The following is a 45,833-nucleotide window of genomic DNA, read 5'->3' on the forward strand; positions in this document are numbered from 1 at the left end:
CGGCACCCCCGCCACCGCGCCCCAGAACAGCGGGGCGACGACGGCGTCCGACGTGTTCTCGGCCAGCGACTCGACCGTGGCCCGCGCCAGCTCGGAAGCCTCCAGATGGCGCGGATCGCGGCCGCACAGGTGGGGGAGGCGGGCGCGGGCGCTTTCGAGGTCGTCCTGTTCGAGGGCGCCGGCCATGTGCTCGCCCTCCCTGGCGAGCGTGGTCCCGCCGAGCACGGCCCAGGTGACCAGGGCCGTCGTGGCCGTACGGAGCACGGGACGAGAGCCGGTCGCCCGCATGGCCAGCACGCCTGCGGCTGTCACGCCACCGACGCACACGGCGACGTGCAGCACGCCGCGCCGCCGGTCGTCCGCGTACAGGGACTTCTCCAGCCCCGCCGCGGCGCGCCCGAACAACGCGACCGGGTGGGCGGAACTCTGCGGATCGGCGAGCAGCCGATCGAGGGCCACGCCGAGAGCGAGCCCCAGGGGATCACACCAAATGGGCATGAAGCTCATCTTCGTGCACATCCAGCCATGCACTCGCACGGCGGATGCGCTCACCGGCCCCGCCCGCCCACATCTTCGCCCAGTTGCCACCGGCCGCGGCACGGGTGCGCATGACGTCGTACGAACGATGGAACCGCAGCCTGGCCACTTCCAGCAGCCGGCGCCGGTCCCGCGGCGGCAGCCCGTAGGCGTCGCAGAACAGCCGCAGCCGAGCCCCCACGTCCACGGTGCGGAGCAGCGGGGCACGATCGACGGGATCGGCGATGGGCGCCCAGTGGCGGAGCGTGGTGACGACGTCGAAGAGCCGCGTGGTGGGCCGCGCGAGATCAAAGTCGATCATCGCGTACGGAACCGCTCCGGCGCCCGCACCGGCCCTCAGGCCGCCACCGACACGCCCGGCACCGGCCTCCTCGGCCACAAGCGTCCCACCCCCGCCCGAAGCCACCCCTCCCGCACCACCACTATGGCCGGCCCCGGCACGATGAGTCGGCCCGCTGCCATAGCCAACCTCGGAGGCGACCCGACGATGCAGAAGCTCGCTGTCCTCAACCCGAAATATCACGTTCTCCGGCGTTAAATCACAATGCCCGATGATCTCCGGCGCCCTGTCATCATTCGATCCCCCTTCCCACCCCTCCTGAGTGAGCGGGAACCCGGCCGTCGCGTCGTGAAACCGCCGCAACAACCCGGCGAGCGCCGCCAACGCCTCATCGGTCACGCTCTCGAGCCGAAGCCCGGTCGTACCCGGCAGAAAGGTGAGGATCTCGCGACCGAGCCCGTCCATCCCCACGACCCGGGGCGCGCCGTCGAACCCGGCGGCTTCCAGGTGTCTGAGCAGGGCGTGCACGGCGGGCGTCGACCTGCTGGCCGGTCTGCGCACGGTGTCCCCGACACGCACCACCCCGTCTGTCACGTCCCCGCCCTGCAGGGGAATCTCATGCAGGAGCGTCGCGACCATGCCCAGACAGCTTAGACCCAATTGCCCCACCCCCGCCTGGCCTTTTCCAACTACGGCCGGAGAGCGCGCGGCCCGCTAGCTTGGGGTCTCATGCCGATCCTGCTGTCGCTGGCGGCGTTCCTCATGACGCTCCTGGGCGGGCTCGTGGCCGACCGGATCGGCACGCGCCGCCACCTCGTGCTGGGCTTCGCGGCCGGCGTCATGCTCGGGGTGGTCGCCTTCGACCTCCTCCCCGAGGCCCTCGCCGTCGAGGCGCCGCGCGTGCACGGCGTACCCCTGCCCATGCTCACGCTCGCCCTGGCCTTCCTCGCCATGCACATCCTGGAGCGCTCGACGGGCATGCACGACGCCCACGAGGGCGACTACGCCACCCACCGCCACACCCACGCCGGCGTCGGCCTCACGGCCGGCTCGGCCCTGGTCGTCCACAGCTTCCTGGACGGGGCCGCGATCGGCGCCGCGTACCAGACGAACGCCTCCCTGGCCGTGGCGGTGGCGCTCGGGGTGATCGCCCACGACTTCACGGACGGCTTCAACACGTACACACTCACGAGCCTGTACGGCAACGCCCGCCACCGAGCCCTCACCCTCCTCGCCCTGGACGCCCTGGCCCCGATCGCCGGCGCCACCCTCACCACCCTCCTCACGATCCCCGACACAGCCCTCGCCGCCTACCTGGGCCTTTTCGCCGGCTTCCTCCTCTACCTGGCCACCTCCGACATCCTCCCGGAGGCCCACACGCCAAGACACGCCACCGGCTGGACGCTGACGGCTACCGTGATGGGGACGGCTCTCATGTGGGGTGTGATCGGCCTGACAGACTGACACGGGGAAAACTTGTGCGTGACATGTCGCCGGATCATGCACAATAAGGCGGGAGCGCCCTTAGCTCAGCTGGATAGAGCACCGGACTTCTAATCCGACGGTCGCAGGTTCGAATCCTGCAGGGCGCGCTTTGATCATGGTCTGACCTGCGGCTATGCGGGATCGGATGCGTTCTAGAATTTTCGTCTAGTGGTTGCGTGCTCCCTGCGTGCTCGCGCGCACCGATCCCGCACACATCATGATCCATTTGTCATCCTCTCACTCGCCCAAGAGCAGCGGCCCCGCCTCGCCGGGAGCAGGCGGCGAATGCGGGGCCGGATGCTTAATCCGACTGTCAGCTCTTCAGCGAGATGAGTTTCCCGGGCGCGGTCCTGTCTTCCTTGCCGAACAGCAGGGCCGCCGTCTTCTCGGCCGCGGCCGAGGCCACCTGCGGGTAGACGGAGGTGTAGGTGTCGGCGGTGAACGCACTGGAGGTGTGCCCCAGCGTCTCCTGCACGACCTTCATCTCCACTCCGGCCGCCAGCATCAGCGAGGCCGCCTGTACCGCTTCAAAACTCGAGAACATGGTCTGAGCTGGTGTTTCTTCGGGTTGGTCAGGCAGCACGGTGGTACTCGTTGATGACTCCGCTGAACACCTTTGGCCGCTGAACCCGGCCTTCCAGCGGCACCACGACGTCCTCGTCTTGATCAGGTGGGCGTTGTTGACGGGACTGGTGCGGGCGATCTGCGTTGTAGTGCTCGGCGTACTCGTCCAGAACCGATCGCAAATGACCTTCGTCGTATATCAGCATCCGGTCGATGCACTCGGCACGGGCGGTTCGGACCCAGCGTTCGGCGTAGCAGTTGGCTCGAGGCGTCCGTGACGGAGTCGTGATCACCGTGACGCCCAGGCTGGTGAAGATCTCGTCGAAGGCGGCGGTGAACTTGGCGTCCCGGTCACGGATGAGGAATCGAAACGACCTGGCTCGGTGCCCGAGATCCATGAACAGATTCCTCGCCTGCTGAGCCGTCCAGGCGCCTGTTGGGTGAGCAGTAACGCTCAGAATGTGCACGCGTCGCGTTTCCACCTCCATCACGAACAACACGTACAGGCGCTTCAAGAAGACCGTGTCGACGTGGAAGAAGTCGCAGGCGAGCAATCCTTTCGCCTGCAGCCGCAGAAACGTCCGCCAAGAGGTATCGAAGCTTCGTGGCACCGGCCGGTGCCTGCGTGAACGTAGGATCGATACACGGTCGCTTCACCCACATGCACGCCGAGTCGAACCAGCTCACCATGTACTCGCCGGTACCCCCACCTCGGGTTCTCGCGCGCCAGGCGGAGAACCAGATCCCGAACCTCTTTGCTTGTTCCGGGACGGCCGGCGCGGTGTGGGTGGGTCCACGAGCGTTTGATCAAACGACGATGCCAGGCCAGGAGGGTGGCGGGGGTTACGAGCCGATGTGTTCGTAGCACCGACGGCAGGAAGCGGGCCAACCCCGCCAAGAGCGCCCGTTCGGCCCAGTCCGGCCTCGGCCGAACGACCTGACGCTTCAACACGGCGACCTCATGCCGGAGCACCATGATCTCGACATCCTTGGAGGCCTGACCACGCCCCAGCCACACCAACCAGCCGAACACCCGAATCAAGGTCAGATACAGCAGACGAACCGACACGGACCGCGATCTTGCCCTTGGGGCCTCTGGAGGTCAAAGTCGCAGATCAAGCACCACGCGATGAGTTATGACCCAGTACAGGTCCCGCTGGGATCCCGTGTTCGGCACGACCACGATCACCAGCGGGCGGGCGGCACTCCTTGAGGGCCTGCCGTGTGCCGTCGTCCTGGACGATCAGCGTCTCGTGCACGTCGCGAGACCCGCGCGCCAGCCCTGAGCGGTCCTCGTGACCGACGGGGGTCGTAGCGGGCTCACCGGCTGCGAAGCCGGCGCGATCCGGCGAAGGGACAGAAAAGCTGACAGGGCCCACGCATCCTGCCGGGTACCGGTCAGGGCACCGGCGCCAGGAGGTGGACGCGGCGTCCGTTGTCCAGAGCCATCACGCAGGGCAGGCTGCCCAGGAGCCTTTCCGCCCTGCCCCCGATGACCGTGGTCTCGGGGTCCGGCGGGTCCCACCGGGACCATCCCCCACCCGCGGTGGAGGCCGCCCACACCTGATGGTCGTTCCCGACGACCCACATGAGGCAGGCCGTCGGATTTCCCGGATCTTGGAAGGCGCCGATCGTGGCGCGGAGGCGGGCGTCGGCGGGGCGGCCGTGCGCCGTCCACTGCGAGGCGCCGTCCGGAGACCATCGATGGCTCCACACCTGGCCGCTCGGTGAGCCGACCACCATGATGTCCAGCGTGGCGGAGCCGGAGGGGACGGAGACCTGCCCGACATGGATGCCGGCGACGATCTTCTCGGCCGGGGCGGGGGTGCCCAGGCCGATCCAGCGGAACGCGGTGCCGTCGGGCACGTTGATCCACAGGTGCCCGTCGCCGGTGACGACGGCGGCGGCCGATCCTCCCGAGGGGAGGGGCTGCGCGCCGATGACGGCGAAGATCAGTTGGCCTGGAGGGGTGCCGCGATCCGTCCAGAGCCCCCCGCTCCCCGACGCGGAACGCATCCACAGCCGCCCGTCGTCGGCCAGCACGTGGACCACGGGGGAGGCGGAGACCGGGATCGGGGCCACGCCGGTCTTGACCGATCTGCCGGTGGGAGCGCCGTGGTCGGCCCAGGTCCATTCCTCTCCGTCGGCCGTTCTGGCCCACAGACGGCCGTCGCTGCCGATCACGAATATCGAGATGCCGCCGGCCAGGGCCACGATCCCCACGCCTGCCCTGCAGACGACGCCCTCGGCGGGTGCGCCATGGTAGGTCCAGGTTTCGGACTGGGGGATGAAGTGGCCGTTCTCCACGCTCCGCCACACCTGGCAGTTCCACAGCGCGCCGTTCTCGTCGAGGGCGGCGACGCCGACCGAAGGATGCTCGGACGGCGGGAAGTCATGGGCTCCGACGATCGAGGTCACCGAGCCGGGGTGGTCGTGGCGCTCCCACTGCAGGCCGTTCGCGCCCGCATCGAAGGTCCACAGGTTGAAATCCCAGGAGACGCCGGCGGTGAACACGCGGTCCTGGCCGTCCGCGGCCACGACTTCGACGGCGGAGACCGGGTCGACGGAGGTGCCGGCCGGTACGGCGCCCAGCTCCTTCCAGTCGCCGGTCAGCGTGCGGGTCCAGATGGCACCGCTGATGCGGGCCATGACGACGGGCTCGCCGGGCCTGGTGTCGGGGCCCTTGCGGACCACCACGGCGGTGACGGCGGGGTTGTCCAGGCCGGCTGGATGCCCGAGATCGAACCATTGCCAGTCGCGCCCCGAGCCGACGAGCATGCTGACAGTCGCCTCGGAGGAGAAACCCAGAACGGCGCACGCCTGAAGCCGCCCTGTGTCGTCCAGGAACGCGGTGGCCGACAGCCCGGATTCGTTGAGGAGGAAGCCGGGGGGCGGATCGGTGACATCCTGCCAGGTCCAGACCGCGTTCTCGTGGAGGGCGACCTGGATGCTGCCGTCGAAGGTCTCGCGGTCACGCGCCACGGCGAAGATGTGCGGCTGCGGTTCCGATCCAGGCGCGACGGACGCGAGGGCCATGCCGAGTTCGACGGCGATCCAGTCGGCCTCCGCGGCGATGCGGAACCAGGTGCCGTCGGGGTCGAGGCCTTGACGGATCCAGGGCCGTCCGAGGCCGCTGCTGACCACCAGCGTGTGCCTGAGCGCCGCGCCCCGGGGGACGGCGCTCGCGGTGATGTCGCCGCACTCGGCGAAGAAGAACTCGCCCGTCTCCGGCGCCGGGCCGGACAGGCCGGTCCACGGCGTGGGCGTCGCTCCCCGCTGGTACGACCAGACCTTCACGTCGCCGCCCACCACCAGAGGCAGCAGGCCCCCCGATCCGCCGTCGGCGACCAGGGCCGCGTCGAGCACCTCCCCGGCGCCGGGCGGGACGCCGAGGCGCTCCCACGTCCATCCGCTCTCCGTGCGCCGGCGCAGGTAGAGGTGGCCGCCGACGGTGCCGGCCGCGATGGTGGCGGCATCGCCCACCCGGGCCCACGTGACCTCCCCGGGGCCGCCCAGTCTTGTCCAGTCGATGGCCGGCATCAGCGGCTACACCCCTGCTTTCATCGCGACATCCTTCGGTCAGCGGATCGTGTACCGGACGATGATGTGGGGGTCCGCCTGCCGGCCGCGGTGCACCACGGCGTCGTCGGCGGGGACGGTCAGCGAGAACGCGCCCGAAGCGGTGAGCTGGGCGCCGAGTTCCGGGAGCGCCGCCGCGTCCACGGGGGACGGGCCTCGTACGAGCGTCTCCCCGGATATCCCGTAGAGCTCGACCGCTTTCACGTCGATCGTCGCCGACTGGGAGAAGTAGGGGAACCAGCTCTTCTCGACCCGCAGCCGCAGGCCGTCGCCGCCGGCCAGGAAGGCCGCCCAGTCGGTGGGGAAGTCGTGGCGCAGGCTGAACGACCGCGCGAGGGTCTGGCCCGCCGCGGCGGCGAAGCGTTCACGCAGGTCCTTGGCCACGGCGTCGGACCGCACGCCCGGCCGGGCTGTGTAGCTGATGTGCAAGACGGCGTCGGAGATGCTCGAGTAGTCGAAGGTACGCAGGTGGGGAGGCAGGGTCAGGGCCCAGGTGCTGATCGCGCCGGCCCCCTCGAACGGCAGGTAACGGTCGTCGCGCGCCCCCGCGTCGAACATGCCCGTGTCGCGTACGGCGGAGCTGGTCACCACCGACTCCAGAGCGCCGGGAAAGTCCAGGAACCGCGGATCCTCCCCGGGAAGCCGGGTGTACTTGTCGTCGATCAGCCCGGGGTCGCGGCGGATGGAGCTGCGCTGCAGCGACAGGGTGGCCGCCACGGACGTGTACGGGCCGGTCACGGCCGGCAGGCTGAGCGCCACCGTGCTGACGCGGCGCAGGTAGTGGCCGGGCGTCTCCAGGTCGTAGCGCCATTCCGGCACGGTGAACTGGCACGACCCCTTGGACCGCAGTTCGAGCAGCGCCAGCGGATCCAGCATGCGGAGCGAGACGTGGGTGGTCAGTTCGAACTCGCGCCGGTTGTGCTCCAGATAGGCCAGCTGCAGGCGGGTGAGGTCGTGGTGGAGCCGCTCTCCCGCCTGCAGGCCGCGACGGCCGGTCTCCCAGTGCGAGAAGCCGATGAAGGTCTGCCCGTCGAGCTCGGGACGCATCAGCTCCCGCTTCACGGCGTGCTCGGCCGAGCGCGCGACGTCGACCGCCGTCCGGTAGTGCTCGGCGAAGCTGCGCGAGACCTCGCCGCAGAGCCAGGTGAACAGCTCGGTGTTGGTGTCCTTCGAGGCCAGGTAGGCGTCCACCTTCTCGGCCCGCTGGATCTGGTCGCGGGCCAGGTCGTATTCGCGCCGCGCGACCTGTTCGTGCACGAGGGCGGCGATGAGCTGGCGCCCGTTCTGCATCAGTTCCAGCGCGGCCTGGTTGCTCTGCTGGACGAAGTCGAGATCCCTGCGCTGGTATCCGGCGATCTTGGCGGCCCGGCCGCCGTCGTAGGCGTCCTGCTCGGCGGCCCCGCGGATGGCCGTGGCGAGCGTTCTGCCCACCGAGGACAGCAGGGGCCCGCCGAACTCCACGTGGCCGCCGATGCCGAACGGCTCGATGTCGACGCCCATGTTGGGCATCATGCCGAGCACGCCGTAAATGACGTCCAGGTCGATGGCGTCGCGTTGCTTGTCCCGCGAGGCAGGCAGGTGGATGTTCAGCTCGGCGTGCTCATTGGGGATCAGGTCGAGCGATCCCTGGCTCTGCGCGCCCGCCTGGATCTGCGGGTCGCCTTCCCGCGCCAGCCGCGGGGCCGGTCTGGTCTCCTGCGCGATGACGGTCGCGTAGCGTTCGACCAGCTTCTGGAGCACTTCGGAGAAGTTCGCCTCGGTCACGGTCGTGCGGGCCAGGCTGACGTCCCGCAACTTGTCGACCTCCGACTCCGGGCGGCCGAGCAACAGCTGGAAGTGGCGGTAGCGGGCGAAGGTCATGGCGCGGGTGCGCAGCAGCGCCTCGGTGCCGGCCTCGGCCTCCTTCCAGGCGAGGAAGCGCACGTCCCGGGTGAGCTTGGCCATGCCTATCTCGTGTTCCTGCCGCCGCCGGGCGAGCTCCTCGCCGTCGCGCCGTTCCATCGCCGACAGCAGGGCGGCGCCGGCCGCCTTGACCTCCGAGGTGATCTCCAGCGCCTTCTGGATCAGCCGCGTGGCGCGTACCGGCGAGGCGGGCGCCCGGGTGCCGGCGACCGCGCCCGCGATGTCGATGCCCGCGGCGGTGGCGCGCGACAGCAGGCCGGGGTCCAGCGCAGGCGAGAAGAGCGCGAGCCGGCGGACGACGCCGGTGATGTCCTGGCAGTTGCGGATCTTGAACAGACGGTCGGCGACGGTGTCCCAGTAGCCGAGCAGCTGGTCGTTGCGCGGGACGCAGAAATAGAGGCTGCGCCCGATCCCCAGCAGCGCGGTGCCGTTCGCTCCCGTTCCCGGCGCCCCGGAAGGCGGTGTGTTGGCGAACGGCAGCTGATTCTCCAGCTGGACCAGCACGTTCCCGAAGGCCCCGAGCCCGGCCTCCTTGAGCTGGCCATAGGTCATCCGCGGCGCGGCCCGGTGCCGGGGCACCTGGGCCGGACGCGGGCCGAGGATGTTCGCGGCCAGCACGTACAGCTGGGTCGCCTCGTTGATCGACTCGGCGTTGTCGAGCCGGAACAGGCTGTCGCCCCAGGCGATGAGGTTCTCCACATACTTCATCACCACGTAGTACTGGTACGCGACCACCCGGGTCCTGGCCACCCGGTGCGGGCGGAACGGCTCGCGGCGCAGCCCTTCGTAGCTGACCGCGGCCGCGGCGAGCAGGACCTTCTCCTCCGGGGTGAGCTGGGAGGGCGGACGGCTCAGCACGGCCACCAGTTCGTCGACCCTGGGCATGTCGCCGGGCCTGGGGTTGCGGAAGCGGACGAACTTCCAGAACCGCTGGGGCACCGGCGTGCCCGGGTCGGTCTCGGTGGGGTCGAAGACGTGGTGGAACCAGCGCTGGGCCTCGGCGAAGCGCTGGTTCTTGCTCAGATGGACCGCGATGGTCACCGGCGCGTGGAAGAACAGCTCCCAGTTGTAAACCGAGTACGGGCCCATCTCGCTGACGTCGATGTTCTTCGGGGACGCCTCGACCGTGAAACTGGGGTCCTCGTCGTTGGGATCGTAGATCTGCTCGAAGAAGGGCTCCGACACCTGCTGGACCGCCAGGTCGAGCAGACCCTCGACGGACTGCTGGTTGAGCCGTTCGACCAGCATCCCGACGTAGGGGTGGAAGTGGTTCTCGAACACGAAGGACGTGTCGGCCATGGCAGGATCCCTCCGCTCAGCCGGTGACGGTCAGATCGGGGAAGGTCACAGGAGCGGCGAGCGGCCCGGGAAACAGCCCGAACGGGTCGGCCCGCGGACCGAGCGCGAGGGCCGGATCGGGGTGGACGTAGAAAACGTGCCTGCTGTCCTGGAAGAAGAACGGCGCCAGGCGCACGTTCTTGAGCCGGTGCATCGGCCCTGTCGCGCGGTAGGGCGACTGGCTGGTGCGCAACACCGTCAGCTCGTGGAACGGGTCGTCGCTGAAGCTGATGACGAACGGGCCCACCTTGGAGAACTGCCGCTCGGCCGGGAATCCCAGCGAGCCGCCGGTGTCGTCCTGTTCGCGGACCGGGAGGCTGTGGGTGGTGTAGAGCCGGAAATAGGGGTTGCTGGTGCCGCTCGGGTTCAGCACGATGACGCCCAGGCTGTCGCGGACGCCGGTGGTGTCGTGCACCACGTCGGAGGCCAGTGACAACCCGAGCGGGTCACCGATCACGGTGAACTCGGCGCCCAGGTCGATCGGCCGATCGGGGTCGGAGGTGCGTGGCGACTGCCACCGGCCGTTGTAGTACTCGCTCCAGAACAGGCTCACGGTCATGGTCGCCGTCGCCCGCAGGGCCAGATCCCGCACGGCCAGATCGCCCAGCCGGGTGCCCTGCGAGGCGGTCGCCGCGAACGGGCCGGGCTGCCGCCGGTCGGGCTGCTTGGACACCGTCAGCCAGAACAGCAGGAAGCGGCCCTTCCAGATGACCGGCAGCACCGGGTCGTCCGGGACGTCGACGTTGACCCGCTCCCACGGCCGCCACGTGCCGTCCAGGACCCGGTGGAAGTAGTTGCGTTTCGCCCCGGAGGTGCGGCCGATGACGTGCACCAGCGGGTCCGGGACTCCGGTTCCCGCGGCGCTGCGCTCCTGGACGTGCATCCCGGCGATCTCGAGGTTCGCCACGTCGTCGAGCCGCTCCAGATAGTGGCCGAGCGCCACGGCGGCCGCCTGGTCGGTGATGTCGGACTGGAACAGTTCGGACTCGACCTCGCGGAAGAACGGCGACTTGTCGTCGCGCAGATCGGGATCGAGCCAGTTCTCCGGGAAGAGGAAGACCCTGCGGTTGGCCTCCCAGATCCGGTACCGCTTCATCGCCTCCCAGCGCTGCGGGTCGATCACCTCCGGTGAGACCTCGGGCTCCAGGTTGAGCAGCACCCGCGCGACGAACAGCTGCACGGTCGAGATCGCCTGCGCGATGCGGGAGGTCGTCATGCAGGGATCCATCTGCACGTCGATCAGCAGCTTCTCGTACAGCTGCTCGGGGGAGACGAACCTGCCGGTGACCTCGTCGACGGTCAGGTCGGGGTCGGGATTCTCCTGGTGCAGGACCCGCGCGACCAGGGCGTCGCGGGCGGCACGGCGGAGCTCGTTGTGGATCGGGCGCACCGCCTCCGCCCAGGCGGCGTCGTCGTAGCGGGCGCGTACGGCGTCGCGCAGCTCGCGCACGTCCTGCGCCGACGGGGTGGTCCTGAGGATCCGGGCGAGCGTCCCGATCGGCAGCACGACGGTGCGAACCACGTCCAGCGCCTGCGCCGTCCGCCACAGCCCCTCCAGGCCGCCCGGCTCAGGCCCGAGGTGGGCCGCGACGTCGTCCACGACCGGGCGGGCGACGCCGGTGAGCGCCGCGATCAGCGGGCCAGGGGCGGGGGCTTCCAGCAGGTCGGCGAGCGCGGTGCCGGTGATCGCCCAGCGTGCGCGCAGCTCCCGGTAGCGGGCGAGGGCGGCGACCGCGCGCACCAGTGCCGCCGGGCCGGTGGGACCGGCGGGGACGGGGACCGCGGAGAGCCAGCCGGCGCCGTCGATCAGGAGCTCCGGCAGGCGCGCCAGGCAGAGCAGTTCGCGGAGCGAGAGCCCGCAGGCCGTGGCCAGTTCCAGGGCCGCGAGCAGGCGCCGGTAGGAGCCGGTGAAGGCGTCGACGGTGTCCGCGGGGCAGCACGCGGCGCCGGGAATCGTCACGCGGCCGACCCCTTCGGCCTGCCAGCGCAGCCGCAGCGTCGCGGTCAGCCCGGTCGCGGTCAGTTCGAGCCGCACCGGCCGCCCGGCCACCAGGTCGATCGGGGCCGCGGTCCAGCTGCCGCCCTCCCTGCGCAGCGGCACCGCGGCGCCGCCGGCCTGGAGCGTCACGGCGTCGGCGTCGCTCTCGACGGTCAGCGTGTACGCGCCCGAGATCTCGGGGCCGGCGAAGGCGTCCCAGATCCCGCTGATCGGCCCGCTGGGCACTCCGGCCGCCTCGCGCAGGTCGGCCCGGCCGGGCCCGTAGTCGACCGCGGGCGCCACCGCGGTCCTGGCCGGCGCCCCGGCCGACGGTCCTGCCGCGGGCCCGGCCCAGAAACGCGCCCGCAGGCCGGTGGCGGTCACGGCGGCGAGGTCGTCGGCGACCGTCCGCCCCGGCGCGGAGCCCGGCATGGCGACGGCGTCCTCGGTGAGGGCGGCCACGTCCTCGGGGGCGGCGCCCGTCGTGGTGCCGAGCACCTCGGCCAGCTGCCTGCGCCGCAGACTCGGCCGCAGTTCCGTCAGCAGCGCCGCCCCCAGGACGGCCCGCTTGACCTCCGGATCGTCGGACGAGGCCGACCAGACGCGCCAGCGGTTCTCCAGGACCGGATGGGCGCGCAGGAGCGGCAGGTACTCGGCCTGCCCGGCGTTGGCCAGGGCGGTGACCGCCTCGGCCAGCCCGGCGGGCAGATCGGGCAGCGCGGCGACCGCGGCGGCGACCTCCGGCGTCAGCACCCCGCGATGGATCAGGAGCGAGCGGGCCGCGTCGTAGGACAGGCCCGGCGCGAGCGCCGCCACCGGCTCCGGCACCGTCGGCCGGTCCTGCGTGTACGGGGTCGTGTACGCCGACGTCCCGGCGAGCAGGCCGAGGAAGGCGTCGCTCACGTCGGGCGCGAACACCGAGGTCAGCACGGAACGCAGGGCCGCCTCGCTCCACTGCGACGGCGCGTCGCGTTCGGCGAGGGCGGCCCGGACCGAGCGCAGGACCGGCATCACGTCCGGGGCCTCGCCCGTGCCGCGTGCCAGCTCCACGACGCGGGCGACGGTGAGGCCGGAGTCCTTGATCGCCTGGACCAGGCGGATCAGCTTCATGAAATCCGGCTCAGGCCCGTCGAGCTGCGCGAACGGCTTCCAGCCGGTCGCCTCGATCAGCCCGGCCAGCTCGGCCACCCCTACGCCCAGGGCGCGCGCCAGGAAGCCGTGACGGAACAACCGGCTGACCGAGGCGACGGAGAGCGGCGTCGTGGGGCCGGCCCCGGCCGCGCGCACGACCACGGCGAACTCCTCAGCGGTGAGCTTCAGCGCCGCCTGCAGGGCCGGGCCGTGATCGAGGAGCAGGGCGTCAGGCCGGGCCGGCGGATTCCCGTCGGGGCCGGGACCGAACACCGGATCCGTGCCGAGCAGCGTGGACGGCGGGAACAGCCGGCGGAACGGCGATTGCGGCCCGCGCGAGCCCAGCGGCGCGAAGCAGCCGAGCAGCCACGGCAGGTCCTCCTCGACGTCAAGCCCGAGCAGGTCCGCCGCGGTCAGCAGGTGCCCGAGCCGGAGCAGGACGGTGTCGAAACCGGCGTCCAGGTTGCGCCGGACGTCGGCGGTCGGCGCCGTCACCGGCGCCCTCTCCGGCCAGAGCGCGGTGACCACCTCATCGGTGCGCTCGATGCTCCAGCCGAGCCGGGCCCGCAGGCGGACGAAGCGTGCGATGCCCAGCAGGTCGACCGCCCTGAGCCGGTTGCGCGCCGGATCGGGCAGCGCCCTGCGCAGCTCCATCCTCGCGAAACCGCCGGTCGAGTCCCCGGCCGGCGGAGCCTGCCCGCTGGGATCGGTGAGCACGATCACATTCATGATCCGGTCATGGTGGGCGGCCAGCCACGCGATCACGTCCCCGCCGAACGGCGCGAGATCCGCGTCCGGGCGCAGCGCGGCCAGGAACTCCTGCGCCGTCATCGCCCCGTCGCGCAGGCGCTGGATGGCGGAGAGCCCCACGCCGAGGGGATCGAGCAGGGTCATCAGATCGGCGTCGGGGTTGACGAACCGCGTCAGGAGCAGGCTGATCAGCTCCGCTGGGCTCAGGCCGAACCGGCGGGCCAGCCTGCGGGCGTTGCCGGCGCCCGCCACCAGCCGGTCCTCCGTCACCCGCGCGGGGTCGTCACCGTACAGAGCCTGGGCGGTCACCTCCGGCCCGCACAGCACGTCGCGCTCGGCCGGGCCGACCCCGGCCCGCTCCCGTACAATGTCCTGCCACGACCGGCCGTTCGCCTCGTCGGGAGCGAGCGCGGCCATCGCCTCCCCGAGCGTCGTCCCCAGCTGGGCGAGGTAGCGGCGCATCGCGGCCAGGCGCTGGTCCCACGGCAGCACCAGCGGGTAAGGGGCGCCCCGCAGGACCGAGTAGGCGGCGTCGTTCACGAACTGCGGCGAGGCCAGCAGCTCGGCGGTGCTGGTGCCCGGCGGCACGTCGTGGCCCCGATACCCGTCGATCGAGGCGTTGACCACGACGTGTTCGAGAACCTCGTTGGCCAGATCCACGTAGGGCAGCTCGACCTCGGTGTTCTCGCAGCTCAGCGCGATGTGCTGGAGGTCGGGGCGGCGGCCGAGCAGCACCTTGAGCGGGTTGTCGCCGCCCTGCCCATCGGCCGGATCGATGTCGAGGAACTCGAGCAGGTCGACCAGGTAGGCGGCCGGGCTGAGCACCGATTCGCAGTGCTCGCAGGCGCCGTAGTCGATGGGTCCGAACAGGGTCTCCAGGTTCGGCAGGGCAGGTGACTCAGCGGCGCGAGCCGCGGCGACGGGCCCGTCGGCGGCGACCGGCCCGCCTCGGGGGATCGCGTACACCTCGGGCGCGGCGCGGGCCAGCAGGTGGCTGGTGGCCGTGGCGAGGGCGGCGCTGTGGACCTGATCGCTGCGGCGGAAGACATCCCGGGCGACGTCCTCGCCGCCGAGCTCGGAGGCGAACCGGGTGACGAAAGCCGGCTCGCCGTGCAGGGCGACCGCGCGGGCGGAGTCGAAGCCGAGCGTGCGCAGCCCGCGTACCGCATCCGGCGTGGGGGCGACGGCGACGATCCGCTGCAGGGCCGCGATCTCCTCGCGCACGGCCGGCTCGACCTCGATGGCCTGCGCGTCGAGGAAGCCGTCGATGGGCTGCACGGTCAGCTCGAACCGGTCGTGGTGCTCGGTCAGGAAATCGGCCACCGCGCGGCTGGTCCCCTCCGGGCCGCCGACCGGAATCAGCCCCTCGGCCACCTCCGCGCCGAGCACGGCGGTGGGGTGACGCAGCCGCAGCTCCTCGGCGAGGAGTTCGGCGTACGCGTGCCGGCGCGACTCCTCGTCGTCACCGGGAACGTCGTCGGGCACCGGCACGCCGGCGGTGAGGTCCTCCAGCCAGCGGCCGGCCCGGTGGTAGCCGGCCGCCGCGAGATCGCCGACTCTCGCCGGGGCGGTGGCGTGCAGCTTGGCGATCAGCTGGGCGTTGTTGCGGGTCAGGCAGGCCAGCGCGCCGTCGAGTTCGAGCCGGGGCGCGCGGTCGGGGAGCTCCTCCCGCACCCGGGTCCACAGCCGCGCGGGCGAGTCCCGGTGTTCGCGGTAGAGGTGCGCGAAGCGGCGCCGGTCGGCCTCGTCGGGCAGAGCGGCGGCCAGCAGGTCGTCCATGCGCCCGTCGCCGACCCCGAGGGGGAGGTCGAGCACCGCCTGACCGGCGAGTTCGCGGATGGCTTCCAGGCCGGAGGGGATCTGCGCCGACAACTCCGGCGCGATGATCCGCTCCTCGACGGCGCGCGACCAGACGGTCTCGATCACGGCGGACGGAGCGAGCGCCCACAGGCGCGGGCCGGCGGGCAGCCCGGCCCGGTAGAGCGCGTAGTGCAGTGGAGCGGGGATGCCTGTGGTCTCGGCCTCGCGGCCGGCGAGCGAGGCCATGGCGACGGCGCGGGCGTCCCAGCCGCTCTTGGCGGCCGCGAAGGTCACGTCCCTGCGCTCGCCGTTCTCCACGAAACCGGCCAGGCTGACCGGAGTGTCCCCGAGCCCGCGGGTGATGCCGGCGACGAGGCGGCTGTACTCGTCGAGAGCCGGTGCGGCGCCCGCCGGGAGCACCACGTCGACCTGTTCGTCCGGGTTCGCGTCGAAGCGGGTCTGCGAACGGGCGATCACTTCACCGTCCCGGACCACGCGTACGACGAGATCGAGGCTCGCGCCGGGCTGGGAGCGGGCCGGTTCGGGGTCGAAGTCGAGAGTGAACGTGCCGTCCGGCCGCGGCTCGGTGACGCCGATCAGGTGCTCCCCGCCGAGGCGCAGATCGGCGACTTCGACGGCGACACCGGCGATCGGCGCGCCCGTCTCATCGCGCACTGTGCCGCCGACGTGAAACCTCATCGCGGAACCTCATCTCTGACAGGCAGTCCTGTCGAAGACGTTCTCGCCGATCATTATGTCGATCAAACCAGCTGAGTTATCAGCAAGCTACACAATGTGGCGGAGTGTGGGTACACATGGCGGAGAGAGAATCCGAGGTGCGCCGTGTCACATTCGCCCGTGTCACCTTCAGCCGCGTCACAGCCGGCCGCCGCTCGCCAGGCGGAGACCCCGCGTCCCCGCGCCCCCGAGACGCCGGCGGTGAGCCTGCCCAAGGGGGGCGGGGCCATCCGCGGCATCGGCGAGACGTTCGCGGCCAACCCCGTGACCGGCACCGGGACGGTGACGGTGCCCATCGCCACCAGTCCCAGCCGGTCCGGGCTGGACCCCGAGCTGTCCCTGGCCTACGACTCGGGCACCGGTAACGGCGTCTTCGGATTCGGCTGGAGCCTGTCCCTCCCCTCCATCACCCGCAAGACCGAGCGGGGCCTGCCGACCTACACCGACGCGGACGTCTTCCTGCTGTCCGGATCGGAGGATCTGGTGCCGGTCGCGGGGGCGGACGACATGAGCGTCGATCCGCTTTTCGCCGTACGCCGCTACCGGCCCAGAATCGACGGCCTGTACGCCCGGATCGAGCGCTGGACCCGGTTGCGGGACGGGGACACGCACTGGCGGGCGATCAGCCGGGACAACCTCCTCACGCTGTACGGCAAGGACCCCGAGTCGAGAATCGCCGACCCGGACGATCCTGCCCGGGTCTTCTCCTGGCTGATCTGCGAGACCCGCGACGACCGGGGCAACGCCGTTCGTTACCGGTACGCGAGCGAGAACGGCCTGGGCGTCGACCGCGCCCGCGCGTCGGAACGGAACAGGGGGGAGCCCGATGATCCCCGTCGTGGCGCCAACCGGTATCTCAAACGCGTCGAGTACGGAAACCGGCGCCCCCTGCTGGCCGCCGACGGGCGCCGGCCGCGCTTCCTGTCCGAGCTGCCCGCGGAGCTGACGGCGGACCCGCAATGGATGTTCGAAGCCGTCTTCGACTACGGCGAGCACGATGCGGACGATCCCACGCCGCGGCCCGCGGGTGAGTGGAGGTTCCGGGACGACCCGTTCTCGTCCTATCGTGCCGGTTTCGAGGTGCGCACCACTCGCCGATGCCAACGAGTCCTGATATTTCATCATGTGCCCGGTGGAGAGCACGGGTATGACGGCCTGGTCCGCTCCACCGACCTGGCCTACTCCGCCTCCGAGGAGACCGGGTCGCGGTACAGCTTCCTGCGTTCGGTCACGCAGACCGGCTACCGGCGGGTGGGGGACCGCTACCTCCGGCGCAGCCTCCCGCCCCTGGAGTTCGCCTACTCTCTGCCGGTAGGTCCCCGTGACGTCCAGGACATCGACCCGAGCGCGCTGCGCAACCTGCCGATCGGCGCGGACCCCGCCACGTACCAGTGGGTCGACCTGCACGGGGAGGGCGTGCCCGGCCTCTTCACCGAACAGGCGAACGCCTGGTTCTACACCCGCAACCTCAGCCCCGCCGCGGGCGGGTCCGTCGAGTTCGCGCCGGCGGAGCCGGTGGCCACCATGCCCCATCCCGGCCTGGACGGCGGCCGGGCCCGGTTCATGGACCTGGCCGGTGACGGCCGGCCCGACCTGGTCATGCTGGACGGCCCCGTGCAGGGCCTGTTCGAACACGACGACGCCCGCGGATGGCACCCCTTCAAGCCGTTCGCCTCCCTTCCCAATCGGGGACTGTCCGGCGACCAGGTGAAACCGGTCGACCTGGACGGTGACGGCCACACGGACCTGCTGATGATCGAGGACGACGGGTTCGTCTGGCATCCGTCCCTGGCCGAGGAGGGCTTCGGCCCCGCGCTGCGGACGCCACGGCCGTCGGACGAGGAGCGCGGCCCGCACCTGGTGTTCGCCGACGGCACACAGTCGATCTACCTGGCCGACCTCAGCGGTGACGGTCTCGCCGATCTCGCCAGGGTCAGGAACGGAGAGATCTGCTACTGGCCCAACCTCGGCTACGGCCGGTTCGGCGCCAAGGTGACCATGGACGCGGCGCCGCTGCTCGACCATCCGGAGCACTTCGACCAGCGCCGGGTACGGCTCGCCGACATCGACGGAACGGGCACCGCGGACCTGATCTACCTGCACGGCGACGGAGTCCGGCTCTACTACAACCAGTCGGGCAACGGGTGGAGCCCGCCCCAGCGGCTCGACGTCTTCCCGCCCATCGACGCCGCCGTGTCGGTCCAGGTCACCGATCTGCTCGGCGACGGAACCTCGTGCCTGCTCTGGTCCTCGCCGCTGCCGGGCGACACCGGCCGTCAGATGCGCTACGTGAGGTTGACCGGCGAGCACAAGCCGCACCTGCTGATCGGCATGAGCAACAACCTCGGTGTGGAGACCGTGGTGGACTACGCCCCCTCCACGAAATTCGCCCTGCGCGACGAACGGGACGGCCGCCCGTGGCAGACCCGGCTGCCGTTCCCGGTGCACGTCGTGGAGCGAGTGGAGACCAGGGACCGGGTCGGCCGCAACCGGTTCGTCACCCGCTACGCCTACCACAACGGCCATTTCGACGGCGAGGAGCGCGAGTTCCGCGGCTTCGGCACGGTGGACCAGTGGGACACCGAGGAGATCGGCGCGCTCACCGGCGCCGGCAACGAGCAGCCCGCCGCGCACGTGCCGCCCGTGCTCACCCGCACCTGGTTCCACACCGGCGGACCCGGCGGCCTTCCCCCTGACTCGCCGGTTCTTCCCGTCCTGCCGGCGGGCCTGGACCCCGGCGAGGAGCGCGAAGCCCACCGCGCGCTCAAGGGGTCGATGCTGCGCCAGGAGGTCTACGCCCGGGACGGCGGCTCCAGGCAGGAGCATCCCTACAGCGTCACCGAGCACGGTTACACCGTCCGGCTGGAGCAGCGCCGGGGCGCCGGCCGGCACGCCGTGTTCTCCACCCATCTGGCCCAGAGCTTCGAGCGCCTGCACGAGCGCGACCCCGGCGACCCGCGCGTGCGGCACTCGATCGTCCTGGAGACCGATCCCTTCGGCGACCCGCTCAAAGAGGTGACGATCGCCTACGGGCGGCGCCGCCCGTCGCCGCTGCCACACGCCGCCGACCGCGACCGGCAGACCACCCCGCTGATCACCTACACCGAGAACCTTCGCACCGAGCCGATCGATCTCCCCGACGAGCACCGCACCCCGTTGCCGGCCGAGACCCGCGTCTTCGAGCTGACGGGATATCCCCAGGAGGCGCCGACCTACCTGCCGGGCGATTTCGTCGACGCGCGCCTTCAGCCGATCTTCGACAAGGAGATCGGGTACGAGGAGACGGCGAACGGCAGCAGGCGGCGCCGCCTGATCGAATGGACGCGCGTGCTCTATCGCGCCGACGACCTCTCGGTGCTCCTGCCGCTCGGCGGGCTCCAACCGCGGGCGCTGCCGGGGGAGACCTACACCCTGGCGTTCACGGCCGGCCTGCTTGGCCACGTCTACCAGCGTGACGGCGTCGCGCTGCTGCCGGACCCGGACGCCGTGCTGCACGGCCCGGGAAGCGACCGCGGCGGGTATGCGCGTGGCCGGGACCTCACGGCCGATGGCCGGTTCCCCGAGACCGACCCGGACGGCCTGTGGTGGGTTCCCTCCGGGCGGGTCTTCCTGTCGCCCGGCGAGGGCGACACGGCCGCGGCGGAACTCGCGTACGCGCGGGAACACTTCTTCCTGCCGTGCCGGACCAGGGATCCCTTCGACAGCACGGAGTTCGTCCGCTACGACGACCACGACCTGCTGGTCGTCGAGACACGCGACGCGATGGGCAACCGGGTCACGGCCGAACGGAACGACTACCGCGTCCTTCGGCCCAGCCAGGTCGCCGACCCCAACGGAAACCGCACCGAGGCCGCCTACGACGCGCTCGGCTTCGTGGCCGCGACCGCCGTGCGCGGCAAGCCCGAGGAGAACGCCGGAGACTCACTCGCCGGCCTCGAACCGGATCCGACCGGCGAGCAGATCGCCGCGCTGCTGGACTCCCCTCTCGCCGACCCCCACGCCATGCTCGGCCGGGCGAGCACCCGGCTGGTCTACGATCTGTTCGCCTACCACCGGACCGCCGACCGGCCCGACCCGCAGCCCGCCGTCGTCTGCACCCTTGCCAGGGAGACGCACGACGCCGACCTGCCCGCGGGAACGCCGACCAGGATCCAGTTCGGCTTCACCTACACCGACGGGCTCGGCCAGGTCGTCCAGCGCAAGGAGCGGGCGGCGCCGGGGCCGGTGACGGACGGCGGGCCGGCGCTCGACGCGCGCTGGGTGGTCAGCGGCTGGACCGTCCACAACAACAAGGGGCTGCCCGTCCGCACGTACGAGCCGTTCTTCAGCGCGACGCACCGGTTCGAGTTCGGAGTGGAGATCGGCGTCAGCCCGGTCCTGTTCTACGACCCGCTCGGGCGGGTCGTCGCCACTGTGCACCCCGACCACACGTACGAGAAATCGGTCTTCGACGCCTGGCGGCACATGCTGTGGGATCAGAACGACACCGTGCTCTCCGATCCTCGGACTGATCCCGATATTTCCGGGTATGTCGCCGGGTTCTTCGCCGGGCTGCCGGAGTGGCGGACCTGGCACGCCGAGCGTGTGAACGGCGACCTGGGCCCCGCGGAGCAGGCCGCCGCGGCGAAGGCCGCCGCCCACGCGGGCACCACCACCGCGGTCCACGTCGATGTCCTCGGACGGCCCTTCCTGAACGTCGCCGATGACGGGCGGGGCCCGCTGACCACCAGGACCGTCCTCGACATCGAGGGCAACCAGCGGGCCGTCCAGGACCTGGTCGAGCCGGACGGGCTCGGGCGGGTGGTGATGCGCTACGAGTACGACCTGATGGGGAACCGGATATTCCACCGCGGCGCGGACTCCGGGAGCCGCTGGATGATCGAGGACGTCCTCGGACACGCTCTGCGCACGTGGGACCAGCGCGGTCACGGCTTCCGCACCGAGTACGACGCTCTCCGCCGCCCGCTGCGCACCTTCGCCGACGCCGAGCTGATCGAACGCCTGGTCTACGGCGAGCAGCATCCTGAGGCGTCGGCGCGTAATCTGCGCGGTGTCGTCTACCTGCAGCTCGACCAGTCCGGCGCGGTCGAGACGGAGGCGATCGACTTCAAGGGCAACCCGCTGCGGACCGCGCGCCGCCTCGCGAGCGGGGCGCGCGTCCCCGACGTCGGCGCCGCCGGCGTGCTCGACCTGGCGGAGCTGGAGGCCACGCTCGCGCCATTCCTGGAGCCCGCCCGCTATACGGCGTCGACCAGCTACGACGCGCTCGAACGGCCGACCACCGTGACATCACCGCACACGCCCGAGATGGCGGCCAGCGTCATCGGCTACTCCTACGACGCCGGCGGGCAGGTCGAACGGGTGGACGTCGGCATCCGGGGAGCCGGAGCGCGGACGCCGTTCGTCACCGCCGTCGACTACGACGCGCACGGCCGCCGCACGCGGATCGACCACGGCAACGGCGTGACGACGTCGTACACCTACGATCGGCGTACCTTCCGGCTCATCCGGATGCTCACCACCCGGGGCGCGGACCGTCTGCAGGATCTCGGCTACACCTACGACCCGGTCGGCAACGTGGTCCGGCTCCGCGACGACGCCCAGCAGCAGATCTTCTTCGCCAACCAGGTGGTCGCGCCGGAAGCGGAGTACACCTACGACGCGATCTACCGGCTGATCGAGGCGACCGGCCGCGAGCACCTGGGCCAGAACCGGGCGCCGATCCCGCACTCGGCCGACGACGCTCAACGGGTGCGCCTGCCCCATCCCGGAGACGGCCGCGCGATGGGCAGATACCAGGAGACGTACGAATACGACGGCGCCGGAAACATCCGTGTGATGCGGCACATCGGCAGAACCGGCTGGACCCGCCGCTTCGAGTACGCCGACCCCGGCGACAACCGGCTGACCGGCACGACCATCGGCCAGGACGTCGCCGAACGATACACCTACGACGCGCACGGCAACCTGACGCGGCTGCCGCATTTGAACGGCCGGAATGCCGAGCCCAACCTGTTCTGGGATCATTTCGACCAGCTGCAGGGGGCCGATCTGGGGGATGCCGGATCCGTGTCGTACAGCCACGACGCCGACGGGCAACGCGTGCGCAAAACCTGGCGGAAGCCGTCCGGCGTGGTGGAGGAGCGGGTCTATCTCGGCGACTTCGAGACCTACCGGAAGACCCAGGGGAACAAGACGCTCGTACGCGAGACGTTGCACGTGATGATCGGCGCCGTCCGCCTGGCCACGATCGAGACGCGCACGGCGGGCGAGGACCGGGGGCCGGCCCAGCTGATCCGCTACCAGTTCGGCGATCATCGCGGTTCGGCCTGCCTCGAACTCGACGACCAGGCCCGGATCGTCTCCTACGAGGAGTTCACACCGTACGGCAGCACGTCGTACCAGGCGGTCGCCGATCAGACGGAAGCCCCGAAGCGCTACCGCTTCCTCGGCAGGGAACGCGACGAGGAGACGGGGCTGGCCCATCACGGAGTCCGGTACTACGCGCCGTGGCTCGCCCGCTGGACGAGCTGCGACCCGGCCGGCCTCCTCGACGGCGTCAACGTGTACCGCTACGCCCACGGCAACCCCATCGCGATCGTCGATCCGAACGGTACGGAAGGGACCCCGATTCTCACACCCAGCGGACAGCCCACCTCGCTGTCCTGGATCGATCCCGACGAGGGTGACACCGGCACGTCGGGCATCCCGTCGGCCAGCCTGTCCGGGCGGTCCACCGTCACCTCGAGCAAAATCCCGTCGCCGCCCCCGGCCCCGCCCGCACCACCGCCCGCCCCGGCCGCGAAGGAGTTCGAGCCCGCGGTCTCGGATCCCGAGGCGTTGCGACGGGCGAAAGGCATGGGCCACATCGAGGCCGGAGACGTCGCCCAGTTCGGCAAGGGCCTGTGGAACGGGCCCGCGAGCTGGGTCGGCGCCCCGCAGTTCGACATCGACGAGCACTACGAGGGCGCGGCCGAAATGGGCAAGGAGCTCGGCAAGGACCTGGTCATCGAGGCGGCCACGGCCGGGGTCGGGAAGGTCGTGGAGGTCGTCACCCCCTACGTGCGGCAGGCCGTGCGCGCACCGGCCTTCATGTTCGTCGGCGCCGGTGGGGTGGGCGGGATGAAGGCGGGAAAGACCGCCGAGAAGGCCGTCGAGTCGGGGCAGGCCGTGAAGGGAGCCGTCAAAGCCGGGCAGGTCGCCGGGAAAATCACCGAGCCCGCGCAGGTCGCGAAGGGCGCCGCCGAGTCGGCCGGGAGCGGAGCCTCCGCGGCGTCGTCCGTGAAGCCCGACGTCCCGCTGTACAAGATCATTCCCATCGACAGGGTCGGAACGCGCAGCGGAAAGGCCTACGCCCCCAAGGTCAATCCAAAACCCGGCAGCTACCGGGGCGTCACCAAGAAGATGCGCAAGGAGGCACAGCGGATCGGCACAAAGTACAACGGCCCAGGCAAGTACGACGTCGGGCACCGTTCGCCCCTGTCCCAGACTCCCGCGGGGCAGCGCGTGCGGCTGCGGTCGGAACTGGCCAGGGAAAACCGGGCCGAGGGCAGGGCCATCGCCGAGTCGAACAAGATGCGCCGCAAAGCGGGTCTCTACACACGTTGAGGCCGTCCCCGCCGTCCTCGCCGTCCCGCTCCGCGCCGGCGAAGCGGCCGGTGAGCCCGGTCCACGCCGGAATGTTGCAGGGGTCCGGCGTGGCGGGCTCCGACCATCGGCGGGGTGGTCAGGCGGGCAGGTCGTCCACCCGAGCCGCGACGAGGCCGAACAGGTCGCCGATCGTGGTCGGGTGCGGCTCCTCTTGAGGGACCGGGCTGATCAAGCGGATCCTCAAGGACGTCCTGCGGCCGAGGCTCGAGTCGTTCCGGTCACTCCGATGATTCCGGCGACGCCACGCCTCGCCAGGCCGTGGTCGACCTCGGGACCGGCCCGCCCACCCTGACCCGACAATGGAATGTAGCCAAGCTTTCTGAAGAAATCCGCTCCAGCCTGCGTTTCTTCGCTTTCTACCTTGCCAACGGCACTCTGGACATGGAGTTGCTCGAAGACATCGACTACCGACCGGCCTTGATGGATTTCGGCTCCACCCTGGAGATGGTCTTCACCATCTACACCAACGTCCTGGAGATCGATGAAAACGGCCAGGTGAACGACGGACATGCCCAGTATCGGCAGCTCAATGGATCCGCCGATACTGCGATCCCACCTACGTGATAGATCCCCCGCTCGAAGAGTGGGAGACGCGGTTGATCGGTCCTTAACGCGGGCACTCGGCCGCTACCCAATCCAAGCTCCTGTCGATGTCGCTCCTGTCCAGACGGGGGATCAGGCGGCGAGGTGGCACTCGTCTTGGTGGCACTCGTCTTGGTGGCGGGCGTGGTGAACGCGGTGGTGCTCTTGATCAAGATGGAATCGCCAGTAGGCGGGAAAGGCGGCGTTGGCGATCAGGGCGCGAAGCTTCAAGATGGACTCGGCTCCGGCCAGACCCCAGCGAGCGCCGGTGATGTCGAGCCGGTCGCCGATCAGATGGCGGCAGGCGCCTTCGATAACGCCGGTGGCGATCGGCCATCCGGCCCGTAAGGCCTGGTCATAGCGCAGGAACGTGGCGTGGTCGGCCAGGTAGCGGATGCAGGTGTCGAGGTCGACTTGGCGTTCGGCGCCCAAGGTGGCGGCCTGGCCGGTGAGGACACTGATGACCTGATGGGCGCCTCCTGCCAACAGCGCCAGGGCGTGGACGGCGACCCAGTCTTCGGCGGCGGGGTCGGCGGGCCGGTGCAGACTCCAGGCCGCGGCCCAGAGTTTCTCCAGCACATGCACGAAATCGATCACGATATGGATGGCGAGGTGGCGGCGGGCAGCCTCAGCGCGAATCAGGTCGAGTTGGTGGCGGGCACCGTCGACCAGCACCACCCAGGGGCGAGCGTGGAGTGGGTCGCGGGCTTCGGCGTGGTCGAAGACCTTGGCGATCACCTCGTCAGGGTCATCGATCACTGAGCCGCACAACCACTGGCCGCTCGCGCGCGGTCCTGCCCGCGCCGAACGATGGCCGCTTCGGCCGCCGGGCACGGCGATCACATCATGCGGACGGCGAGGCGCGGGCTCGGCGTCGTAGACCACCCCTAGAGTGGCCATCCGTTTGCGACAGAGTTTCTCCCCGGCCGCCAGCCGGGTCCGGAACGTGCGGGTCCGGCGGGCAGCCGCCTTGGCTGTGGCGGGGCGGAGCGCTTCGGGACGGCCGGGTGGCCCGGGGGGAATCGCACCCCCGGGCTCCCACAGATTCCGGACGTGACAGTCTCCCGTCATCCGGCTCGTGCTGCTCTGATCATCTGGGCCTCGGATGGTCGACCCAGATCCAGTGCGCGAAGAATTCCGGCCGCAGTTTCACGGCTCGTTCCCATGCCTGGATCGCGGTCTTCCAGACTTTCAGTCGCTTGTACTTGCTGCGGGACCAGCGCATCAGATAGTTGTTGATGCGCGCCAGGAGGGGATGCAGCGCGGTGCGGTAGAACGCTCCGTAATAGCGCATCCATCCCACACGATGGGGTTGTGAACCGCGCCGAGTTTGATGGAGGCCTCCAAGGAACCCGGGCCGGTTCAGTGAGGCGCTGGGTAAAGGCGCCAGCGGCTGAGGAGAAGTGCAAGAAGGAGTTGGCTGCCGCTAGCCCGGGAGGGGGGCTCACCCAAGGCCGGGTAGTTAGGGTCTGGCGCTGCGGCGCAAGGGCGTCTCACGGAGTGGACGAGGGGTGAACGAAGGAGCGGAGCTCCTGTAGAAGGGCTTTCGACCAAGATCGCTCTTCGTGAGGAGACTCCGCTGTCCGCACAGTCTGCCATCACCCGTCGCGTCACGGTAGCCGAGGGCGTGTTCGCGCCCGGGCACCTCGGGGAGCTGACCGCACTGGTGCCGTTTGAGCTGGTCGACGCGGTGTTGGACGAGACCCGAAGCGTGCAGCGCCGCCTGCGGGACCTGCCCTCGCGGGTCGGCGTCTACTTCCTGCTGGCGATGTGCCTGTTCCCGGAGATCGGCTACCGGCTGGTCTGGCAGAAACTGACGACAGGCCTGGCCGGGCTGGTGGTGGTGACGCCGACCACCAAAGCTCTGCGTGATCTGCGCCGACGGGTCGGCAGCGTGTCGATGCGCCGATTGTTCCAGGTCGTGTCCGGGCCGTTGGCCGGGCGCCGGACACCAGGTGCGAGGTTCGGCCCCTATCGCCCGGTCTCCTTCGATGGCTGCAGCTCGCTGAAGGACCCCGACACCGCCCGTAACCAGGCGTGGCTCGGCTCGGCCGGCCACGGCGGATACCCCCTGCTGGAGCTGATGACGCTGGTGGAGACCGGCACCCGCGCCGTGATCGGCGCGGTCTTCGGCCCGACCAGCGAGGGCGAGACGAGCTATGCCCGGCGACTGCTACATCTACTGACCCCGGACATGCTGGTGTTGTGGGACAAGGGCTTCGACAGCAACGACTTCCTGGCCGAGGTGAGGGCCACCGGCGCGCAGGTCCTGGGCCGGCTGCGCGGTAACCGGCGCACTCCCATCCTGCGCCGGCTGGGCGACGGCTCCTACCTGTCGATGATCGGCGCTGTCCAGATGCGCATCATCGAGGCGCGCATCACCGTGACCTGCGCGGACGGAACCGTCTTTGCCGGTTCCTACCGGCTGGCCACCAGCCTGGCCGACGCCGGCCGCCACCCGGCCGCGGCCCTGGTCGGCCTCTACCACCAGCGGTGGGAACACGAATCGGCCTACTACGCCCTCCGTCACACGATCATGAACGGCCGCGTCCTGCGCTCCGGCGACCGCCCCGGCCTGGAACAGGAGATGCGGGCCCTGCTCACGCTCTACCAACTGCTGCGCACGGTGATGGTGGACGCGGCCGAGTCACGCCCCGGCACCGACCCCGACCGCTGCTCCTTCACCATCGCCTTCCAGACCGCCCGCGACCAAGTCCTCCAGGCCACCGGTGTGATCACCGACGGTACGGACCTGGTTGGCGCCATCGGCCACGCCACCTTGACCGCCCTGCTCCCACCGCGCCGCCCACGCGTGAGCACCCGCAAGGTCAAGTCACCCATGTCCCGCTACAAGGAACGCCTCCCCGACGGCAGACCCGATCGCAGCCGCGCCGTCACCAGCCTCGATATCGCCCTCCTCGACCCCCCGCCCACACTCCCCACCACCTCTCGCGACGACCGGCACACTACCCCTGACAAGCGCCGCCACCACCGCGTCCTGACACTGATCCACGAACACCCCAACCGGCTCTGGCACCCCCGCGACATCGCCCTCCACCTCGGCGACATCACCCTGAACACGATGTACCGGCAGCTGTCTCGCTGGGCCGAACGCGGCCTCATCCGCAAGATCGGTCACGGCATCTACACCGCGACTACAGCTTCCCCCGGCCCCTTGCCAGCAGGCCAGAAACCCTAACTACCCGGCCTTGGGGCAGGGCCCCTCAACCGGCCCACTCGACCCCTAGCCAGCATCAGAGCCATGATTGGGCCTCCGGACCTCCCGCCAACCGTGACCCGGGGCGGCCAGACCGCCCACCCCATGCCCGGCCTCGACCGGGCCATGCCACCGACCCCGCCGTGATTACCGGCTGAGGATCAGGCGCCAACTTCTCCGGTACCCGAGCCACCGGCAGCCACGTCAGTCTCGACCAAGTGGCGTTCCTCGTCACCAGCCGCAGGCAACGCTCGAGTCTCAGCACGGATGATGCCGACGTTGGCGGGGGCATGCGCAGCACAGCCACACGTGTGCTAAACTGGACCCAGTTGCAGTTGTGGTACCCATAAAGACTTGTGTGCACCTGACGGTATGTGGCCTCAGGTGCATTTTGTTTTCCGGTCATCTCCGGGTGTGGTCCTATCGCGGCGACGCGGGATCCGTTGGATGCGGATTTCGGCTTTGCACCCATCAAAGGAGATCAACATGGCTTCTGGCACCGTGAAGTGGTTCAACGCGGAAAAGGGCTTCGGCTTCATCGAGCAGGACGGCGGCGGCGCCGACGTCTTCGCGCACTACTCCAACATCGTCGCCAACGGCGGCTACCGTGAGCTGCGCGAGGGCCAGAAGGTGGCCTTCGACGTCACGCAGGGCCAGAAGGGTCCGCAGGCCGAGAACATCGTTCCCGCCTGACACTGACGCACCACGTAGCCGGGGCCCGCGCCGCAGGGCGCGGCCCCGGCACGCTTTTTGTGCATCCATCGTGCCGTGATGGCCTCACGACCCGAGAAGCACAGCGTGGCTGTTCTTCCGCCGCGCACCGGATGCACCACCGATGGCTCCGGTTCGGGCACAGGCCCGCTCCAGTCCTATGGCGCGGCATCACAGCCGCGTTCTTCCCGGCGAAAGCCGGCCATTTCGACGTACGAGCCCAGGCGGTTTTCCGCCGGTTCGGCTCGTCTTTTCTTCGGCTCGTGCTCGCTGTTCTTGTGCCGCTCATCGCACCGAGGATCACCTGACACGTGCCGCATCGAGGAAGGTTCTGCATGAACCACGCAACTCGCGCGCACGATCGCAACTCTTCGCCCCGGACGGGCGGCTCCGCCCGAAGCAGGGGCGGCCGATTCGGCTCTCCGGCCAAGGGCCGTTCAGTCCCCTCCAGCCGGTCCGGCAACGGGCGGCGTCCCGCAGCGCTCCAGGGAGAGTTCGCGCTGCCGGTCACTGTCACCCCGGCCCTGCCGGCGGCCGCGACATTCGCTGAGCTGAGCATGCCGCCCGCGCTGCTGAAGGTGCTCACCGGCCTGGGCTTGAACGAACCGTTCCCGATCCAGGCGGCCACGCTGCCGAATTCTCTGGCCGGCCGGGACGTCCTGGGGCGGGGGCGCACTGGGTCGGGCAAGACGCTCGCCTTCGGCCTGGCCTTGCTCGTCCGCACCTCCGGACAGCGGGCGCAATCGCGGCGACCGTTTGCCCTGATCCTCGTTCCCACCAGGGAATTGGCCCAGCAGGTCACCGATGCGCTCACGCCGTACGCCCAAGCACTGAAGCTGCGGTTGGCCACGGTCGTCGGCGGCATGTCGATCGGCCGCCAGGCCCAGGCGCTGCGCAACGGCGCGGAGGTCGTCGTCGCGACCCCGGGACGGCTCAGGGATCTCATCGAGCGTGGCGAGTGCCGCCTGGACCAGGTCGGCATCACCGTGCTGGATGAGGCTGACCAGATGGCCGACATGGGCTTCATGCCGCAGATCACCCACCTGCTCGACCAGGTGCGCCCAGGTGGCCAGCGGATGCTGTTCTCCGCCACTTTGGACCGCAACGTCGATCTGCTGGTCCGCCGCTATCTGAACGACCCGGTGGTCCATTCGGTCGACCCCTCGGCGGGCGCGGTCACCACGATGGAGCACCACGTGCTGCACGTCCAGGGCGCCGACAAGCAGGCCACCACTGTGGAGATCGCTGCTCGCGACGGCCGGGTGATCATGTTCCTGGACACCAAGCACGCTGTGGACCGGCTCACCGAACAGCTGCTGAACAGCGGAGTGCGCGCCGCCGCGCTGCACGGAGGCAAGTCTCAGCCCCAGCGCACCCGCACTCTCGACCAGTTCAAGAGCGGCCACGTCACGGTGCTGGTGGCGACCGACGTCGCGGCCCGCGGCATCCACGTCGACAACCTGGACCTCGTCGTCAACGTCGACCCGCCGAACGACCACAAGGACTACCTGCACCGCGGCGGCCGCACCGCCCGCGCCGGCAAGTCCGGCAGCGTCGTCACCCTGGTGCTGCCCAACCAGCGCCGTGACATGACCCGCTTGATGGCCGACGCCGGTATCGTCCCGCAGACCAGCGAGGTCCGTTCGGGCGAGGCCGAGCTGAGGCATATCACGGGTGCCCAAGCTCCCTCAGGCATCCCCGTGACCATCACCGCACCGGTTGCCGGTCGTCGGTCGGGACGGAACGGCAGACGATTCCGGTAGCAGCGGATGGCCGCTCGCCCAAGGCCAGCGAGTCCGCAGGACCGCGACCGTCGCCGTCACGGTGGCCGCATAGGCCGAAGCGACCAGATCGCTTTGCCCGAGATGCTCGGCGCGCAGTTCGGCCTGGATGGCGGCGGCCTTGCCGGGCTTGTCGCGGTGGCCCTTGAGCGCCGCGGTGATCTGGCCGGCGCTCAGCCGCCAGCCGCAGCATGTGCCGGGTCCGTTCCCGCTCTTGGCCCCGGAGTTGCCCATCACTTCCCGGTGCCGGGCGGCCTGCTTGGGATTCACCCCGAACACCCGGTAGCCGGCCGCGGCCGGCTACCGCACCCATGGCCCCCGGTCGGTCTCGATGCACACCAGCACCTCGGCCGGCTCGGCGTCCTCGGGCAGGAACGAGGCGACCAGCTCGTGAAAGCGGGCCATCCCGGTTGCGCCCTCGGGCAGCCGGGCACGCTTGACCGCCCGCCCCTGCTCGTCCTGCACCTCCACGTCGTGATGGTCCTCCGCCCAGTCATCACCGACGAACAGCACCCGATCCTCCAACCCGGGGACAACACGTGGTCAGCAGCCCGCAGGAGCCCGGTCGGCGTGCTAATGGACCAGTACTCACGCCCCGAAGGACGGGCACGACATCCCATCAGTGATCAAGGCTCCTGACCACGGGTGAGGGCACGGTCTGACCCCAGAACTCACGATCGGTCCAGCGGTTGAAAGTGCTTACTCACTCGCGGCTACCAGACACCGAGTCTGCCCGATCAGCCGACCCGGTAGCTCCCATTAGCGGTATGCCACCGTCATCATCGATGCCGTCACTCATCGCTGCGTGGAGGTGCTGCCCGATCGGCTCGGTGTCACCTTCGCGCACTGACTGCACCGGCATCCCGAAGTCCAGCTCATCTGCCGAGACCGTTCGGCCGCGTACGCGGCCGGCGCCCGCGACGGCGCGCCGCAGGCGGTGCAGTGCGCCGACCGCTGGCATCTGCTCCACAACCTCAGCGAGGCGATCGAGAAACTCGCCCTGGCCCACCGCGGCTGCTTCCGCGACATCGCCACAGGCCAGGGCCGCTCCGAAGGCCCCCTCAGCCGGCACGTGCCGAACCGCGAGTCGCCCGCCGGCTCAACCTCGCTCTGAACACCGTCAAAAACTACGCCCGTGCCCCACGGGCCGAACAGCTGATCGGCGACTCCAAGCAGGGTGCCACGCTGGTCGACCCGTTCCGCGGCCACCTGCACGGTCACGCCGGGCCGCCGAACCCGGCGTGACCGTGCAGACCCTACTGCAGGAGATCAAGTCAATGGGGTATCAGGGCGGCTCCACCTGCTGTATCGCCACCTGGCCGAAGATGCCCAGCCACCGCCCTCACCTCGCCGCGTCGCCATCTGGATCATGACCGACCCGGCCCCCCTCAGCCCCGGCCACACCGCTCAGCTGCAGGACGTACTGGACCGCTGCCAGGAGCTGAAGCAGGCCACCGGACACGTACGCACCTTCGCCGACCTTGCTCACCCAGCGCCAGGGACACCGGCTCGACGACTGGATCAACGACGTCCGCGCCGGCAAGCTGCAACCCCTGCACTCCTTCGCCGAAGGCCTGCTCATCGACCACGACGCCGTCGCCGCCGGGCTCACCCTGCCCTACAGCAACGGCCCCACCGAAGGCGTGATCAACAAGATCAAACTGCTGAAACGGCAGATGTACGGACGAGCCGGCCTCGCCCTGCTCCGCAAACGGATACTTCTCACCATCGCCAGGAACTGAGCGTTGCCACGGGAATCTTGGCAGAGCCCCTGGAGTGATACCCCCATCGCGACCGGGCAGCAGCGGCCCCGGCCGACGGTCATCCGGTTCGGTCGCGTGACGAAGGCCATCCGCAGGTATCCGCGAGGGAAAAGCGCGCCAGGAATTTCGGCCAGCCCTCCGCCCGGGCGAGGGTGCTGTCGTTCCAGGATTGCGGTGTCAGCATCGAGCACAGGTCGGACACGGCCTGACGGGGGTCGAGGTTCCACTCGCGTACGGCACCTGAGGTGTCGGCGCCCAGCAGCCTGCGGCCGTCGGCGCGGTAGGAGACCGACAGCACTCCCCCTGTGTGGCCGCGCAGCGTGGCGACCACGTGTTGAGTCGCCGGGTCGAGCAGCGTGATGGTCTGGTCGGTGCGGGCGATGGCGACGGTACGGCCGTCGGGTGCGTAGGCGACGGCGTTGGAGTCGTCCCCGCCGGCCGTCATGAGCCTGCCTGTGGCTGACGTGCTGCCCTCGTCGATGACAGGGGCGAGGTCCCACGCGGTGATCGTGCCGTCGACGTCGGCGCTGATGATGGCGCGGCCGTCCGGTCGCAGGGTGATATCCCTGATCCGTTTGATGAAGCCGCCGAAGTTGGCGAGCTGGGCGTGCCGGCCCTGACCGTCCAGGTCGATCAGGAGGATGATGCCGCTGGATCCCGCGGCCATGAGCGTGTGACCGTCCGGGCTGAGGGCCAGCGCGGTGAGCCCGAGTGGCCGGTACCAGTTCTGCAGCTCCGTGTCGTCCACGTCGCGCAGTTTTCTGAACGTGCGGGCGTCCCACACGATGGCGTGATCCTTGGCGTCCCCTGTCACGATGACGCGTCCGTCCTTGCTGAAGGTCACGGCCACCACGGGAGCGGTATGCCCGTTCAGTGTGGCTTTCGCCTTCCGTCCGGTCAGGTCCCAGACCTTCGCCTTGCCGTCGTTGCCGCCGCTGACCAAGGTCCGGCCGTCGGGGCTGATGGCGACCGTGCGGGCGCCGCCGGGATGCGCGGGAACCCGCCGTTCGTCCGAGGCGCCCCGCCCCGGACGCCACCAGCTGATCGTCCCGTCGCCGCTGGCCGCTGCGGCGAGTCGTCCCTCGGCGCCGAAGGCGATGTCGTTGACCACCGGGTTGGGTGATCCCGTTGGCGGCAGGCCGGTGTCGAGCAGGGTGACGGACGTGCCGCCGTCGACGACGGCCAAGGTCCGGCCGTCGGGACTGAACTCCATCTCCCCCGGCTTGCCGTACACCGCGACGGAGGCCAGGAGGTTGCCGTTCGTGGCGGACCAGAGAGTGATGGGCGGACCGGGGAACCCCCTACGGTCGATGGCGGCGACGACCTCTCCACCGGGCCCCGACGCGACCGGTGTCCACTCGGACGAGAGCCAGCTCATGTCCCGCGTCGTCCTGACCGCCTTGGGGCGGCCGTCCCGGCCGACGCCGATCTCGAAGGGATTCTCGCCTTTGTACGGCAGGGTGCCGGTGCGACGAGTCTTCGGAAGCGCCTTCAGGTCGAAGACCTCGACGCGCTTGCCGATCACCACCAGGAAGCCGGAGCGGAACTGTGCCCAGAGCGCGGCCTCGACCTTCAGGACAGCTTCGAGACGGCCACTCGTGCGCCACACCCGGACATCGCCTCCGACGCTGACCAGAGAGCGTGAGTCCCTGCTGAACGAGACCGAGCTCACCGCTTTGCGGTGACCGGTCAGGACCGCCAGCTGCCGGTAGGTCGACGTGCTCCACAGCCGGACCGTACGGTCCTGCGAAGCGGTGGCGATCATCGAACCGTCGCCGCTGAAGGCGATCGCGTTGACTGGGGCGGTGGGCCCGCCAAGGGTCGCGATCAGCGTACGGCTGACGGTGCTCCACAACCGGACCCGATGGTCTTCCCCCATGGTGGCCAGGATGCGGCCGTCGCCGCTGTAGGCGATCCCGGTGATGCCGGTGCCCTGGACGAGCCGGTTGTTGATGAGATGCCCGTGGGCGGTGAGCAGAGCGCTGAGCGCCTCCGCCGACGGCGTGGCTGTCCAGGCCGCCAGTGCCAACGTGATGGCCTTGCGCGGCTCGGTGTCGTGATGCCCGTACGACTGCGACGCGAGTACCCGGGACAGCATCAGGTCGTCCTGTCTGAGCCTTTCTTCCTCCTGGTTCCTGTACATGATCCCGATGGTGACGGCCACGGCCAAGGCGACGGTCACCGCCAGGCCCATCGTGCGTCCCCGGTTCAGCCGATAGAGACGACGCCGCGCCTGCCAGACGTCGTCCACCCCGACATAGTGCTCCTCGTCGGTCACGTCGGCGGAGTTGGCTCGCGGCCCCACCACCGTCAAGCCCTCGGCCCGTGCGGCGGAGAACTTCGCCTGCATGCCCTTGACCCTGACCATCGTCCCGTGGGAGTCGACGTCACCGGTGACCACGTGATCCTTGTACGGGTGCCGCAGCCAGCCGGACAGCGCCCTCCCCCACCGGGCCAGACGGGAGATCGCCGAGGTGCCCGGCGTCGGCGGGCCCAGCAGTTCCCGCGGCAGAATCGCGAACGCGGCGCCCAGGGAAGCACCCTTGACGCGCCGGCCTCTGTTCCCCGTGATCTGGAGATGCCATACCAGGCAGGTCCTGCGCCGCCGTCCTTCGTTCTGCAGCGCCCACGCGGTGCCGAGCGCGCGCGCGAACTCGGGGTCGGCGCTGAAGAGGCTCATCGTACGCGGATGCGGGAACAGCCCCGGCGGCCCGTTCGCGATCACCTCCATGCTCAGCCTGCCGGTCAGTCCCCGGCCGCGTGCCGACTCGAACACCACTCCGATCTCGCGCCGCCTGACCGCGACCAGGTCGCGGCCGGCCAGCCAGCGTGCCTGCAAGCCGATCATGGCCTCGGCGGTGTCGCGCGACACGTTCGCGGCGGCGCCCTGCGGCGGGAGCGGCAGCGTGTGCGCTGCCGCCAGCGCGTCCGTCATGAGCGGGCGCCACTCGTCGATCTCCCGCCCGTCCGGCAGGTCCGCGCCCATGGCCGCCAGCCTGGCCACATGCAGTGCGGCCACGTACTCCGGTGAGCCGGTCTCCAGCTGTGTCAGCGCCCAGCAGGAGGAGGGATCCCGCGCCCAGGCCAGCAGCTTGTCCGAACGCCGGGCGGCGGCGTCCCTGCAGGCTTCCATCCAGAGAGAGCGTTCGACGAGTTCCTCCCACGCCTCGCCCGGCGGGAGAGAGCCGTAGTGGTCCTCAGCGCTGGACAGGTCGCGGCGTTCCAGGTCCAGCAGGCGGTCGAGCGCTGACTCCCTCGCCGGTCGCAACCAGGAGAGCAGACGATCTGCGGCCGACATGCCACCTCCGCGCTGACATCGATCACGACAGGAATCCCTGACTTGTCATCGGCGCGCTCCTGCCGATCGTTCCGGCGTTATCATCCGCCTATGACCATGCCGTCCGGCGAGCGACACGGTTACATCGAACTTTCTCCCCCGCCTAGAGAGCCCCTCCACCACGGTGTCAGACGTTGGTGGCGTTCCCTGGCGCGACATCACGGCCTGCGCTACTGGTTGTGGACCCGCGGCTTGCCTCTCGTGGCGGGGCTGGGGCTGCTCTACACGGCCAACGGGTTCGCCGTCGGCTGGCGGCGCGCCTACGACGTGAGCATCGGGATCCTGTCGCCGGCCGACACCGCCGTTCCCGCATTGGCCTGGCCCCTGTCCGTGGCGGGGTGGCTGCTGGTGCCGGGCATCGCGGGCGCGGTCGCCGGCTACGTGGTCAGCGACGCCATCAAGGTACGTCGGAGCACGCCTTTGGAGGACGTCCGGCCCGAGGAGGGAGATGAGTAAGCTCATCCCGCTCCTCCGCGACCTGTGCTTCCGGGACTGCGGCTACGAGGTGCCGCCCGGCTTCGTGGAGGACTTCGTCAAGCGGCATCACGCCGACTGGCTCCGGTCGCAGGACCACTGGGAACGGATGGTCGTCGACGTACTGAGCAGCGAGGTCATCAAGCAGCGGGAACCGGAGGAACGGGCGATGAAGCTGGCCGTGGCGATATCGAGCAGGTTGCTGCACGAAACGGCTTTGCGGGATCGGTGCCGCCAGTGCCGGACCGGGCGGAGGTGAGGGCGATGCGGGACGACATCGAGCGGTTCTGCCGCGACCTGCTGAACGACACGTACCCCGACATGGACGAACGCTGGCTCGACGAGCAGACCGCGCGCGCGGTGCGGGTGGTGGTCGAAGCCACGGCGGACGCGGAGAGGGCGGCCGACCGGGATCGGCAGGAGATCCGCCAGGCAGTGCGGGAGTGCTTGTACCTGCTGCGCGGCAGAGGGCTCTCACCCGAGGCGGCGGACGCCGCCGTCACGGTACGCGAGGTCACGATGACCGTCACCGCGCGTCCGTCGCAGACGCGCTACACCATCGACGTCCACGTGACGTCGGCGCGCCAGAGCATCGACGAACTGGCCGGTCTGGGGCTGACGGTCAGCACGACCGGCGACGACACCGCCCGCTGGCCGGTCCGCCACCTGGCCGTGTTCGACGAGCGGGGCAGAGCGTCCTTCGCGAACGTCCGGGGCGGACGCTGGCACCTCGACATGGTGACACCCACCTGGGAGGACGGCCGGACGACCTTTCCCATGCCCGCGATGGAGACCGGCGCTCTCGCCGCCGCGACCGAGCATTACGCGGTGGCCGCGCCCAATCGAGCGCTTTTCACCTTGGACGACCTGTCGGACGACGACACCACCCTGGAGATCACCGGTGCGGTTAGCGAGCCCCGGCTGGTCCCCCTTGTCTACCTCGACCGCGACGGCGCGGTGCGCAGGCTGCTCGTGGCCATCGCCCCGGGCAGGACCGGCGCGGCGCGTTCCCGCGTAGAGCTGCCCGGCTTCGATCGCGGCGCGGCGTGGGAGGCGGGCGACTACCAGGATCCCGCCGTGCTCACGGTGGACGACTCTGAGCTCATCCGGGATTCTCTCTACGCGACCGACGACACTGCCACCCTGCGGGCGTGGCGGGCACTGGCCACGAAGGCGCGCCTTGAGGTCGGTGCCGTCATCGAGGCGCTCCTCGACCCGCGCTGACCACAGGAAGGGGTCGGCCGAGCGGAAGGAGGCACTTCCGGCGGGCGAGCCGGGCGCCACGGCAGGGCGTGATCCCGAGGAACCGCGAGGTCGCGGCCAGGAACGGCGTGGGTCGTCGTTCCGGAATCCGGCCAGATGGATGTTGCTCCCGGGGTCAGCGGGAGCCCGCTGCTGGAGTCCAGCACCACGCGGCGGCCCAGGGGCTCGCGCAGCGTGACGCCGATCCGGTCGATCTTCCCCATCGCGTCGCAGAAATCCACGTCGTCCCGCCGGACGTCGACGTCCACGCCCACCACTCCGGCCGTCTCGTGGACGCGCGAGCCGTACGTCGTGTCGCAGGCGCCGTGCAGATGGCTCAGCCGGAGATCGGTCGGCGCGCGCACCTCGTAGGTCTCCACCTGTACCACTTCAAAACGTCGTCGCAGGGGGCTTGACCTGCAGATCGACCTGAGGTGCCGGCTCAGGCAAGATCGGTTCTTGTGTCTCTTCGTCTCCTCTACCTGATCGTGATCCGGGTGTTCGGCTGGCTGGTGCTGCCAGGCCGCAGCGAGGCAGTCAAGGACATCGAGATCATGATGCTTCGGCATGAAGTGGCGGTACTACGGCGTCAGGTCGTCCAGCCAAAGCCGGGCTGGGCCGATCGAGCGGTCCTGGCCGCTCTGGCGCGGCTCTCATCGCCTGGACTGAGTGCTCACCGGCTGGTGGCGCGCCTGGCGCAAGAGAATCCGGACTGGGGATACCGTCGGGTGCACGGTGAACTCGTCCGGCTCGGCTATCAGGTCAGTGAGGCGACCGTACGACGGATCCTCCGCAGTCGGCGCTCAGGTCCAGCTCCCCGAGACGCTGATACCTCGTGGAGGATCTTCCTGCGCGCCCAGGCGCAAGGCCTGCTGGCCGTTGATTTCTTCCACGTCGACACGATTTCCTTGAGACGGCTGTACGTACTGTTCGTGATGGAGATCGCCACCCGGCGCGTTCACATCCTCGGGGTGACCGCCCACCCGACCGGAGCGTGGACGTTCCAGCAGGCCCGCAACCTGCTCATGGACCTCGGCGATCGCATCGGTTTCTTCCGCTTCCTCATCCGCGACCGAGATACCAAGTTCACCAAGGGGTGGCGTCTTCGGAGGACACTGTTGGCGAATTGGCCAAAGAGCCCAGGCTGATCAGTCCGCCGAGCGCACGATGAGTGCATCCACCAGCATCGTGAAGGCTGATCAAGATGTCGCTTCATCCCCGTGTCCCGGGCGAGATCCCCGCTCAGACGGAACTGATCGCCCACCGCGCCTTCCCCAAAGGCTGCCTGTGCATGCGTCTGCGTGACGCGCTCGGCCCGCTGTTCGCCGACCAGGACTTCCTCGACTTGTTCCCGCAGCGCGGCCGGCCTGCCTGGCCCCCACACCAGCTCGTGATCGTCTCGGTCCTGCAGTTCCTGGAGAATCTCTCCGACCGCCAGGCGGCAGCCGCCGTCCGCGCCCGTATCGACTGGAAATATCTGCTCGGGCTGGAGCTGACCGATCCGGGATTCGATCACTCCCTGCTGAGCGAGTTCCGCGACCGCCAACTCGCCGGCACCGACCCGGAACACCTGCTGGACCTGGTCCTGGACCGGCTGCGTGAGCATGGCCTGCTGAAGCGGCCGGGCCGGCAGCGCACCGACTCCACTCACGTGCTGGCCGCGATCCGCCGGCTCAACCGGCTGGAAAACGTCGCTGAACATCTGCGTGCCGCGCTCAACGCCATTGCCACGATCGAACCGGACTGGCTGGCCGCCTGGGTTCCGATGGTCTGGTTCGACCGCTACGCGCGACGCATCGAGGACTTCCGGCTGCCCCAGGACAAGGCCGGGCGCACCGCGTACGCCGAGCGGACCGGGCACGACGGCCGCACCCTGCTGCAGGCCCTCTACCACGCCGATGCGCCCCGCCAACTCCGAGACCTTCCGACCGTGCAGGCGCTGCCAATCACCTGGATCCACCAGTTCGTCACCGACGACGGCGAGATGCACCTGCGCGATGCCAAGGATCTGCCGCCCTCGCGCCGGCGCAACGCCTCACCCTACGACGACCAGACCCGCCATAGCCTCAAGCGCAGCATCAGCTGGACCGGCTACAAGGTCCACTACAGCGAGACCTGCGACACCGACGCACCCCATCTGATCACCCACGTGGCCACCACCGACGCCACCGTCACCGACGTGGAGATGACCGCGGCCATCCAGAACGCGCTCATCCGCGCCGACCTGGCGCCCCGCGAGCATCTCCTCGACACCGGGCTACATCAACGCCCAGCTCCTGACCACCGCTGCCGGCCCCGGCGCCACCGAGCTGATCGGGCCGATCCGGCCCGACGTCTCCTGGCAGGCCCAAGCCGGACAGGGCTTCAGCCTGGACGACTTCACCATCGACTGGGACGCCGAGCACGCCACCTGCCCACAAGGTCACCGCAGCATCCGCTGGAAACCGCATCGCGGCCGCGCCGGACACCCCGCCATCCACATCGATTTCGACCAACGGGACTGCACTCCCTGCCCCGTCCGCGCCCAGTGCACCCGCTCGGCAACCGCCGCCCGCGCCCTGACACTGAGCACCCGCGACGAGCACGAGAGCATACGGCGAGCCCGTCAAGCGCAATCCACCACCGCGTGGCAGCGGCGCTACCAGCAGCGCGCCGGCGTCGAAGCGGTGATCTCCCAAGCCTTACGCTGCTGCGGCCTGCGACGATCCCGCTACGTCGGCCAGGACAAGACGCACCTGCAACATGTGCTCACCGCCGCAGCCATCAATCTCATCCGCATCGACGCCTGGCTGGCGGGCACCCCGCTGGCCAAAACCAGGGTCTCACCGTTCGCCCGGCTACGACCGCACTAGATCATCACCGCATTCGCCAACAGTGTCCATCTCGGACGCGACCGGACGATCCGGCCGGGCGTGACGACCCTGGCCAGGCTGGTGGCCAGGGCCCCGCCATGGTGGGCGGAGGGGCCGTGACCTTCTGGGAGCCGATCTATCCGAGCACCGGGTAGTTCGCGCGGAACACATTGTGCGGGTCACGGGCCCGCTTGATCTCCCTCAGCCGCGCGAGCGTTCCCTCGGAGAAGGCGTCGGCCGCCGTCTCTCCGGGGGACAGCAGGGTGTACGGCTTGCGTCCGCTGACGTAGGCGCCCAGGTCGGCGACGACCTCGGCCTGCTTGGTGCGTGTGGCGTCGGCCGCGTGTGGCAGCCCGAGCCCCAGCAGCCCGAGCAGGTACGGCTCAGCCACCGTGCCGCCGGCCCCGCTGCCCGGCTCGGCGAGCGCCCCACCCAGATGCCGGATCTGCAGGTTGATGAGCGGTTCGACCGGCTTGGCCAGCAGCAGCTCGACCGCGTCCGCGTCCAGCCCGGTGAGCAACTCCCCGCGGGCGATGGACGGCGCCGGGTCGGTGGGTTCGGCGGCGATCCTGCCCAGATCGGCGACCGGGACGACGCCACGGTTGTCGAAGACCGCGCCCCCGATCTTGTCCACGCGCATCAGCAGGTCCTCGCCCCGAGCCGCCTCGCCCCGGTACACCAGGTCCAGCGTCACCATCGGTGGCGCGCCGGGTGGCTGGAGCCGGTTGATCCACACGCTGAGTTCGCGCGGCGCCTCGGCGGTGATCTCCAGGAACGCGTCGAACACCTCCCTGGTCCGGTGTTCCGGCCAGATCATCCGCCCGCCGTAGAGAGCCGGCGCGGGATACAGGCCGAGTTCGAGCGCGGTCACCATCGCGAAGTCCCCGCCGCCGCCGCGCAACGCCCAGAACAGGTCGGGGTCGGACTCGGCGGTCACCCGGCCCGGCTCGCCGTCGGCGTCGACGATGTCGATGGCCCGCACGCTGCCGGAGGCCAAGCCGTACTCGCGGCTGAACCAGCCGACCCCACCGCCCAGGGTATAGCCAGTGACGCTGACCCCCGGAGCGCTGCCGGACAGGCCGGTCAGGCCCCGTGGACCGGTCGCCGCCAGCACCTGCCCCCACTTCACACCCGCGCCCACCCGGACCACGCGCTCCTGCGTGCGTACCTCCACCTCGTTCAACCGGCCGGTACGCAACAGGATCATGCCTTCCACATCACCCGAGGCGCCGTGCCCGCTCGGCTGTGCGGTCACCGTCATACCCATCCGCCGCGCGTGACGCACGAGCGCCGCCACGTCATCGGCATCCGCGGCCTCCGCCACGGCCGCCACCGGCTGCCTGACGGTCAGATTCCACGCGGTGGCCGCCTGTTCGAAGCCGTCGTCACCGGGCAGGAGCACGCGCCCCTTCAGGACACCGCGCAGGTCGTTGATCGTCATTGTCGTCTCCCTTTTCGAGTTGTCAGAGAATGAGGGCGTCAGGCGGGCTGCGCGGCGGTCGCCGGGGTGGTGCTGGTCTCGCGGAGGATCAGCAACCCCGTGACCGCGATCAGCGCCGCGGTCAGGCCGTGGATGCCGAGTGCGGCGGCCGTGGATCCGTGGTGGGCCAGGACGTTGACCATGTCGCCGAACGGGGCGACGGCCGTCATCAGCAGGACCCAGCCCAACGGGCGGCGGTGGCCTGTCACCAGCAGGATGCCCATGGCCAGGCCCATCGCGATCTCGCGGCTGCCCTTCACGATGGAGAAGCCGCTGTCGTCAGAGGGCCAGTTCGCCAGTCCCGGGAAGGTGGTCCCGAGGGGCAGGACGAAGGACAGCCCGAGGTAGAGGGTGAACAGGACGACGACGGCGGCCAGGACGGTGTTGAGCTTCTTCAGCGACATGGTCGCTCTCCTTGCATGTACGGACGGGCAGGGTTCAGCCGCGGACACGGCGGATGTGGCGGGCGTAGCGAGGGCGGCCGATGACGTGCCAGATGACGCGGGCCGGGGCGGGCAGGCCGCGCAGGACGATGGCGCGCTCGGCCGGGTTCGCGTCCTCCAGGACGGCGCCGAAGAGCGTGAGCAGGGTGAGCTTGGGCGTGTTGCTCACCAGGTGGTCGCCCAGGGAGGCCCACTCCTGCTCGGTGATGTGCTTGGCGGCGAGCGGGAGGAGGGTGGCCTCCTCGTCGTCGAGGTGTTGCAGCAGGACCGCGCGGTGCTCGCAGAGGGCGGCCGCCAGGGTGTCGCGCTCGTCGGCCCCCGCGGTGGCCTCCCAGGCGGGGACCGCGGCGTCCAGCCTGGCCAGGGTGGCCGCGACACGTTCGTGCTGGGCCTGCATGCGCAGGACGACGTCGGCCTCCAGGTCCACACGGGAAAGCAGGGGTGGCCACAGCAGCTCGTCCTCGCCCTCGTGATGGTTGTGCAGGCCCAGCCGGTAGACGCGGAAGTGGTCGGCGATCACCTTGGCGCGAGCGGTGTCACCTGGGGCGACGGCCGCGACAAGCTCCACCAGCAGCCGTGACTCACGGCGGAGCACGCGGTGGACGATCTCCATGTCCTGGGTGTTGACACTCATTTGTTCCCGCCTCTTCATCGGTTGCGATGTGTTCAGGCTGCCCTTGGGTGTTTGGAAGGGATTTGGAAGGGATTTGGAACGCCCACATAAGATGTGAGGATCATGGTCTTCATCCGGGTGCTGGGCTCTCTGGTGGCCGAGGTCGGCGGCGAGCCCGTTCCCCTGGGCGGGCCGCGGCAGCGGGGCGTGCTGGCATTGCTGGTGGCGGCGCGTGGGCAGGTCGTGCCGACCGACCGGATGATCGAGGACCTGTGGCGCGGGGAGCCGCCCGCGCGGGCGCTGATGTCCCTGCAGGCGTACGTGTCCAACCTGCGCCGGTTGCTGGAGCCCGGACGTCCGCCGCGCACGCCGGCCCGGCTGCTGGTGAGCGCGGCGCCGGGTTATGCGCTGCGGCTGCCACCGGATGCGGTGGACGCGTGGCGGTTCGAGGGCCTGCTGGGCCAAGCGCGTACGGACACCGACCCACGCGCCGCGCAGGCTCGGCTCGCCGAGGCGCTGGGACTGTGGCAGGGACCGGCGTTCGCCGAGGCCGCCGACGAGTCGTGGGCCGCCGCCGAGACCGCCCGGCTGAACGAGCTACGCTTGGTCGCCACCGAGCTGCACGTCGCGGCGGGTCTGCGCATCGGCGACCCCGCCGCGGTGGTTCCCGAGGCCGAGCGGCTCACCCGCGACGAGCCGCTGCGCGAGGAGGGCTGGCGGCTGCACGCCTTGGCTCTGTGGAGCAGCGGCCGCCAGGCCGACGCGCTGGCGACGCTCCGCCGCGCCCGCGGCATCCTCGCCGAGGAGCTCGGGCTCGACCTCGGCCCGGACCTGGTGGCGTTGGAAGAGGCGATCCTCACCCAACGCACGGACGTCCTGCGCGCGTCCGTTCTCCTGCCACCGCCTGTTGTCCCGCTGCCGCAGACGGTTCCGATCACCGAGACGCCGTTCGTCGGGCGCCAGGAGGAGCTGGCGGCGCTGGCCGGGGCCGCTGCCGAGGCCGCCGCCGACGGAGCGCGTATCGCCCTTGTCACCGGCGAGGCCGGGCTCGGCAAGTCGACGCTGCTGGAACACCTCGGCAGGCGGCTCGAACGTGACGGGTGGCTGGTCGCCGTCGGCCACTGTCCCGAGGTCGACAGCGCGCCGCCCGCGTGGGCCTGGGCCGAGGCGCTGAGAGCCGTCGCCGCGTCCACGTCCCCGGGCGAGTTCGCCGACGATCTCGCGCCGCTGCTCACCGACACCGGGCCGGTGGGCGCCGACGCCACCGCGGGACGGTTCCGCCTGCGTCAGGCGGTGTGGAAGTGGCTCGCGGCGGTCGCTGCGGAACGCCCGGTCGCCGTCGTGCTGGACGACCTGCACTGGGCCGACGCCGCCACGCTGGAGCTGCTCGGCGGCGGCCTCGGCATTCGGGCCCCCGTTCTGGTCGTGGCGGCCTACCGGGCGGACGAGAGCGGGCACCTCACCGAAACGCTGGCCTCACTGGCGCGCGCCACGCCGCTGCGGCTCGCCCTGCCCGGCCTGGACGATGCGGCCGTCGCGCAGATCGTACGGAATGAGTGTGAGGCCGATGACGAGACCGTCGCCGGAATCGCCGAGCGCACCGGCGGCAACCCGTTCTATGTGCGGGAGAGCGCGCGGCTGCTGAACGGCGAGGGCGCGCTGGTCGCCCTCTCCGAGGTCCCCGAAGGCGTACGGGACGTGCTGCGGCGGCGGCTCGCGCGGCTGCCCGAGGCAGGCGTGGCCGTGCTACGACTGGCCGCGGTCGCAGGCCGGGAGAGCTCCGTGGACGTCCTCGTGGACGCCGCCGACACCGACGAGGACGGGGTGATGGACGCGCTGGACGCGGGCGTGATCGCCGGGCTGCTGAGCGAGCCCGGCCCCGGACGGGTGCGGTTCGTCCACGCCCTCGTCCGCGACACCCTCGTCGCCGGCGTCAGCCGCCTGCGGGCATCCCGCATGCACGCCCGCATCGCCGCCGCACTGGAAGCCACCGGCGACATCCCGGCGCTCGCGCACCACTACGCGCGAGCCGGATCCCCCAAGGCCGTCGGCTACTGCCTCCGGGCCGCCGAACTGGCCGAAGCGCGCTACGCCCACGACGTCGCGGCCGATCTGCTCACCGACGCGGTCGCGAACTCGACCGGCCCGGAGGAACGCGTCGACCTGCATGGCAGGCTGCTGCGGGCGCAGATCCGGGCCGGCGCCTTGCTTGCCGCGCGCCAGACCCGCCTGCAGGCCGTCGAGTACGCCGAGTCCCTGGGCCGCGACGACTTGGTGATCGCCGCGTTCATGGCCTGGACCGAGCCGACACCATGGCAGTCCCGCGAGTACGGCACGGTGGACCGACCCATCGTCGACAGGCTGAGCCGCCTGCTCAAGCGTACCGACCTGGCCCCGGAGACACGCAGCCACCTTCTCGCCGCCTACGCCGAAGAACTGGTCGGCGAGGACGACCCCACCGCCCTGGCGGCGGCCCGCGAGGCGCTCGACCTCGCCACCTCACCCCGCCTGCGGGCGGCGGCTCTCCAGGTCCTGGTCCGCGGCCACCGCGGCTTGCCCGACCGCGACAACCTCTGCCGCGAACTGGTGGCGATCGGCACCGAGCACGACCTGCCCATCTATCGCGTCACCGGGCTGCTCAACCAGGCCAGCGCCGCCGCCGGGGCCAACGATCCGGCCACCATGCGCCGCGCGGCTGTCGAGGCCCTCGACCTCGCGCGCGCCTACCGGCTGCCCGAGGCGATCGGCGTCGCCGAGGTGGTGCTGGCGACCCTGGCCCTCATCGAGGGCCGGTTCGCCGACGCCGAACGGCTCTACACCCAGGCCGCCGACGGCATGCGGCGCGCCGGATCCCTGCACGCCGTCGGCTTCCTCGGCCTCGCGCTGGCCGCGATCTGGGTGAACAACGGCACGCTCGGCGAGCACCTGGAGGAGGTGCGCGCCTTCCACGAGGCGTTCGGCCCGCTCGCCTCCGACCTGCTGATCCTGGCCCTGCACGCCAACGGCCTGATCGACGAAGCCCGCCGGGTACGCACCTCGGACCCGATCCGGCCCGACTACTTCTTCACCTTCCTCACGACCGTCCGCGCGATGGCCGCCATCGCCCTGGACGACCGCGCCGCTGCCGAAGAGATCTACGCGACGCTGCTTGCGCGCTGGGATGGCCCCCCGCCCGACGTCACGAGCCTGTCCGTGGAGCTGCGCCCGGTCGCTCACACCCTCGGCGAGCTGGCCGTCTTCCTCGGCCACGACGACGAGGCCGCCGCCCACTTCGCTCAGGCCGTCGCCATCGCCGACCGGTGGAACGCGCCTCATTGGGCCGCCGAGGCCCGGTCGCGAACGACCACCTAGCCTCGACCGTTCTAGAGGGGCCGGCCCTCTACGCTCGGACCCCTGACTGACCTGCGGAAACGCGGCAATCGTGGGTGCCGAACCTCGAACCACGGGCACACGCCGAGTGAGATCGCCCGTCATTCGTGCACAATCGTGACGTCGGCGACGGTTCGGGCGAGGGCGCGGATGAGGTCGGTCTCTGTGGCGGTGCGCCAGATGAGGGCCCAGCGGGCGAGCGGGGCGTCGTGGATGGGGACGTAGGCGATGTCGGAG

Annotated in this window: 30 protein-coding genes, 1 tRNA gene and 2 pseudogenes (1 of these 33 running past the window's edge); 17 read left to right on the top strand and 16 right to left on the bottom strand. The window is 70.3% G+C overall.

Features of this window, described 5'->3' with window-relative positions:
* Together IO39_RS31090 and IO39_RS58115 are read right to left on the bottom strand one after the other, a co-directional pair.
* A protein-coding gene (locus tag IO39_RS31090; protein ID WP_043630405.1) for a cobalamin biosynthesis protein crosses the window boundary here: on the bottom strand, window positions 1–498 show its 5' portion. It extends 447 nt beyond the left edge of the window; only the first 498 of its 945 coding nucleotides appear in the window; it begins with the start codon at window positions 496–498; its stop codon lies off the left edge, out of view.
* Entirely contained in the window at window positions 482–1,456 is a 975-nt protein-coding gene (locus IO39_RS58115) for a phosphotransferase (protein WP_245642406.1), read from the bottom strand. The genes IO39_RS31090 and IO39_RS58115 overlap by 17 nt, the downstream gene beginning before the upstream one ends.
* A 90-nt stretch (window positions 1,457–1,546) precedes the next feature.
* On the opposite strand from IO39_RS58115, the gene IO39_RS31100 reads away from it, so the two are divergent.
* Both IO39_RS31100 and IO39_RS31105 read left to right on the top strand, forming a co-directional pair.
* Window positions 1,547–2,281 carry a ZIP family metal transporter gene (locus IO39_RS31100; protein ID WP_043630408.1) on the top strand — a complete coding sequence of 245 codons (735 nt, stop codon included), beginning with the start codon at window positions 1,547–1,549 and terminating at the stop codon, window positions 2,279–2,281.
* Window positions 2,282–2,335: 54 nt separating this feature from the next.
* Window positions 2,336–2,409: transfer RNA gene (locus IO39_RS31105), tRNA-Arg, on the top strand.
* A gap of 206 nt (window positions 2,410–2,615) precedes the next feature.
* Here IO39_RS31105 and IO39_RS56940 read toward each other — a convergent pair.
* The 3 genes from IO39_RS56940 to IO39_RS59690 are packed head-to-tail and all read right to left on the bottom strand — an operon-like array spanning window position 2,616 to window position 3,842.
* Entirely contained in the window at window positions 2,616–2,885 is a 270-nt protein-coding gene (locus IO39_RS56940) for a site-specific integrase (RefSeq protein ID WP_211267230.1), read from the bottom strand.
* Window positions 2,875–3,477 carry an integrase core domain-containing protein gene (locus IO39_RS56945; protein WP_211267231.1) on the bottom strand — a complete coding sequence of 201 codons (603 nt, stop codon included), beginning with the start codon at window positions 3,475–3,477 and terminating at the stop codon, window positions 2,875–2,877. The genes IO39_RS56940 and IO39_RS56945 overlap by 11 nt, the downstream gene beginning before the upstream one ends.
* Window positions 3,378–3,842 carry a helix-turn-helix domain-containing protein gene (locus tag IO39_RS59690; RefSeq protein WP_369332894.1) on the bottom strand — a complete coding sequence of 155 codons (465 nt, stop codon included), beginning with the start codon at window positions 3,840–3,842 and terminating at the stop codon, window positions 3,378–3,380. Before IO39_RS59690 ends, IO39_RS56945 begins: the two co-directional genes overlap by 100 nt.
* 160 nt (window positions 3,843–4,002) lie before the next feature.
* Here IO39_RS59690 and IO39_RS55025 point away from each other — a divergent pair, with 160 nt between their 5' ends.
* On the top strand, window positions 4,003–4,152 hold the full coding sequence (locus IO39_RS55025; protein WP_157549110.1) for a hypothetical protein: 150 nt from the start codon (window positions 4,003–4,005) through the stop codon (window positions 4,150–4,152).
* A gap of 112 nt (window positions 4,153–4,264) precedes the next feature.
* On the opposite strand, the gene IO39_RS31120 is transcribed toward IO39_RS55025, so the two are convergent.
* Genes IO39_RS31120 through IO39_RS31130 form a run of 3 tightly spaced genes read right to left on the bottom strand, consistent with a single transcriptional unit; the run spans window position 4,265 to window position 16,043 of the window.
* Window positions 4,265–6,406 (bottom strand): ligand-binding sensor domain-containing protein, encoded by a 2,142-nt coding sequence (locus IO39_RS31120; RefSeq protein ID WP_043630416.1) that lies wholly within the window; start codon window positions 6,404–6,406, stop codon window positions 4,265–4,267.
* A 39-nt stretch (window positions 6,407–6,445) separates the two neighbouring features.
* A complete protein-coding gene (locus IO39_RS31125) occupies window positions 6,446–9,646 on the bottom strand; it encodes a Tc toxin subunit A-related protein (RefSeq protein WP_052423584.1) in 3,201 nt (1,066 codons plus the stop codon).
* Between the two features lie 16 nt (window positions 9,647–9,662).
* A complete protein-coding gene (locus IO39_RS31130) occupies window positions 9,663–16,043 on the bottom strand; it encodes a neuraminidase-like domain-containing protein (protein ID WP_157549111.1) in 6,381 nt (2,126 codons plus the stop codon).
* Window positions 16,044–16,283: 240 nt separating this feature from the next.
* Between IO39_RS31130 and IO39_RS31135 the strand changes: the two genes are divergently transcribed.
* Together IO39_RS31135 and IO39_RS31140 are read left to right on the top strand one after the other, a co-directional pair.
* The gene (locus tag IO39_RS31135) at window positions 16,284–23,690 is read left to right on the top strand and encodes a SpvB/TcaC N-terminal domain-containing protein (RefSeq protein ID WP_052423585.1); all 7,407 of its coding nucleotides are present in this window, start codon (window positions 16,284–16,286) and stop codon (window positions 23,688–23,690) included.
* Window positions 23,691–23,990: 300 nt separating this feature from the next.
* Window positions 23,991–24,343, top strand: a pseudogene (locus tag IO39_RS31140) (DUF7677 family protein).
* A gap of 64 nt (window positions 24,344–24,407) precedes the next feature.
* On the opposite strand, the gene IO39_RS31145 reads toward IO39_RS31140, so the two are convergent.
* Window positions 24,408–25,385: an ISKra4 family transposase gene (locus IO39_RS31145; protein ID WP_157549113.1), complete on the bottom strand. Its 978-nt coding sequence runs from the start codon at window positions 25,383–25,385 to the stop codon at window positions 24,408–24,410.
* 19 nt (window positions 25,386–25,404) lie between these two features.
* Window positions 25,405–25,617: a group II intron maturase-specific domain-containing protein gene (locus IO39_RS31150; RefSeq protein WP_439331491.1), complete on the bottom strand. Its 213-nt coding sequence runs from the start codon at window positions 25,615–25,617 to the stop codon at window positions 25,405–25,407.
* 324 nt (window positions 25,618–25,941) lie between these two features.
* On the opposite strand from IO39_RS31150, the gene IO39_RS31155 reads away from it, so the two are divergent.
* The 3 genes from IO39_RS31155 to IO39_RS31165 all read left to right on the top strand — a co-directional run bounded on the left by IO39_RS31155 (window position 25,942) and on the right by IO39_RS31165 (window position 30,005).
* Entirely contained in the window at window positions 25,942–27,513 is a 1,572-nt protein-coding gene (locus IO39_RS31155) for a transposase domain-containing protein (RefSeq protein WP_063765374.1), read from the top strand.
* A 504-nt stretch (window positions 27,514–28,017) separates the two neighbouring features.
* Complete coding sequence (locus tag IO39_RS31160) at window positions 28,018–28,224, top strand: cold-shock protein (protein WP_020545593.1); 207 nt, start codon at window positions 28,018–28,020, stop codon at window positions 28,222–28,224.
* A 353-nt stretch (window positions 28,225–28,577) separates the two neighbouring features.
* Window positions 28,578–30,005: a DEAD/DEAH box helicase gene (locus tag IO39_RS31165; RefSeq protein ID WP_245642408.1), complete on the top strand. Its 1,428-nt coding sequence runs from the start codon at window positions 28,578–28,580 to the stop codon at window positions 30,003–30,005.
* On the opposite strand, the gene IO39_RS56955 is transcribed toward IO39_RS31165, so the two are convergent.
* Together IO39_RS56955 and IO39_RS56960 are read right to left on the bottom strand one after the other, a co-directional pair.
* Window positions 29,931–30,293 (bottom strand): hypothetical protein, encoded by a 363-nt coding sequence (locus IO39_RS56955; protein WP_211267235.1) that lies wholly within the window; start codon window positions 30,291–30,293, stop codon window positions 29,931–29,933. The genes IO39_RS31165 and IO39_RS56955 overlap by 75 nt on opposite strands.
* Window positions 30,294–30,323: 30 nt before the next feature.
* Window positions 30,324–30,536 carry an IS110 family transposase gene (locus IO39_RS56960; protein WP_052423587.1) on the bottom strand — a complete coding sequence of 71 codons (213 nt, stop codon included), beginning with the start codon at window positions 30,534–30,536 and terminating at the stop codon, window positions 30,324–30,326.
* Window positions 30,537–30,873: 337 nt separating this feature from the next.
* Here IO39_RS56960 and IO39_RS53130 point away from each other — a divergent pair, with 337 nt between their 5' ends.
* Together IO39_RS53130 and IO39_RS31175 are read left to right on the top strand one after the other, a co-directional pair.
* Complete coding sequence (locus tag IO39_RS53130; RefSeq protein ID WP_084773778.1) at window positions 30,874–31,137, top strand: transposase; 264 nt, start codon at window positions 30,874–30,876, stop codon at window positions 31,135–31,137.
* Between the two features lie 367 nt (window positions 31,138–31,504).
* Window positions 31,505–31,765, top strand: coding sequence for an ISL3 family transposase (locus IO39_RS31175; RefSeq protein ID WP_043630426.1), 261 nt, complete (start codon window positions 31,505–31,507; stop codon window positions 31,763–31,765).
* Between the two features lie 79 nt (window positions 31,766–31,844).
* Here IO39_RS31175 and IO39_RS31180 read toward each other — a convergent pair whose 3' ends face one another.
* Entirely contained in the window at window positions 31,845–35,084 is a 3,240-nt protein-coding gene (locus IO39_RS31180; protein ID WP_043630429.1) for a WD40 repeat domain-containing protein, read from the bottom strand.
* Between the two features lie 231 nt (window positions 35,085–35,315).
* Here IO39_RS31180 and IO39_RS59115 point away from each other — a divergent pair, with 231 nt between their 5' ends.
* The 6 genes and pseudogenes from IO39_RS59115 (at window position 35,316) to IO39_RS53150 (ending at window position 39,691) form a co-directional block, all read left to right on the top strand.
* Complete coding sequence (locus tag IO39_RS59115; RefSeq protein WP_157549115.1) at window positions 35,316–35,579, top strand: DUF6313 family protein; 264 nt, start codon at window positions 35,316–35,318, stop codon at window positions 35,577–35,579.
* Entirely contained in the window at window positions 35,572–35,856 is a 285-nt protein-coding gene (locus tag IO39_RS59120; protein WP_052423589.1) for a DUF6313 family protein, read from the top strand. The genes IO39_RS59115 and IO39_RS59120 overlap by 8 nt, the downstream gene beginning before the upstream one ends.
* Window positions 35,857–35,861: 5 nt before the next feature.
* A complete protein-coding gene (locus IO39_RS31190; RefSeq protein ID WP_157549117.1) occupies window positions 35,862–36,821 on the top strand; it encodes a hypothetical protein in 960 nt (319 codons plus the stop codon).
* 135 nt (window positions 36,822–36,956) lie between these two features.
* Window positions 36,957–37,211, top strand: a complete 255-nt coding sequence (locus tag IO39_RS31195) for a hypothetical protein (protein ID WP_043630433.1) — start codon at window positions 36,957–36,959, stop codon at window positions 37,209–37,211.
* Between the two features lie 89 nt (window positions 37,212–37,300).
* Entirely contained in the window at window positions 37,301–37,987 is a 687-nt protein-coding gene (locus IO39_RS53145; protein ID WP_084773780.1) for a helix-turn-helix domain-containing protein, read from the top strand.
* A gap of 56 nt (window positions 37,988–38,043) precedes the next feature.
* Window positions 38,044–39,691, top strand: a pseudogene (locus IO39_RS53150) (IS1182 family transposase).
* Between the two features lie 136 nt (window positions 39,692–39,827).
* On the opposite strand, the gene IO39_RS31205 reads toward IO39_RS53150, so the two are convergent.
* From IO39_RS31205 to IO39_RS31215, 3 genes are read right to left on the bottom strand one after another with little or no spacing between them, the layout of a single operon-like run.
* Window positions 39,828–41,132 carry an FAD-binding oxidoreductase gene (locus IO39_RS31205; RefSeq protein WP_043630438.1) on the bottom strand — a complete coding sequence of 435 codons (1,305 nt, stop codon included), beginning with the start codon at window positions 41,130–41,132 and terminating at the stop codon, window positions 39,828–39,830.
* A 38-nt stretch (window positions 41,133–41,170) separates the two neighbouring features.
* A complete protein-coding gene (locus IO39_RS31210; protein ID WP_043630441.1) occupies window positions 41,171–41,575 on the bottom strand; it encodes a DUF4267 domain-containing protein in 405 nt (134 codons plus the stop codon).
* Window positions 41,576–41,609: 34 nt separating this feature from the next.
* Entirely contained in the window at window positions 41,610–42,248 is a 639-nt protein-coding gene (locus IO39_RS31215) for a hemerythrin domain-containing protein (protein ID WP_043630443.1), read from the bottom strand.
* A 102-nt stretch (window positions 42,249–42,350) separates the two neighbouring features.
* Between IO39_RS31215 and IO39_RS31220 the strand changes: the two genes are divergently transcribed.
* A complete protein-coding gene (locus IO39_RS31220; protein ID WP_052423594.1) occupies window positions 42,351–45,578 on the top strand; it encodes an ATP-binding protein in 3,228 nt (1,075 codons plus the stop codon).
* The last annotated feature ends 255 nt before the right edge of the window (window positions 45,579–45,833 follow it).

This window comes from Nonomuraea candida, assembly GCF_000725485.1.
In the GTDB taxonomy this organism is placed as follows: Bacteria; Actinomycetota; Actinomycetes; order Streptosporangiales; family Streptosporangiaceae; genus Nonomuraea; species Nonomuraea candida.

Bases quoted from the DNA above. Each gene is read 5' to 3' on its own strand.
- IO39_RS58115 (WP_245642406.1), bottom strand. From the start codon at position 1,456: ATGGTCGCGACGCTCCTGCATGAGATTCCCCTGCAGGGCGGGGACGTG.
- IO39_RS31100 (WP_043630408.1), top strand. From the start codon at position 1,547: ATGCCGATCCTGCTGTCGCTGGCGGCGTTCCTCATGACGCTCCTGGGC.
- IO39_RS59690 (WP_369332894.1), bottom strand. From the start codon at position 3,842: ATGGTGCTCCGGCATGAGGTCGCCGTGTTGAAGCGTCAGGTCGTTCGG.
- IO39_RS55025 (WP_157549110.1), top strand. From the start codon at position 4,003: ATGACCCAGTACAGGTCCCGCTGGGATCCCGTGTTCGGCACGACCACG.
- IO39_RS31120 (WP_043630416.1), bottom strand. From the start codon at position 6,406: ATGCCGGCCATCGACTGGACAAGACTGGGCGGCCCCGGGGAGGTCACG.
- IO39_RS31125 (WP_052423584.1), bottom strand. From the start codon at position 9,646: ATGGCCGACACGTCCTTCGTGTTCGAGAACCACTTCCACCCCTACGTC.
- IO39_RS31130 (WP_157549111.1), bottom strand. From the start codon at position 16,043: ATGAGGTTTCACGTCGGCGGCACAGTGCGCGATGAGACGGGCGCGCCG.
- IO39_RS31145 (WP_157549113.1), bottom strand. From the start codon at position 25,385: ATGACGGGAGACTGTCACGTCCGGAATCTGTGGGAGCCCGGGGGTGCG.
- IO39_RS31160 (WP_020545593.1), top strand. From the start codon at position 28,018: ATGGCTTCTGGCACCGTGAAGTGGTTCAACGCGGAAAAGGGCTTCGGC.
- IO39_RS31165 (WP_245642408.1), top strand. From the start codon at position 28,578: ATGAACCACGCAACTCGCGCGCACGATCGCAACTCTTCGCCCCGGACG.
- IO39_RS31180 (WP_043630429.1), bottom strand. From the start codon at position 35,084: ATGTCGGCCGCAGATCGTCTGCTCTCCTGGTTGCGACCGGCGAGGGAG.
- IO39_RS59120 (WP_052423589.1), top strand. From the start codon at position 35,572: ATGAGTAAGCTCATCCCGCTCCTCCGCGACCTGTGCTTCCGGGACTGC.
- IO39_RS31190 (WP_157549117.1), top strand. From the start codon at position 35,862: ATGCGGGACGACATCGAGCGGTTCTGCCGCGACCTGCTGAACGACACG.
- IO39_RS31195 (WP_043630433.1), top strand. From the start codon at position 36,957: ATGGATGTTGCTCCCGGGGTCAGCGGGAGCCCGCTGCTGGAGTCCAGC.
- IO39_RS31205 (WP_043630438.1), bottom strand. From the start codon at position 41,132: ATGACGATCAACGACCTGCGCGGTGTCCTGAAGGGGCGCGTGCTCCTG.
- IO39_RS31210 (WP_043630441.1), bottom strand. From the start codon at position 41,575: ATGTCGCTGAAGAAGCTCAACACCGTCCTGGCCGCCGTCGTCGTCCTG.
- IO39_RS31215 (WP_043630443.1), bottom strand. From the start codon at position 42,248: ATGAGTGTCAACACCCAGGACATGGAGATCGTCCACCGCGTGCTCCGC.
- IO39_RS31220 (WP_052423594.1), top strand. From the start codon at position 42,351: ATGGTCTTCATCCGGGTGCTGGGCTCTCTGGTGGCCGAGGTCGGCGGC.